This is a genomic window from Pseudomonas sp. AIG (assembly GCF_977020205.1).
The window spans coordinates 1-57,671 of sequence record NZ_CDROCK010000034.1; the positions used below are offsets into that span (position 1 = coordinate 1).

The 57,671-nt window shown below is 60.1% G+C and carries 46 protein-coding genes (1 of these 46 running past the window's edge); 13 read left to right on the forward strand and 33 right to left on the reverse strand.

Translation table 11 applies throughout. The annotated features are described in order from the left end of the window. On the reverse strand, positions 1-1,138 hold a 1,138-nt coding region (locus ACWR1S_RS19155), incomplete at its 3' end, for an Hsp70 family protein (protein WP_454564592.1). 291 nt (positions 1,139-1,429) lie between these two features. Here ACWR1S_RS19155 and ACWR1S_RS19160 point away from each other — a divergent pair. From ACWR1S_RS19160 to ACWR1S_RS19170, 3 genes are all read left to right on the forward strand, one after another. Further along, entirely contained in the window at positions 1,430-2,380 is a 951-nt protein-coding gene (locus tag ACWR1S_RS19160; protein ID WP_095126127.1) for a DnaJ C-terminal domain-containing protein, read from the forward strand. Between the two features lie 23 nt (positions 2,381-2,403). Further along, a complete protein-coding gene (locus tag ACWR1S_RS19165) occupies positions 2,404-2,709 on the forward strand; it encodes a chaperone modulator CbpM (RefSeq protein ID WP_016984795.1) in 306 nt (101 codons plus the stop codon). Positions 2,710-2,914: 205 nt separating this feature from the next. Then, positions 2,915-4,321, forward strand: coding sequence for a hypothetical protein (locus ACWR1S_RS19170; protein WP_454564593.1), 1,407 nt, complete (start codon positions 2,915-2,917; stop codon positions 4,319-4,321). A gap of 60 nt (positions 4,322-4,381) precedes the next feature. On the opposite strand, the gene ureC is transcribed toward ACWR1S_RS19170, so the two are convergent. The 11 genes from ureC to urtA form a co-directional block, all read right to left on the reverse strand. Further along, entirely contained in the window at positions 4,382-6,082 is a 1,701-nt protein-coding gene (gene ureC, locus ACWR1S_RS19175) for an urease subunit alpha (RefSeq protein WP_454564594.1), read from the reverse strand. Positions 6,083-6,284: 202 nt separating this feature from the next. Further along, entirely contained in the window at positions 6,285-6,590 is a 306-nt protein-coding gene (locus tag ACWR1S_RS19180) for an urease subunit beta (protein ID WP_016984791.1), read from the reverse strand. Next, complete coding sequence (locus ACWR1S_RS19185) at positions 6,590-7,123, reverse strand: GNAT family N-acetyltransferase (RefSeq protein ID WP_077570724.1); 534 nt, start codon at positions 7,121-7,123, stop codon at positions 6,590-6,592. The genes ACWR1S_RS19180 and ACWR1S_RS19185 overlap by 1 nt, the downstream gene beginning before the upstream one ends. Positions 7,124-7,128: 5 nt before the next feature. Further along, positions 7,129-7,662 carry an N-acetyltransferase family protein gene (locus tag ACWR1S_RS19190; RefSeq protein ID WP_454564595.1) on the reverse strand — a complete coding sequence of 178 codons (534 nt, stop codon included), beginning with the start codon at positions 7,660-7,662 and terminating at the stop codon, positions 7,129-7,131. Between the two features lie 9 nt (positions 7,663-7,671). After that, positions 7,672-7,974 (reverse strand): urease subunit gamma, encoded by a 303-nt coding sequence (ureA, locus tag ACWR1S_RS19195; RefSeq protein ID WP_007915951.1) that lies wholly within the window; start codon positions 7,972-7,974, stop codon positions 7,672-7,674. A 224-nt stretch (positions 7,975-8,198) separates the two neighbouring features. Next, entirely contained in the window at positions 8,199-9,038 is an 840-nt protein-coding gene (locus tag ACWR1S_RS19200) for an urease accessory protein UreD (RefSeq protein ID WP_454564596.1), read from the reverse strand. Positions 9,039-9,081: 43 nt separating this feature from the next. Next, positions 9,082-9,780, reverse strand: coding sequence for an urea ABC transporter ATP-binding subunit UrtE (gene urtE / locus ACWR1S_RS19205; protein WP_454564597.1), 699 nt, complete (start codon positions 9,778-9,780; stop codon positions 9,082-9,084). A gap of 57 nt (positions 9,781-9,837) precedes the next feature. Further along, a complete protein-coding gene (gene urtD / locus ACWR1S_RS19210) occupies positions 9,838-10,707 on the reverse strand; it encodes an urea ABC transporter ATP-binding protein UrtD (protein ID WP_108224426.1) in 870 nt (289 codons plus the stop codon). Beyond that, positions 10,704-11,783 (reverse strand): urea ABC transporter permease subunit UrtC, encoded by a 1,080-nt coding sequence (gene urtC, locus ACWR1S_RS19215; protein WP_454564598.1) that lies wholly within the window; start codon positions 11,781-11,783, stop codon positions 10,704-10,706. The genes urtD and urtC overlap by 4 nt, the downstream gene beginning before the upstream one ends. Then, positions 11,783-13,285 carry an urea ABC transporter permease subunit UrtB gene (urtB, locus tag ACWR1S_RS19220; protein ID WP_454564599.1) on the reverse strand — a complete coding sequence of 501 codons (1,503 nt, stop codon included), beginning with the start codon at positions 13,283-13,285 and terminating at the stop codon, positions 11,783-11,785. Before urtB ends, urtC begins: the two co-directional genes overlap by 1 nt. 143 nt (positions 13,286-13,428) lie before the next feature. Continuing rightward, positions 13,429-14,694: an urea ABC transporter substrate-binding protein gene (urtA, locus tag ACWR1S_RS19225; RefSeq protein ID WP_007914554.1), complete on the reverse strand. Its 1,266-nt coding sequence runs from the start codon at positions 14,692-14,694 to the stop codon at positions 13,429-13,431. 310 nt (positions 14,695-15,004) lie between these two features. Between urtA and ACWR1S_RS19230 the strand changes: the two genes are divergently transcribed. Next, positions 15,005-19,816 (forward strand): DUF4329 domain-containing protein, encoded by a 4,812-nt coding sequence (locus tag ACWR1S_RS19230; protein WP_454564600.1) that lies wholly within the window; start codon positions 15,005-15,007, stop codon positions 19,814-19,816. 68 nt (positions 19,817-19,884) lie between these two features. Here the strand turns inward: ACWR1S_RS19230 and ACWR1S_RS19235 are convergent, their stop codons facing one another. The 9 genes from ACWR1S_RS19235 to cbiE all read right to left on the reverse strand — a co-directional run bounded on the left by ACWR1S_RS19235 (position 19,885) and on the right by cbiE (position 28,689). Next, complete coding sequence (locus tag ACWR1S_RS19235) at positions 19,885-21,258, reverse strand: PepSY-associated TM helix domain-containing protein (protein ID WP_454564601.1); 1,374 nt, start codon at positions 21,256-21,258, stop codon at positions 19,885-19,887. A gap of 165 nt (positions 21,259-21,423) precedes the next feature. Further along, positions 21,424-23,544, reverse strand: a complete 2,121-nt coding sequence (locus tag ACWR1S_RS19240; RefSeq protein ID WP_454564602.1) for a TonB-dependent copper receptor — start codon at positions 23,542-23,544, stop codon at positions 21,424-21,426. A gap of 84 nt (positions 23,545-23,628) precedes the next feature. Beyond that, positions 23,629-24,075 (reverse strand): DUF2946 domain-containing protein, encoded by a 447-nt coding sequence (locus ACWR1S_RS19245; protein ID WP_454564603.1) that lies wholly within the window; start codon positions 24,073-24,075, stop codon positions 23,629-23,631. Positions 24,076-24,096: 21 nt separating this feature from the next. After that, on the reverse strand, positions 24,097-24,576 hold the full coding sequence (locus ACWR1S_RS19250; RefSeq protein WP_454564604.1) for a copper chaperone PCu(A)C: 480 nt from the start codon (positions 24,574-24,576) through the stop codon (positions 24,097-24,099). Positions 24,577-24,624: 48 nt separating this feature from the next. After that, positions 24,625-25,023 (reverse strand): DUF2946 domain-containing protein, encoded by a 399-nt coding sequence (locus ACWR1S_RS19255; protein WP_454564605.1) that lies wholly within the window; start codon positions 25,021-25,023, stop codon positions 24,625-24,627. A 47-nt stretch (positions 25,024-25,070) separates the two neighbouring features. Then, positions 25,071-25,382 (reverse strand): hypothetical protein, encoded by a 312-nt coding sequence (locus ACWR1S_RS19260; RefSeq protein ID WP_454564606.1) that lies wholly within the window; start codon positions 25,380-25,382, stop codon positions 25,071-25,073. A 280-nt stretch (positions 25,383-25,662) separates the two neighbouring features. Then, positions 25,663-26,391, reverse strand: coding sequence for a cobalt-precorrin-6A reductase (locus ACWR1S_RS19265; RefSeq protein WP_454564607.1), 729 nt, complete (start codon positions 26,389-26,391; stop codon positions 25,663-25,665). Continuing rightward, a complete protein-coding gene (locus ACWR1S_RS19270) occupies positions 26,388-27,485 on the reverse strand; it encodes a cobalt-precorrin-5B (C(1))-methyltransferase (protein WP_454564608.1) in 1,098 nt (365 codons plus the stop codon). The genes ACWR1S_RS19265 and ACWR1S_RS19270 overlap by 4 nt, the downstream gene beginning before the upstream one ends. After that, positions 27,478-28,689, reverse strand: coding sequence for a precorrin-6y C5,15-methyltransferase (decarboxylating) subunit CbiE (gene cbiE / locus ACWR1S_RS19275; RefSeq protein WP_454564609.1), 1,212 nt, complete (start codon positions 28,687-28,689; stop codon positions 27,478-27,480). Before cbiE ends, ACWR1S_RS19270 begins: the two co-directional genes overlap by 8 nt. A gap of 132 nt (positions 28,690-28,821) precedes the next feature. On the opposite strand from cbiE, the gene cobG reads away from it, so the two are divergent. The 8 genes from cobG (at position 28,822) to ACWR1S_RS19315 (ending at position 43,382) form a co-directional block, all read left to right on the forward strand. Then, on the forward strand, positions 28,822-30,120 hold the full coding sequence (gene cobG / locus ACWR1S_RS19280; RefSeq protein ID WP_454564610.1) for a precorrin-3B synthase: 1,299 nt from the start codon (positions 28,822-28,824) through the stop codon (positions 30,118-30,120). Beyond that, positions 30,113-30,739: a precorrin-8X methylmutase gene (locus ACWR1S_RS19285; RefSeq protein WP_454564611.1), complete on the forward strand. Its 627-nt coding sequence runs from the start codon at positions 30,113-30,115 to the stop codon at positions 30,737-30,739. Before cobG ends, ACWR1S_RS19285 begins: the two co-directional genes overlap by 8 nt. Further along, positions 30,736-31,470 carry a precorrin-2 C(20)-methyltransferase gene (locus ACWR1S_RS19290; RefSeq protein ID WP_370872600.1) on the forward strand — a complete coding sequence of 245 codons (735 nt, stop codon included), beginning with the start codon at positions 30,736-30,738 and terminating at the stop codon, positions 31,468-31,470. Before ACWR1S_RS19285 ends, ACWR1S_RS19290 begins: the two co-directional genes overlap by 4 nt. Then, positions 31,470-33,170 carry a precorrin-3B C(17)-methyltransferase gene (gene cobJ / locus ACWR1S_RS19295; RefSeq protein WP_454564612.1) on the forward strand — a complete coding sequence of 567 codons (1,701 nt, stop codon included), beginning with the start codon at positions 31,470-31,472 and terminating at the stop codon, positions 33,168-33,170. Before ACWR1S_RS19290 ends, cobJ begins: the two co-directional genes overlap by 1 nt. A gap of 589 nt (positions 33,171-33,759) precedes the next feature. Further along, complete coding sequence (locus ACWR1S_RS19300) at positions 33,760-40,623, forward strand: TcdA/TcdB pore-forming domain-containing protein (protein WP_454564613.1); 6,864 nt, start codon at positions 33,760-33,762, stop codon at positions 40,621-40,623. Between the two features lie 310 nt (positions 40,624-40,933). Then, a complete protein-coding gene (locus tag ACWR1S_RS19305; protein WP_454564614.1) occupies positions 40,934-41,716 on the forward strand; it encodes a hypothetical protein in 783 nt (260 codons plus the stop codon). 113 nt (positions 41,717-41,829) lie between these two features. Next, positions 41,830-42,648, forward strand: coding sequence for a hypothetical protein (locus tag ACWR1S_RS19310; protein WP_454564615.1), 819 nt, complete (start codon positions 41,830-41,832; stop codon positions 42,646-42,648). 50 nt (positions 42,649-42,698) lie between these two features. After that, a complete protein-coding gene (locus ACWR1S_RS19315) occupies positions 42,699-43,382 on the forward strand; it encodes a hypothetical protein (RefSeq protein ID WP_454564616.1) in 684 nt (227 codons plus the stop codon). A gap of 89 nt (positions 43,383-43,471) precedes the next feature. On the opposite strand, the gene ACWR1S_RS19320 is transcribed toward ACWR1S_RS19315, so the two are convergent. The 8 genes from ACWR1S_RS19320 to prmA all read right to left on the reverse strand — a co-directional run bounded on the left by ACWR1S_RS19320 (position 43,472) and on the right by prmA (position 53,845). After that, positions 43,472-44,068 (reverse strand): MarC family protein, encoded by a 597-nt coding sequence (locus tag ACWR1S_RS19320; RefSeq protein ID WP_454564617.1) that lies wholly within the window; start codon positions 44,066-44,068, stop codon positions 43,472-43,474. 64 nt (positions 44,069-44,132) lie between these two features. Next, positions 44,133-46,910 carry a response regulator gene (locus ACWR1S_RS19325; protein ID WP_454564618.1) on the reverse strand — a complete coding sequence of 926 codons (2,778 nt, stop codon included), beginning with the start codon at positions 46,908-46,910 and terminating at the stop codon, positions 44,133-44,135. A 99-nt stretch (positions 46,911-47,009) separates the two neighbouring features. Beyond that, positions 47,010-48,305 (reverse strand): phosphoribosylamine--glycine ligase, encoded by a 1,296-nt coding sequence (gene purD, locus ACWR1S_RS19330; protein WP_102899391.1) that lies wholly within the window; start codon positions 48,303-48,305, stop codon positions 47,010-47,012. Between the two features lie 149 nt (positions 48,306-48,454). Beyond that, positions 48,455-50,062, reverse strand: coding sequence for a bifunctional phosphoribosylaminoimidazolecarboxamide formyltransferase/IMP cyclohydrolase (gene purH / locus ACWR1S_RS19335; RefSeq protein WP_095047355.1), 1,608 nt, complete (start codon positions 50,060-50,062; stop codon positions 48,455-48,457). A gap of 83 nt (positions 50,063-50,145) precedes the next feature. Further along, on the reverse strand, positions 50,146-50,466 hold the full coding sequence (gene fis, locus ACWR1S_RS19340; RefSeq protein WP_003221275.1) for a DNA-binding transcriptional regulator Fis: 321 nt from the start codon (positions 50,464-50,466) through the stop codon (positions 50,146-50,148). Next, a complete protein-coding gene (gene dusB, locus ACWR1S_RS19345; protein ID WP_034151568.1) occupies positions 50,463-51,473 on the reverse strand; it encodes a tRNA dihydrouridine synthase DusB in 1,011 nt (336 codons plus the stop codon). The genes fis and dusB overlap by 4 nt, the downstream gene beginning before the upstream one ends. A gap of 185 nt (positions 51,474-51,658) precedes the next feature. Then, complete coding sequence (locus ACWR1S_RS19350; RefSeq protein ID WP_454564619.1) at positions 51,659-52,936, reverse strand: DUF3426 domain-containing protein; 1,278 nt, start codon at positions 52,934-52,936, stop codon at positions 51,659-51,661. Positions 52,937-52,966: 30 nt separating this feature from the next. Continuing rightward, entirely contained in the window at positions 52,967-53,845 is an 879-nt protein-coding gene (gene prmA, locus ACWR1S_RS19355; protein ID WP_150652410.1) for a 50S ribosomal protein L11 methyltransferase, read from the reverse strand. An 87-nt stretch (positions 53,846-53,932) separates the two neighbouring features. Between prmA and ACWR1S_RS19360 the strand changes: the two genes are divergently transcribed. Continuing rightward, positions 53,933-54,079, forward strand: coding sequence for a hypothetical protein (locus ACWR1S_RS19360; protein ID WP_454564620.1), 147 nt, complete (start codon positions 53,933-53,935; stop codon positions 54,077-54,079). Between the two features lie 3 nt (positions 54,080-54,082). On the opposite strand, the gene accC is transcribed toward ACWR1S_RS19360, so the two are convergent. The 4 genes from accC to ACWR1S_RS19380 all read right to left on the reverse strand — a co-directional run. After that, positions 54,083-55,441, reverse strand: a complete 1,359-nt coding sequence (gene accC, locus ACWR1S_RS19365; protein ID WP_077570780.1) for an acetyl-CoA carboxylase biotin carboxylase subunit — start codon at positions 55,439-55,441, stop codon at positions 54,083-54,085. 17 nt (positions 55,442-55,458) lie between these two features. Then, positions 55,459-55,917 (reverse strand): acetyl-CoA carboxylase biotin carboxyl carrier protein, encoded by a 459-nt coding sequence (gene accB / locus ACWR1S_RS19370; protein ID WP_064117265.1) that lies wholly within the window; start codon positions 55,915-55,917, stop codon positions 55,459-55,461. A 48-nt stretch (positions 55,918-55,965) separates the two neighbouring features. Then, positions 55,966-56,418 carry a type II 3-dehydroquinate dehydratase gene (aroQ, locus tag ACWR1S_RS19375; protein WP_007914604.1) on the reverse strand — a complete coding sequence of 151 codons (453 nt, stop codon included), beginning with the start codon at positions 56,416-56,418 and terminating at the stop codon, positions 55,966-55,968. A 241-nt stretch (positions 56,419-56,659) separates the two neighbouring features. Beyond that, positions 56,660-57,671, reverse strand: the 3' portion of a protein-coding gene (locus ACWR1S_RS19380; RefSeq protein WP_454564621.1) for a methyl-accepting chemotaxis protein. The gene runs 935 nt beyond the window's last position; 1,012 of the gene's 1,947 nt are visible here — the last part of the coding sequence; the start codon falls outside the window, past its right edge; its stop codon occupies positions 56,660-56,662.

Below are 57,671 nucleotides of genomic sequence, written 5' to 3' on the forward strand. Positions count from 1 at the left end.
ACCCACCGGTGAAGAACACCGTGTCAACCTGATCCACCGCCACACCGGCATCGTTCAGCAGTTGGGTAACACTGCCGCGTACCCGCTCCAGCAACGCATCAATCGCCGATTCAAACAGCGCACGGGTAAGTTCCACGCTCAGCCCGGCCTCGATCCGGTCCAGTGGCACATGGCGGCTGTCGGTGTGGGTCAGCTGGATCTTGGTTTCTTCGACTTCCATCGCCAGCCAGTGCCCGGCGCGCTGTTCGATCAACTTGAACAGGCGATCGATGCCACCGGTGTCTTCGATGTCGTAGCGCATGCTGCCCAGCGCCAGGCTGGATTTCTGCGAGTACACCGAGTTGATGGTGTGCCAGGTCGCCAGGTTCATGTGGTGGCTGGTCGGCATGTAGGCGCCGCTTTTCATGCGGCTGCCATAGCCGAACAGCGGCATCAGGCCTTGCAGGCTCAATTGTTTGTCGAAGTCGGTCCCGCCGATGTGCACGCCGCCGGTGGCGAGGATGTCATCGTGACGGTTGTCGAAGCCGCGGCGCTCAGGCGACAGGCGCACCAGCGAGAAGTCGGAGGTACCACCGCCGATGTCGACGATCAGTACCAGCTCTTCTTTCTCGATGGTCGACTCGTAGTCGAAGGCCGCCGCAATCGGTTCGTACTGAAAGGAGACTTCCTTGAAACCGATCTTCTTGGCTACGTCGACCAGGGTGTCTTCGGCTTCCTGGTCAGCCAGCGGATCGTCATCGACGAAGAACACCGGACGGCCGAGCACAACTTGCTCGAATTCCCGACCGGCGGCGGTTTCCGCACGGCTCTTCAATTGGCCGATAAACAGGCCGAGCAAGTCCTTGAACGGCATCGCCGTACCGAGCACGCTGGTGTCGTGCTTGATCAGCTTGGAACCGAGCAGGCTTTTCAGCGAGCGCATCAGCCGGCCTTCGTAGCCTTCCAGGTACTCGTGCAGCGCCAGACGACCGTACACCGGGCGGCGCTCCTCGATGTTGAAGAAGACCACCGACGGCAGGGTGATCTTGTCGTCTTCCAGCGCGATCATCGTTTCCATGCCGGGGCGCAGCCAGCCGACGGTGGAGTTGGACGTGCCGAAGTCGATGCCGCAGGCACGGGCTGGAGAGGCGTCTTTCATGTCTTTCGGTTCCGGTCAAAAAAACGGCCGCGCAGTGTATGTCAGTGCGCGCCAGATTCGAAGGCCGGTCATCTGCTATTTCGCGACTAAACTGCTTGAAACTCGCAGCTTTGCCCCAAACTTGCTGGCATGGGCCGGCAGAACCACCGGCGGTCGCAAGAACCGCCGTCCACTGCCGATAAACTTCTGCTGCGCCACCCGGTCACAACCTTGAGATCGGTCAACCCGGCACGCGCGAATCGGCGCATGCTGGCATCGGCGCGAAATCGATAACGGATGGTGATTCCTTCAATGGACTTCAAAGACTATTACAAGATACTCGGCGTGGAGCCGACAGCAGACGACAAGGCAATCAAGGCTGCCTATCGCAAGCTGGCGCGCAAATACCACCCCGATGTCAGCAAGGAAAAGGACGCCGAGGCCAAGTTCAAAGACGCCTCGGAAGCCTATGAAGCGCTGAAGAGCGCCGACAAACGCGCCGAATACGACGAGCTGCGCCGCTATGGCCAGCACGGTCAGCCGTTCCAGGGGCCACCGGGCTGGCAGAGCCGTGGCGGTTTTGGCGGCGGCGGTGGCGACACCGGCGACTTCTCGGACTTCTTCAGTTCGATCTTCGGCAATCGCGGCCCCGGTTTCGGTGGCGGCGAGGGTCGGCAACAACGCAGTGCCGGGCGCCGAGGGCAAGACGTGGAAATGGAACTGCCGATCTTCCTCGAGGAGACGCTGTCGAACGAGTCGAAGAAAGTCACCTTCCAGGTGCCGCAATACAACGCCAATGGCCAGCACGTCAGCAACACCAGCAAAAGCCTGAACGTGAAGATCCCGGCGGGCGTGACCGACGGCGAGCGCATCCGCCTCAAAGGCCAGGGCGCACCTGGCGTCGGTGGCGGGGCCAATGGCGATCTGTACCTGACCATTCGTTTTGCGCCGCACCCGAAATTCGATGTCGAAGGCGAAAACCTGATCATCACTTTGCCGCTGGCGCCGTGGGAACTGGCGTTGGGTGCCGAGGTGGCGGTACCGACCTTGACCGGCAAGATCAACTTGAAGGTGCCGGCCGGCAGCCAGAACGGTCAGCGCATGCGCGCCAAAGGTCATGGCTTGAAAAACAAGGCCGGCGAGCGCGGTTATCTGTTTGTGCAACTTAAAGCGGTGATGCCGAAAGCGGCCGACGACGAGGTCAAGGCGCTGTGGCAGGAACTGGCAAAGAAAGCCGCCTTCAATCCGCGAGAGAACTTCTAAATTCGACGACGGAGTAGCCCATCATGAGCAGCCCCCTGATCGTTCAACTGGACCTGGCAGAATTCTGTGAGGCGGCCGATTTGTCGGACGTCTACGTGATCGAAATCGTCGAGCACGGCATCCTCGAACCTCAGGGCGCGCAGCCCCGGGAATGGCGTTTCACCGATTACGAATTGGCTTTGGCCAAACGGGCGGCGAAGTTGCGCCGTGATCTGGAGCTGGAGTGGGAAGGGGTTGCGCTGGCGCTCGATCTGCTGGAGGAGGTGCGTGAGTTGCGTGCCGAGAACCGCATGTTGCGCCAGAGGTTGGGGCGGTTGGTGGTCGAGTAGTTTTCCGCCGGTTTTGCCTGGCCGGATCGACCTTGCTCATGAAGCGAAGCCGCTTGCGCAAGGTTAATGTTTTTGCAGGTGTTTCCCCGGTTTTAACCGGCGAATCTCTCTGATAGTTTCGAGCAAGGATCGGCAATGGACGCCGGTCACCGCAGCGCCAGCCATGCCGGCGGGCGCAGCGTAACGCTCACAAGGAAACGTAAAAATGCCAGTCAAACCCAAACCGCCAACGCCGGCAACGGGCCGCGTCGATGTGCCCGCGAGCCCGCGTAAATCCGCTGATGCGGATTCTTCAGGAACCGGGACAGCGCATCTCGCCCCAGACCCCTTTCTGCGCAAAACGCCCGGTCCTACGCCTGAAACGGCGGGTGGCGCGCCTGAGTCTTCGGTGGCTGCGGCAACGTCGAGAGTGCATGTGCATGAGTCGACGTCCGTTTCCACCGGTGCCAGTACTACCGATGCCCCAGGGCTGCAGCAATACCTGATCCCCGCGTCGAGCGCGTTACCCGCCGCCGATGCCGAGGGCTTTCGCACTTTCAAGGGCAGGCAATACGCCGATATTCAGGATGGCGGCACGGTATTGCTTGCCGTCGATGCGCAAACCGGTCTGCACAGGGCCCGTCTGGCGAGCGAACTGCAACCGTCAGGGCCGGCGCTTGCATTTGATCCTGCGAGCAATCACTGGTTTCCATTGCAGGACTTCTCCGCTTCCACGCCGCAGGCTGTCATGCCGCGCAAGAGCCGTCGTTCTCCGCGCAGAAGTGACGATGAGTTCGAGTTGGCGCTGGAGGAGTTGCCGCGCAATGACGACGGTGCGTCGGAGCAGTTTTATCTGGCCTCCGAGTCCATGCCGATCAAGCCTTACACGGCGCAAGAGCTGAATCTGATGCGCAGTGAAACGCGCTATTCGTTTCTCGGTAATCAGCTGGGCACTTACAACCGCGCCAACAACGGCAAATACCCGCTCCGGGACACCGCCGGCCGGCCGATCCGCATTCGCAAGCTGGAGACCAAAGTGCGTCTTGCAGACGGCGAGTTGTATACCTCTGAACAGATCAAGCCCTACATCAAGTTCGAAGGCCATGAAGATGTCGCGATGCTTTATGAGCAGAAACTGCAATGGCGATTGTTCACCGCGGCCGATGTAAAAGTCCCCGGTGAAAAAGCGTTGATCGGACAGTCCATGGTGGTAGCCAACAGGCGTATCGCCAAGGGCGAGGCGGTTGGGGTCTACGGCGGGGTCATTACCCCGGCACGGTTCGTAGGGCCCCATGAACAAACATTCAGCATGCTGGCGGGGGTGCGTCTGCAATATGGTCCGGGGCAAATGCTGCCCGACCCGTTGGCCATACTGGGCGACAACATCATTTCCAGGATCAACTCCAACTTTGAGTATGACGCGACGGGCAAGCCCGTTCGCCAGGCACCGGATGGCTATAACGTTGTAACGGTGCCCTTCGACATCGAGGCGCAACAGTGGGTCGGCAAGCAATTGGTGACCAAGGACTTCATCCTCAACGTCGTGTTCGCTTCGCAAGACATCCCGGCAGGCACTGAGCTGCGCCTGGATTACAACTACAACGAGCAACAGATGTCGTGGGCATTTCCCTGATTGATCAGGCATCGCCTCTGAATACGGATTTCAACGTCCGTATTCAGGCGGCAACGCTTGTCAGAACAGGAAATAGCGCTGCGCCATCGGCAGTGTTTCCGCCGGTTCACACCACAGCAACACACCATCCGCCTTGACCTGATAGGTTTGCGGATCGACATCGATGTCCGGCAAGTAATCGTTGTGGATCAGATCGGTTTTCTGCACGTCACGGCAGCCTTTGACCACGCCGATTTTCTTCTTCAACCCCAATGCCTCAGGCAGCCCGGCTTCCTGCGCCGCCTGACTGATAAAGGTCAGGCTGGTGGCATGCAGGGAGCCACCGTAGCTGGCGAACATCGGGCGGTAATGCACCGGTTGCGGGGTCGGGATCGAGGCGTTGGCGTCGCCCATCAGGCTCGCGGCAATCGCACCGCCCTTGAGGATCAGCGTCGGTTTCACGCCAAAAAATGCCGGGCGCCAGAGCACCAGATCGGCCCACTTGCCGACTTCGATCGAGCCGACTTCATGGCTGATGCCATGGGTGATCGCCGGGTTGATCGTGTACTTGGCGATGTAGCGTTTGGCGCGGAAGTTGTCATTGCCTGCGCCATCCTGCGGCAGCGGGCCGCGCTGCTTTTTCATCTTGTCGGCGGTCTGCCAGGTGCGCGTGATGACTTCGCCGACACGGCCCATGGCCTGGCTGTCGGAGCTGATCATCGAGAACGCGCCGAGGTCATGAAGGATGTCTTCGGCGGCAATCGTTTCGCGGCGGATGCGGCTTTCGGCGAAGGCGACGTCTTCGGCAATGCTCGGGTCGAGGTGGTGGCAGACCATCAGCATGTCGAGGTGTTCGTCGATGGTGTTGCGGGTGAACGGCCGGGTCGGGTTGGTCGAACTCGGCAGCACGTTAGGGAAGCCGCAAGCCTTGATGATGTCCGGTGCGTGACCGCCACCGGCACCTTCGGTGTGATAGGTGTGAATGGTGCGGCCTTTGAATGCGCCGAGGGTGGTTTCGACGAAACCGGACTCGTTGAGGGTGTCGGTGTGGATCGCCACCTGCACATCGAACTGATCGGCGACGCTCAGGCAGTTATCGATGCTTGCTGGCGTGGTGCCCCAGTCTTCGTGCAGCTTGAGGCCGATGGCGCCGGCCTTGACCTGCTCGATCAGCGGCTCCGGCAGGCTGGCGTTGCCCTTGCCCGTGAGGCCGATGTTCATCGGGAACGCATCGGCGGCCTGAAGCATGCGTGCCAAGTGCCAAGGTCCGGAGGTGCAGGTGGTGGCGTTGGTGCCGGTGGCGGGGCCGGTGCCGCCGCCGATCATGGTGGTGACGCCGCTCATCAGCGCTTCTTCGATCTGCTGCGGGCAGATGAAGTGAATGTGCGTGTCGATGCCGCCGGCGGTTAGGATCATGCCTTCGCCGGCGATCACTTCGGTGCCGGCGCCGATGGCGATGGTCACGTTGGGTTGCACGTCCGGATTACCGGCCTTGCCGATCGCGGCGATGCGCCCGTCCTTGAGGCCGACGTCGGCTTTGACGATGCCCCAGTGGTCGATGATCAGCGCGTTGGTGATCAGCGTGTCGACCACTTCGGCGGCCAATAGCTGGCTCTGGCCCTGGCCGTCGCGGATGACTTTGCCGCCACCGAATTTCACTTCTTCGCCGTAGGTGGTGAAGTCTTGTTCGACTTCGATCCACAGCTCGGTGTCGGCCAGGCGCACCTTGTCGCCGACGGTGGGGCCGAACATGTCGGCGTAGGCTTGTCTGGAGATTTTCATGCGGCGTCCTTCAGGAAAATAGTGGTGAGCCATCGACCCTCACCCTAGCCCTCTCCCAGAGGGAGAGGGGACTGTACGCGGTGGGCCGGCTATCGGTGATCGGCGCCGCAGAGGGGACTGGTCGCGGTGGGGCGGTTATCGGTGATCGGCTCCCTCTCCCTTGGGAGAGGGCTGGGGTGAGGGGCAGCGGTGCACGCAGATGTCAGAGGTCACCCATGATCCGTCCGGCAAACCCGAACACCCGCCGATGCCCGGCGTAATCGACCAGCTCGACTTCGCGGCTCTGCCCCGGCTCAAAGCGCACCGCGGTGCCGGCCGGAATATTCAGGCGCATGCCACGGCTGGCCGCGCGATCAAACGTCAGCGCGTCGTTGGTTTCAAAAAAGTGATAGTGCGAACCGACCTGAATCGGCCGGTCGCCGCTGTTGGCAACTTTCAGGCTGACAGTGCGGCGGCCGACGTTGAGTTCGATGTCGCCGGGCTGGATCTGGTACTCGCCAGGAATCATCACTGGGCTCCTTGCAGAATCTTGTAATAGAGGGCGGTCGGCCGATAGGTGCCGGTCGGGTCGCAGGCATAATCAGGAATCTGGCCCGCGCGGGTGTAACCCAGCGCCTTGTAGAAATCTTCGGCGGGCGAGCCAGCCTCGGTGTCGAGGTAAAGCATGCCGCGCTTGTGTTTGGGCGCTTCGAGTTCCAGCGCGCTCATCAATTGCTGACCGAGACCGCGACGCCGTGCGTGTTCGCGCACCAGCAGTTTCTGCACCTCGGCGCGGTTGAGGCCGTTGGCCTTCTGGCACAGGCCCAACTGCACACTGGCCAGCACCTGCTCGTCCTTGACCACCACCCAGAGCAGCACGCTGCCCTTGTTGACGTTGTCCTGCACCTCATCGAAATACGTGCGCGCCTGAGCCGCATCGAGGTCGGCCATGAAGCCAACACTGGCGCCGTAACCCACGGCATCCAGCAACAGATCGATCAAACCCTGACGGTAATGCGCAAAACTTTCAGCATTGACGCGGCGCAGCTGGGCGGCGTTCATCGGTGTCACTCCTTGTTGGCGTCAGGCGGCTCCGCGCCAGGGTTGAGGGTCAGTTGCATAAACGTCAGGTCGAGCCAGCGACCGAACTTGGTACCGACTTGCGGCATCTGCCCGGTGATGCTGAAACCGGCGCGCTCGTGCAGGCGGATCGAGGCGGCGTTACCGCTTTCAATGGCGGCGACCATCACGTGTTTGCCGCAGGTTTTTGCCCGCTCGATCAATGCCGTCATCAGTTGCGGGCCGAGGCCGTTGCCGCGTTGGTCGCTGCGTACATAAACCGAGTGCTCGACGGTGTGGCGAAACCCGTCGAACGGCCGCCAGTCACCGAATGAAGCGTAGCCGAGCACGCTGTTGTCGCCGTCGACGATTACCAGAATCGGATACGCCTGGGCCTGGCGTGCGCTGAACCAGGCCTGACGGTTGCCGAGGTCGACGGCTTGTTCATTCCAGATCGCCGTGGTGTTGAGCACGGCGTCGTTGTAGATGTCGCGGATCGCCGGCAGATCGGCGTGGACGGCATCGCGAATGGAGTAGGTCATGGCGCGGCCTCAGACGATCGGTTGGTGGACGGTGACCAGTTTGGTGCCGTCGGGGAACGTCGCTTCGACTTGAATTTCCGGGATCATTTCCGGGATGCCTTCCATCACTTGCTCACGGCTGAGCAGGGTGGTGCCGAAGTGCATCAGCTCGGCCACGGTCTGGCCGTCACGCGCGCCCTCGAGCAGGGCGGCGGAGATGTAGGCCATGGCTTCCGGGTAGTTGAGCTTCACGCCGCGCGCCAAACGCCGCTCGGCGACGAGGCCGGCGGTGAAGATCAGCAGCTTGTCTTTTTCGCGTGGGGTCAGGTCCATTGTGGGGTTCCATCAGGGCAGTTTTGTGAGGTTCTTGCGGGCGCGGGGTGCCAGTTGGAGCAACCCCTCACCCTAGCCCTCTCCCGAGGGAGAGGGGACTGAACTCGGTTGTTTTCAATGGCCGGTTCAGTCAGCAGTATTCGTTCAGGCAGTTAAATTCATTTCAAGCGACTCGGTCAGGCTCCCTCTCCCTCCGGGAGAGGGCGGGGGGTGAGGGCCGCTTTTCAGGTGTTCCATATTCTCGGTGACACCGCCTCGCGATCCAGAAGCACCGGCCGCAGCAAACGCCATAAATCGATGAGCCAGGCGCGGGCAAGCAATGCTTCACTGGCCAGACAACGGGCCACCAACAACCCCGGCAACTGGGTCAGATCCCCGCGAACGTGGTGATCCAGCGAGCGACAACGCTCCAGGAACTCGGCATCAATCTCACCGGTCACCAACAACGTCGCAAACACCGGATTGCCATCCAGCCCGATCGGCGAATCAAGCAAACCGTCGCCACCGACAATGCGCTGGCGCTCATGCCAGAGCAATCGACCGTCGCGGCGAATATCCAGGTGCGCCTGAAAATGCCCGCGATCAAAACGCTCGCCACTGGCCGGACGACCCAGCGCCACCACATCCCAGTAGAGCAGCCGCGCATCACCCTCAAGATCAATCGAAGTTGTCAGCTCAGCCTGGGCCGCGCTATAGACGATGGTCTCCTGCGGCAGCCATTCCAGCGTCGCCCCGGCCGCTACTTTCAAATCGAGCTTCTGATAAGCCGGCCCACCGGCGCGATACCACTTGGCCGCGCCGGGGCTGGTGATCTGCGCCCAGGCGTCGTGCTCGACGCGGGCGCTGATGTCCAGTCGATCACCGCCGGCAATCCCGCCCGGCGGATGGACGATGATGTGCTGGCAGACCTCGGGGCCTTCGGCGTACAGATGCTTTTGCACGCGCAGCGGGCCGAGGTGCCGGCGCATGACCGGGCGTGTGCAATCGCCGAAACGCGCGTAGGCGAGTTCCAGCTCGGCGTGCCAGCTCGGGGTAAACAGGGCAGGTGCAACGGTCGAATTCATGGTGTGTAATTATCGTTAGGAAGCTACAGATTAGTTCGTTGTACTAGATCGTTACCAGCCCGCGTACACCCTCGGCCTCCATATTTTCACCGCGCCCCTGCTGGACGATCTCGCCCCGGGACATCACCAGGTATTGATCGGCCAGCTCCGCGGCGAAATCGTAGAACTGCTCGACCAGCAGAATCGCCATGTCACCGCGCGCCGCAAGTTGCTTGATCACCGCGCCGATTTCCTTGATCACCGAGGGTTGAATGCCTTCGGTGGGCTCATCGAGGATCAATAAACGTGGGCGACTGGCCAAGGCGCGGCCAATCGCAAGCTGTTGCTGCTGACCGCCGGAGAGGTCACCGCCGCGACGCTGCTTCATTTGTAGCAGCACCGGGAACAATTCGTAGATGAAATCTGGCACTTCTTTGGCTTCACTGCCGGGAAAGCGTGACAACCCCATCAACAGATTCTCTTCCACGGTCAGGCGCCCGAAGATTTCCCGGCCTTGTGGCACGTAGGCGATGCCAGCGTGAACGCGCTGGTGCGGCTTGAACGTGGTGATCGGTTTGCCCTCCCAATTCACCGCGCCTTCTTTGGCCGGCAGCAGGCCCATCAGGCATTTGAGCAGGGTGGTTTTGCCGACGCCGTTACGGCCGAGCAGGCAGGTGACTTCGCCGACTTTCACGTCGAACGAGAGACCGCGCAGGATGTGGCTACCGCCGTAGTACTGGTGCAGCTTGTCGACTTGCAGCATTTCCAAATTCTCCCCCGGTGATCGTTCCCACGCAGAGCGTGGGAACGATCTAGGTCTTCAGCGGCCGAGGTAGACCTCGATCACGCGCTCGTTTTCCTGCACTTGCTCAAGCGAGCCTTCCGCCAACACGCTGCCCTGGTGCAACACAGTGACGTGGTCGGCAATCGAGCCAACAAAGCCCATGTCATGCTCCACCACCATCAGCGAATGCTTGCCCGCCAGGCTCTTGAACAACTCAGCGGTGAACTCGGTTTCCGCATCGGTCATCCCCGCCACCGGTTCATCGAGCAGCAGCAGTTGCGGGTCCTGCATCAGCAACATGCCGATCTCGAGAAACTGCTTCTGCCCATGAGAGAGCAACCCGGCCGGGCGATTGACCGAGGTGGTCAAACGAATCGTCTCCAGCACTTCGCTGATCCGGTCTTTCTGTTCGCCACTCAAGCGCGCACGCAAACTGGCCCACACCGACTTGTCGGTCTTCTGTGCCAATTCAAGGTTTTCAAACACGCTCAAAGCCTCGAACACCGTAGGCTTCTGAAACTTGCGACCGATGCCGGCCTGGGCGATTTGCACTTCGCTCATCTGCGTCAGGTCGAGGGTTTCACCAAACCATGCCTTGCCGTGACTCGGCCGGGTCTTGCCGGTGATCACGTCCATCAGCGTGGTTTTGCCCGCGCCGTTGGGGCCGATGATGCAGCGCAATTCACCCACGCCGATGTACAGGTTGAGATTGTTCAGCGCACGAAAGCCGTCGAAGCTGACGCTGATGTCTTCCAGGGTGAGGATGGTGCCGTGACGCGTATCGAGGCCCGGGCCGACGCTTTGCCCGAGACCGATCGAGTCGCGGCTGGTGCCGGCGTCCTTGTTCGGTTCGACGGGAAAAAAGGCCGGCTCCAACATGAATTCCGCGCTCGCCGTGACTCTCATTGTTCACCTCGTTTCTTCAGCAGACCGATCACGCCTTTGGGCAGGTACAGCGTCACGACGATGAACAGTGCGCCGAGAAAGAACAGCCAATACTCGGGGAAGGCCACGGTGAACCAGCTCTTCATGCCGTTGACCACACCGGCACCGAGCAACGGCCCGATCAAGGTGCCGCGACCGCCGAGGGCTACCCACACGGCCGCTTCAATCGAGTTGGTCGGCGACATTTCGCTCGGGTTGATGATCCCGACTTGCGGCACGTACAACGCGCCGGCCAGCCCACACAACACCGCACTCAAGACCCACACGAACAGCTTGAAACCGCGCGGGTCGTAGCCGCAGAACATCAAACGGTTTTCCGCGTCGCGCAACGCGGTCAGCACGCGACCGAATTTGCTTTGCGCCAGGCGCCAGCCGATGAACAGACTCGCCACCAGCAGCAACACCGTCGCCAGAAACAACACCGCGCGCGTCCCCGGCTCAGTGATGCCGAAGCCGAGAATCGTGCGGAAATTGGTGAAGCCGTTGTTGCCGCCGAACCCGGTCTCGTTGCGGAAAAACAGGAGCATGCCGGCGAAGGTCAGGGCCTGGGTCATGATCGAGAAATACACGCCCTTGATCCGTGAACGGAAGGCGAAGAAACCGAACACCAGCGCCAGCAAACCCGGCGCCAACACCACCAGACACATCGCCCAGACGAAGCTGCTGGTGCCAGTCCAATACCACGGCAATTCGCTCCACGACAGGAAGGTCATGAACGCCGGCAAGCCATCGCCAGCCGCCTGACGCATCAGGTACATGCCCATCGCATAACCGCCGAGGGCGAAGAACAGACCGTGGCCCAGCGACAGCAGACCGGCGTAACCCCAGACCAGATCCAGCGCTAACGCGACGATGGCGTAGCAGAGGATTTTGCCGACCAGCGTCAGCGTGTAGGCCGAGACCGACAGAGCATTTTCCGCCGGCAACAATGACAGCAGCGGCAGGGCGATCAGCAGGGCAAGAACCACCGCGCCGACCGCGAGGGTGACTTTTGGGCCGGCCTTTTGTGTGGCCGTGACTAACAGAGGCTGGTTCATCAGTCGATCACCCGTCCTTTCAGTGCGAAGAGGCCTTGCGGACGTTTCTGGATAAACAGAATGATCAGCGCGAGGATCAGGATCTTGCCGAGCACCGCACCGATCTGCGGTTCGAGAATCTTGTTGGCGATACCGAGGCCGAAGGCCGCCAGCACGCTACCGGCCAACTGGCCGACGCCGCCGAGCACCACCACCAGGAACGAGTCGATGATGTAGCTCTGGCCGAGGTCTGGGCCGACGTTGCCGATCTGGCTCAGCGCCACGCCGCCGAGGCCGGCGATGCCCGAACCGAGGCCGAAGGCGAGCATGTCGACGCGCCCGGTGGGCACGCCGCAGCAGGCGGCCATATTGCGGTTTTGGGTGACGGCGCGGACGTTGAGGCCGAGGCGGGTTTTGTTCAGCAGCAGCCAGGTCAGCACGACGACGAACAGTGCGAAGGCGATGATGACGATGCGGTTGTATGGCAGCACCAGATTCGGCAGCACTTGAATGCCGCCGGACAGCCACGCCGGGTTGGCCACTTCAACGTTCTGCGCGCCGAACAACAGGCGCACCAGTTGAATCAACATCAGGCTGATGCCCCACGTGGCAAGTAGGGTTTCCAGCGGTCGGCCGTAGAGATGGCGAATCACCGTGCGCTCCAAAGCCATGCCGATTGCCGCCGTGACGAAGAACGCCACCGGCAGCGCAATCAAGGGGTAGAACTCGATCGCTTGCGGTGCATAACGCTGGAACATCAGCTGCACCACGTAGGTCGAGTAGGCGCCGAGCATCAGCATTTCGCCGTGGGCCATGTTGATCACCCCGAGCAGGCCGAAGGTGATCGCCAGACCGAGTGCCGCCAACAGCAGAATCGAACCGAGCGACATGCCGCTGAACGCTTGGCCGAGCACTTCGCCGATCAGCAGTTTGCGTTTGACCTGAGCGAGGCTGGTTTCGGCGGCGGTGCGCACGTTGGTGTCGGCTTCGACGCCGGGTTCGAGCAAACCTTCGAGACGGGTACGCGCCAGGGGATCGCCGGTTTCGCCGAGCAACCTCACGGCCGCGAGACGCACGGCCGGGTCAGTATCGACCAACTGCAGATTGGCCAGGGCCAGGCTCAGGGCGGCGTGGACGCTTTCATCTTTTTCGCCAGCGAATTGCTGGTCGAGGAATTTCAGCTGCGCGGGTTTCGCGCTTTTCTGCAATTGCTGCGCGGCACTCAGACGGATTTTGGCGTCGGCGGCGAGCAATTGGTGGCTGGCCATGGCAGTGTCGATCAGACCCCGCAGGCGGTTATTCAGGCGCAGGGTTTTGGGTTGGCCGTCGATGGTCAGCTCGCCTTGTTGCAGGGCGTTGATCAATTCGATACGCGCCGGATCGGGCTGCGCGGCCCAGGTTCCCAGCAGTTTGGCTTGTTGCACGGGATTGGCCGCGACGAAGTCTTCGGCCTCGCCAGCGTGGGCCAGCATTGGCAGCAATAGTGCGATGGCTAGAAGCAAGCGGTAGAGGGCAGTGCGCATATGCGTGGCCTTGCGTAGTGATCGTTCCCACGCTCCGCGTGGGAATGCAGCCCGGGACGCTCTGCGTCCCTAAAGCGGACGCAGAGCGTCCGTTAAGGCATTCCCACGCAGAGCGTGGGAACGATCAGGTTGAGCGGGATGACTCAGTTGCTCTTCACCGCATAATCCGGCTTCTTGTCGTTGCCCTGAATGAACGGGCTCCACGGTTGCGCGCGGATCGGCCCTTCGGTCTGCCACACGACGTTGAACTGACCATCGGCCTGTATCTCGCCGATCATCACCGGTTTGTGCAGGTGGTGATTGGTCTTGTCCATGGTCAGCGTGTAACCCGACGGCGCGGCAAACGTCTGCCCGGCCAGCGCTTCACGCACCTTGTCGACGTCAGTGGATTTGGCTTTCTCGACCGCCTGCGCCCACATGTGGATGCCAACATAAGTGGCTTCCATCGGGTCGTTGGTCACGGCTTTGTCGGCGCCCGGCAGGTTGTGTTTCTTCGCGTAGGCTTTCCAGTCCGCGACGAATTTCTTGTTCTGCGGGTTCTCTACCGACTCGAAGTAGTTCCACGCCGCGAGGTTGCCCACCAGCGGTTTGGTGTCGATGCCGCGCAGTTCTTCTTCGCCGACCGAGAACGCCACAACCGGTACGTCGGTGGCTTTCAGGCCCTGGTTGGCCAGCTCTTTATAGAACGGCACGTTGGAGTCGCCGTTGACCGTCGAGATGACAGCAGTCTTGCCGCCGGCCGAGAATTTTTTGATGTTGGCGACGATGGTTTGATAGTCGCTGTGACCGAACGGTGTGTAGACCTCTTCGATGTCCTTGTCGGCCACACCTTTGGAATGCAGGAACGAACGCAGAATCTTGTTGGTGGTGCGCGGGTAGACGTAGTCGGTGCCGAGCAGGAAGTAGCGCTTGGCGCTGCCGCCTTCTTCGCTCATCAGGTATTCAACCGCCGGGATCGCTTGCTGGTTCGGCGCAGCGCCGGTGTAAAACACGTTCGGCGACATCTCTTCGCCTTCGTACTGCACCGGGTAGAACAGCAGGCCGTTAAGCTCTTCGAACACCGGCAACACCGATTTACGCGACACCGAAGTCCAGCAGCCGAACACCACGGCAACCTTGTCCTGAGTCAGCAACTGCCGGCCTTTTTCGGCAAACAGCGGCCAGTTCGACGCCGGGTCAACCACCACCGGCTCAAGCATCTTGCCGTTGACGCCGCCCTTGGCGTTGATCTCGTCGATGGTCATCAGCGCCATGTCTTTGAGCGATGTTTCGGAGATCGCCATGGTGCCGGACAACGAATGCAGAATCCCGACCTTGATGGTCTCGGCGGCCTGGACAGTCCAGGTCATGCCCATCGCGGCAATGGATGCCGTGAGTGTGAAAGCCTTGATCAAACTGCGACGCTTCATTGTGCGATCTCCATGAACATTCAATTTTTCTGGTTGGCAGATGCGGACGACTGAAGGTGTGTTTTGCAAGGGCTGTGCCCGGTCGGGATCGGGCAGGAAAATGTCGTTTCAGAGCGGTTGCGTAACAGGGGGAGCGCACCAGGAATGGACAGGTTGCGGGTGTTGGTGCGCAGAGGTGCGCCAGTTTGGGGCGCGGCGTGTGCTGGCAGATGCGGACACATAAACGATAAACATGTACCACGGCTCGCCAGGCCGGCAGGAACAGACTCATTCGATCGTTATCCCGATTCTATTTCGCAGGATGCTTATCATGAGTGACGTTTCAGGCCGGACCGACCGCGCCGCCAAACCTTCCCGCAAACTCGGGCTGCCGCCCCTGAGTCCGGCGTTTCTGACTGAGGAGGATGCTGCCTATTGGGTCCATACCCGTATTCCCCAGAACACGGACAGGGAATATGGCAGCGTGGTCCTGCTTCGCCCGGATGGGCGATTCGTCGCCACCTCACCCGTCCCGGGAGAAGTCACACGCTTCGATTTCGGTAGCATCATCGAAGTCGATGCCGCAGGCCGCTACGTGCACCCTCGTGGCTATAGATGCGTGGCGAACCTGCATTGCCATGCGCCTCTGTACGAGGAAGTTCGCAAAGCCAACCCACGTCAGGACGAAAGGCTGATCAGGCTTTTCATCAATTTTTTCTCCGATCTGGATTTCGTCGCGGATGTGGCTGCGAAGGACTTTTTTCGCAGTGCGTATCTGTCCGGACCCGATGGAACCTTGCTCAAATATTCGCCGAGTGGCTCGAAAGAGGAGTTCAGCTACTACCTATGGCGCAAGGCTGGCTCGCCGACCGGTAATCCGGTGGGCACCTATGACGTGATGAGCATCATCAACAAGGTCGCGTCCGTGGGTGAGCTGAAAGTCATAGTTTCGCACGAAGACTGGGGGCATTCCGTTGGCCAAGTGCCGCCGGACTGGAAAGCAGGCCAGCCATTTTCCAAAGGCAGGCTTACCGAGTTACCGCTGATGACTCGCGTCTGTGTCAATGCCGAACGCGCCGTTATTGCCGCGCTAAAGTCCCGGGGCGCACAAACTTCAGGGTTGCTTCTGAAGAAAATCGCCAGCGAAGAGTATGTCGCGACCCATGCACGCCCGGCGGGACTGGCGTCATGGGATCCAGTGAAGATCTTTCCGGCGGGTGATGACGGGCAATTACAGTTGCCTGAAGGCTACGGGCTGGAAGGTTTTTACTACGCTTCCCGTCCTGACCCTTCGCGGCTCACTCCTGCTCAGCCGTGGCTCTGCGAGAATTTCTTCACGCCACAGGAAATCGCTCTGGCCATTTCGTGTCACAAGAGGAGCCAGAGATTGGCTGTGGCCGGTCGGCCTTTGTCGCTGTACATGCAGGCCAACGATGCTTCCATGTTGAAGTACAGCTTCAGCGGCAGCGAGATAGAAACGGCACTGAGCGTCGAGCATTCCGACGGGTCAATCACCGACGCCGGGGTGCAGTCCAGGCTGATGACTGGAGCATTATGGCCACGGGAATTTGTCTCGATGTTGATATTGGCTGGCCGGCTTGAAGTTGTACGAGGCAGCGCGTTGTGGGCGCGTTTGGGGGTGATGGACCTGGAGTGGGTACCCTTCGCGAACTTCCCTTGGCCGCCATTGAGTCAGGCGTTTTTATCCGCCGATGACGCTGTCCGGTATGCCCACGAACAAGTCGGCATTCGACGTGACCGACAGTATGTGGGCTATGTATTTCAGCGCAGCGACAAACGCTTTGAGGTGACCGAGCCGCTGGAAGGGGGCATCGATGTGCTTGACCAGGGGCAGCTTTATCCTCGAGATAATCGAGGGCGTCCGGTTTTTCCCGACAACCATGTGTTGCACGCCCGTTATGTCTCCCATGTAGCGCTCTCGCAGCTGGAACCGGTCAATATCGAATTCCGGCAGTGGACGTTCTACGAGGCGTTGCTCAGCCTGCAGATGTTGAGTGTCGAGGAGGTCCGGCAGGTATTGCTTGATGAAACTGTTCTGTATTGCTCTGCAGCCATGGACAGTCTGGTCAGATTCGCACCTTACGCCACCCTGGCTTCGAAGGATCTGGCGCGACGCCTGGGGACACGCTTGCATCCCGGTCCCTTGGCTCTGGACCTGGACAACGGCAGCAAACGACCGCAGGACTTCATCAGGGAGCAGGCCGCCGCCGGCTGGCTGTTCAACCTGACGGACAACGAGTTGTGGGGCCATCGCGGCCAAATACTGCCGGGCTGGAGCATGCCAGAATCCGCCGGGTCAAGATCCACAGAACCGACATCGCCCATACCGACACTGCCTACGCCGTCCCTGCCCCAGCCGTCACTGCCACCGTATCCTTCCTCGTCTTCGCCTCGGTCGTCTTCTCCCTGGCCATTGCCATGGAAGCGGCCTGAGTTCGTCATGTACGGTCCAGTCTGTGCTTCGGCGGACCAAGCGGCGCAGTATCTGTTTGCTGGCGACAGGCGTTTGCATGATGAGAACCGTGCCTGGTTCGGATTCATCCTCAAGCACGAGGGCCGGGAGGAATACATCGGTACTGAGCTGTTTCCTGTCAGTGGTCAGGACAGCAATCTGTTTCGACTGGAGGCCGTGTTCGCCCCTCGACGGTCAGCGCCCTGGTATCAGTACCCGGAAGGCTTCGACATGTATGGGAGCTTTTATCTACATCAGCGAGTAAAGGCACCGTCGAGCAGCCCTGAGCACTGGCTGGCGCAGTACTTTGTCTCGCCGGATAGTCTGACCACAGCGATGTACTACGGTCGCCGGCGGCCTGTAATGGATTCAGGGCCTGCCGCGTTTTATCTTGCCACTCGGGACGGTGCTCTGCTGACGTATGCAAGGAATAAGGCAAGCAAGTTGTTCCATGACGACACCTCTCAGACAACACTTGACTCGATCAAGCGAGGCCTCGCGTCCGGCGAGTGGCTGTCGACGGATTTCGTCCATGCGGTCGCCGAAAGCGGTGAACTCTCGGTGGTACGAACAAGCGCGTGCTGGGATCGTTCAGGAAGGGTAAGGCCAACGTGGCAGCCCTACGCGAATCTGCAGCGGCGCTGGCTCGGCCCGGCTTTTCAAAGTGCTGACGATGCTGCGGCGTTTGCCAAATCGAGCTTGCCCCGGGGTACGGACAAACCTTATGGCGGCGTCATTCTGAAACGGCCCGACGGCTTGTATTTGGCCTCTGCGCCCCTCGAGGTGTCGCGGGAGGATTTCGACATCACCGAGATTTTTCCGGATGAAAGCGAGGACGCGGGCATATTTCCTGCTGGCTGCAGGATCACGGCGCGTTATCGATCCAGAGTCGCAAGGGAGCTGTCGGTCATTTTTTCTCGTGTCGAGAAGCAGATCTATCTGAACATGCTGTCGGTCGATACCGTGTACTCCGCCTTCACGCGGCTGCCAAGAATGGCGTGGGATGAGTACCTGTTCGGCCCCGACGGTTCGTTGATCCGCTATCAACCGGGAATATGGGATCGCCTGCGCGCAGACCTGGTCGCCGTTCTGACGGATTACAAAACGGTCCCTGCCAACCTGAATGGCGACGCGATAAAACAGCGCATACGTAGCGCGAACCTGAAACCGAGTGAATGGGTCGATGCCTTGGCAAAGGCAGGCTATTTGCAGGTTGTCATCGGCAGTGAAGTCTGGGGTTTGCCCCGTCAGGTGAGTCGCTGGGTTCCTTTCTCTGCAGATCTGCAGCCCGTAATGGATTACACCAGAGCCGCGAGCGCTGCGCTTTGCAGTCCGGTATTCATTCAGGCAGATGCGGTTGCCCGGTATGTTCATGAAGTCTCGGTGAGCAGGGACACTCAGACTTTCGGATTCATACTGCGCTCTCGGGATGGCTTGTTCCTCGCCAGCCTGCCCGTTGAAGTGCAACGCTCTGAATTGGCTGTGGATCGAGTATTCGAACAGGCACGCCTGCTTTCAGGGTTTGTACAGGATTCGATTTATCTGCGCGCAGCGCTGCCTCCGTTGGGCGCACGGCCCGATGATTTGCGAAATGTCTTTGTTAACCCCAACGATGTTCAGCAAGCCTGTCGACGCTCCAGTACGCCGCAGGGGTACAAACCGATCTACATCTCCTGTGCCGATGACGCGTTGCTGAAACTGCAATTGCATGCGTTTGAACCCGGCGTGTTCTACGACGCTTACGGGCAGGTTGAGTTGCGCCCCAATGCGTTTGTATCGCGCGAGCAAGCAGCGATTGATGAACGTGACATTGCCAGGGGCAGATTCAGATTTACAGACTACGTGCACCGGATGGCCAAGGCCGGCCGGCTCGACGTTATTGAAACCAGTGATTACTGGTCGCGGCATGGTCAAGTGGATGAGCGCTGGCAGCCGCGTATGGCCGATGCTTCGAACGAGCAACAATGGCGAGATAACCCGGTACCGGCGCTGGGGCCGGTTTTTCATCACCCCGACGATGCCGCCCGCTATGCGCAACAACGCACGGACGATACGGCTCACACCGAAACCGGTTACGAAGGCGCGATTCTGGCGCGGTCGACGAGCAGTCGATTTGCCCCGCTCGAGCCAATAGCCTGGTCCGCCTATGCAGAGGACCCTGTCCTGCAGATATTCCGCTCGTCCAGGGATCCGACGATCAGCTGGCGAAATCCGGCGGCACGTTATCCCCGTGGCTACACACTCGTGGCCAGCCACCAGTTCCATCTGTCGGGCAATACCACGCTCGCACCGGACACGGATGATGTCAGAGCAAATTTCGCTTCGCCTGCGCGAGTGCATGCGCACACACATGAACTCAAGGCCCAGGGTTTCGACATTCAGGATTATTACTACTCAACGCCGAACCATGTGTTGATCAAGTACACACCCGTTTACTCGCAGGCCGAGAGGGATTTGCTGCTGACCCGACCTGTTGCTTTCGAAGCCGGGCGTTGGGTCAGCCGGCTAAGTCCGGGCGAGTTTGTTTCACAACTCATGGAGCTGGGTGAATTCAGGGTGCTGCTCGCAGGGCATTACTGGCGTCAGACCGGACGAATGGGCTCCGGCTGGAGAGAGCGTCGCCAGCAGCCTGTAACTGAGGGTGGTGCGCGAGTCAGAGACGAGTTGTAACGCTCGATCCAGCGGCTACATGGCCGGGAGTGTGCCGCCGTCGGCGGCCACTCCACATTGAGTCTGATTTACGTCGAGGCAGATTCAGCTTGCCGATCAAACCGCGATAACAGCAATCGATCCAGCAACCAGACGACCACCAGCGAAGCCCCCACCAACGGGAACACCACTGCCAGGGCCAGCATGATCACCACGCCGGTTTTCCATTTCGGCAGGTCATGGCGCAGCGGTGGTACGCCGAATTTGCCCTGTGGCCGACGCTTCCACCAGATCACCACGCCGCTGACGGCGCTGAGCAGAATCATCAGACAGATCAGCAGCACGACGATCTGGTTGAAGGTGCCGAACATCTTGCCTTCGTGGAGCATTACGCCGATCTCGGTGGCGCGGGCAACGGTGCCGTATTGTTCGAAACGCACATCGGCGAGGACGTTGCCGGTGTACTGATCGACATGCAGGGTGGCATCGTTACGCGGGTCATCGGCGAACACGGCGATGGTGAACACACCGGTAGCGGTGGTCGGCAGGGTGATGCTGTAACCCGGTTCGACCTTGCGCTGGGTGGCAATGTTCTGCACGTCTTGCAGGCGGATGGTGGGTGCCGCCGGGCCGGCATTGGCGGCACCGTGAGCCATGTGTTCGGCGTGGTCGCCGGACATTGGCATCGGCGTGTTTTCCATCGCCCATGGCACGGTCTGGCGCGTGGCGGTGTTCAGGCTGCGCGCCTCGACGTCGGAGGTTGGCACGTTGTCCCACATTGCCGCCGGAAACACGTTCCACACTTGCGCGTACTGCTTGCCCCAGAAACCGGTCCAAGTCATGCCGCTGAGCAGCATCACCAGCAACAGGGTCGCGCCCCAGAATCCGGTGACGGCGTGAAGATCACGCCACAACACGCGACCGCGACTGTTCAGCCGTGGCCACAGAATCCCCGCTGCCTGACCGCGCGGCCACCACAGGAACAGGCCGGACACCACCAGCACCACGCCCCAACCGGCAGCCATTTCGATGAGGCGGTCACCGACGGTGCCGATCATCAATTCGCCATGGATGGCGCGGGCGATGGCTTGCAGGTTCTGTTTGGCATCCTGCTCACCGAGGATGTCGCCGTGGTACGGATCGACAAATACGTTGAGCTCGTGGCCGGCGTTCTTCACCACAAACTGTGCGCTGCGTTCAGCATTCACCGGTGGCAGATACTGGGTGACCTGGCCCTGTGGATAAGCGCTTTTCACCCGTTGCAGCAGGTCATCGGCCGGGACCGTGTGATGCCCGGCAGGGACGTTGAGCAGGCTGCTGTACATCAGCGAATCGAGCTGCGGTTTGAACAGATAAATGATGCCGGTCAGGGCCAGCATCACCATGAAAGGGGCGACGAAGAGACCGGCGTAAAAATGCCAACGCCAGGCCAGGTTGTAGAAATTCGGTTTGGGCTGTTTCATCACGTGTGCTCCGCTGGGCTTGGATCTTCTAGTTGTTCTGCAACCCTGTGGGAGCGAGCCTGCTCGCGAAGGGGACGGCACATCCAACGTTGATGTCGTCTGGCACGACGCCTTCGCGAGCAGGTCGAATCGTCGCACCGTCGCTCCCACATGGGTGGGTGGGTGTTAGAAACTCATGTCGACCTTGGTCCAGAGCGTGCGCCCCGGTTCATTGATCGCTTGCGGGTCATTGGCCGGGTAGCCGAATCCGGCGTTGCCCGCCAGGTTCAGGTGTTCGGCGTAAGCCTTGCCGAACAGGTTGTCGACGCCGCTGCTGACCTTCCAGTTCTTGTTGATCCGATAGGCACCGTTTAGTGAGAACACGCCGAAGCCTGAACTCTTGTCGTAATCCTTGCCGACCACGTTGCCCTTGTTCTGGTCGATACGGTTCTGCGCGGCAACCACCCTCCACAGTGCGCCGGCGCTCCAGTTGTCTTCGGAATAGGTCAGACCGAAGCGTGCATCCAGCGGCGGCATCTGCGGCAGAGCCTTGCCGTCACTGCTGTTCTTGCCCCAGGCGTAGGCCAGGGTCGCATCGGCTTTCCAGTGGTCGGTGAGTTTGTACGCGGCACCGAGTTCACCACCCATGATTCGCGCGTCAATGTTCTCGGCGCGCGAGGTGCTCATGCCCATCATTCCCGGGGTGTAGTCGAAGAGGATGTAGTCGCGCACCACTCCGATATAGCCCGAGGCCCAGGCTTCGAGGTCGGCGCTCTTGTAGTTCACGCCGAAGTCCAGCTGGGTGGTCTTTTCCGGTTTGATCGAATCGAACGCGTTGACCGAACCGGCCGGGCCGGACTTGGGCGAAAACAGCTCCCAGTAATCCGGGAAGCGTTGCGCGTGGCCGAGGCCTGCATAAAGCGTGGTCGGGCTGTCGGCAAGGTCATGCTCGTAACGGATGAAGCCGCTAGGCAGGGTGTCGGCGCGGGTATCGTCGGCGGTCGGATTGGGGCGGCTCATCATTCCCGAACCGGTGGTCTGCCGATAATCCTTGGCCGAGGCGCGGTCGACGCGGGCGCCGCTGATCAGCCGATCACGGTCGGCGGCGTACCAGGTCATCTCGCTGAACACGCCGTAGTTGTGGAAATCGGCGTCCTTGCTGTACGGCTGGTCCTTGTAGGTGTCGATCCCCATGCCGCTGCGTTGGCGGTGCTCGTTGGTCTGCGCGTCGAGGCCGGTGATCAACTGAATATCAGCCCAGCGCCAGGTGGCCTTGATCCGCGCGCCGAGGGTGCGGCGGTCGACGTTGGACGCCATGGGCCCGGCCATCATCCCGGTGCCGGACGGCGTGCGCAGGGTGTAGTTGTCCATGACGTGGTCGGCGTAGTTGTAGTAGACCTGCGCTTCGAGTTTCTCCAGCACGTCAGTGATGTTGGATTTCTCGATACGCAGGCCGAGGCTTTCACGCAGGAACTGCGAGCCGTCCATGCCGCGCCCGGCATAGCGCGCTTCGCCATTACCCTTGCCGGCAGTGAGTTCAATCAAGGTGTCGGCATCCGGGGTCCAGCCGAGCGCGACGTCACCGTTCCACTTGTCGTAACGCGAGGCGACGATGTCGTTGTTGCCGTCGCGGTAATCGTCGGAATGCGCGGTGTTGCCGATTACTCGCACATAGCCCAACGGCCCGCCGGCAGCGGCATCGACGACCTTGTCGAAGCGTCCGTGAGAGCCGGCCAGAATGCTCGCGTTCACGCGTGTGCCGAGTTCGCCGAAGCTCTCCGGTTCACGATCAAACAGCACCGTGCCGGCCGAGGCGCCAGGCCCCCAAAGCACGGTTTGCGGGCCTTTGATCACGGTGAGCTTGTCGTAGGTTTCCGGCGAAATGTACGAGGTCGGCGCGTCCATCCGGCCGGGGCAGGCGCCGAGCATCATGCTGCCGTTGGTGAGGATGTTCAGACGCGAACCGAACATGCCGCGCAGCACCGGATCACCATTGGTGCCGCCATTGCGTACCAGAGCGAAGCCGGGAATGGTCTTCAGATAGTCGCCGCCGTCACTGGCCGGCACCGGTTGGCGCGGATCTTTCGGATTGGTGACGATGGTCAGTGGTGAACTCGGGGCGATTGCGGTGATCACCGTCGGACTGAGTTCTTCCTGGTGACCGGCGTGGTCATCGGCCAGCACCAGCGGGGACAGCAATACGCCGCAAAGGACGGCGGTAGCGTGCCTGAAACGAATCCGCGACTCGTTCAAAGCGAAAGACACCGGGGTGGAACCCGAACGTGAAACAGCAGCAAACCTGGACATGACAATTTCCATCAAACATTCGTAAACGACACGGCCGGCAGCGTGAAGCTGTCTTCTCAACCGTGTGCAATCAAAGGTGCGTGTTTACGTTGCGACGGGCGGGGCGCGGCTGCGGGCGCCGGGGAAAAAGGTCTGCCGGGCGTGGCCCAGGCGTGGCGAGTCTGGGGTGAAGGTGTTCAGCGGCGGGATATTGAAAGCGACGAAATCGCCGCCACCGGTCAGTGCCGGGCAATTGAACAGCAGGCTGCAATAGCCGCACTTTTCCCAGAGCACGTGGTGCGAGGATTGCGGCGGGCAGTGTTCTGCCGTCGGTTGTGCATCATGGCCGCTGTGGTCCATGCCCGGCATGTCCATCGACATGTCCATGCTCATCGGCATGGACGTCGAGGCGTGCTGATCCATCGGCATCGACTGAGAAATCAGTGGGCCGATGAAGATCATCAACATGGCGAACAGGGCGATCCAGCTGCCGCGAGTCAGGTGTTGAGTCTGACGGCGTTGCAGTGGCGGCCTGGCGCTCAGCGGGCGCATGGGCGGAGTCTGCCGGAAGGCTTACTGAGCGTGCGCGTGGGCCTGCGTGGTTTCCGGCGGTTTCTTCTGCACCGAGACTTCGACGGTGACGTCACCGGCCTTCTCGAAATGCAGCGTCAGCGGGAAGCGCTTGCCGTCGCTGAGCAGGCTGCGATCGGTCGGGTTGAGCAGCATCACGTGATAGGCCATCGGCGCAAAGGTCACGTTGCCGCCGGCCGGAATGGCCACGCTCGGCACTTGCTGCATCTTCATCAGATCGCCCTGCATGACGTGCTCGTGCAGTTGCGCTTCGGGGGCGATGGGCGAGTCGACGCTGAGCAGGCGATCGTCCGTCTTGCCGGCGTTGTGAATGATGAAATAGGCGGCGACCGTCGGCGCATTCGGCGGCAACTCTTGCGACCACGGGTGGGCGATCTCAAGTTCGCCCGCCTTGTATTCGTGGGCATGGGCAAAGCACGTCGGCAACAGCAGCGCAGCGACGATGATGAGTTTGTTCAGCATGGCAGTTCTCCAGAACGATTTGAAACGCAGGTCAATTGCGCGAACAAATCAAACCAGAGGGGAAGCGCGGGGATTGAGACTCGGCCATTGCTGGCGCGGAGTCGGTGTTTGCAGCAAGGCGGGCGCCACGCTGCGATTACTTTCGTAGCGGGCGAAATACAGCTGCGGCGCATGCCCCGGCAGCGCCACCAATGGCGCCGAGCCTGAGCAGCACCAGCAATGCTGCATGTTCGAATGTGTATCGTTGGCCGGGGTTTTTTGATCGATGGGGCCGATGTTGATCGCTACCATCTTGGTCCCGCTGCCGGTGCAGAAACTGCTCCAGAGCAATTGCTCGGCCGGTGAATTGGCCGCCTGCGCCATCGCCCCGGTCATCGGCATGGCGAGCATGTTGAACAGCACTGCAAAGCAGGCGATCCAGGCAATTGCTAGCCGGTGTCGGTTCATGGGACAGATCCATTGGGTGGGCGATCAGGCGCGGCTATTTAGCCTGATCAGGGCCGATAAGTAAAAAAGCGTCGTGCGGTTTGGTGTCGCAGCGCTTCCTGCAAGAGCTTGAGAAGCCTGCGCCCCAGCTCGATTTCGCCGTTATAAATGAGTGTAGCGGCTTCGATTCGCATTGCCTGGGCGAAATTCGAGTCGCTTTCTATTCGTGCACGAATGGTCTGCTTGACGTCTCGAAGTGCTACTCGGTTGAGCTGCCCATCGCCCGAGTCTTCGATCTCACAACCCTTGATGTATTCGCTAAGATCGGCAGGCGTTTTGAGGTAATCCTTGACGTCGAAACGGGAGAATTTTTCTGACATTGGATATGTACGCCCTTGGAATCAAAGACGTTGAGCGTAGAGGTGGACGCTGGATGCCGATAGTCAGTGATTCGTTAAGTTGTTGTGGGCAGTGTCCGGCGCGTTTGTAGGATTCAGGTCAGATATCCGGCCGAGCCCGTGACATTGTGGGAGCGAGCCTGCTCGCTCCCACAGTGGTCGGTGGCGAACACGTAGTCTGTGTACGTCGCGAACCTTGTGGAAGCGGCGGTGCGACGATTCGACTTGCTCGCGAAGGCGTCCGTGAGAACTGCGCTTGTTTTTAGATAAGGTTAAGGGGCGCAAGGGCCATGAGGATTGCGTCGACCGAGGCAAACTCCCGATCAACCCCCGGCAACCCCGGTCGCTTCAACACAATCACCGGCACCCCACGCTCGCGCGCCACTTCCAGCTTCGGCTCGGTCGCGGTGCTGCCGCTGTTCTTGCTGATCAACACATCGATCTGCCGTCGCTCGAACAGCGCTCGCTCATCCTCCAGCAGAAACGGCCCGCGCGCGCCGATCACTTCGCAGCGTTCGTTGCCGGGGTAGACGTCGAGGGCGCGCAAGGTCCAGAACTGCTCCGCAGGGATTTCATCAAGGTGCTGCAGCGGTTCGCGGCCGAGGGTGAACAGCGGTCGGCGAAACGGCTTGAGGGCAGTGATCAACTCGGCCCAGTCGCTGACTTCGCGCCAGTCATCATCGGGCTGCGGCTGCCAGGCCGGACGGCGCAGGGCCCAGCAAGGGATGCCGGTCAGTTGTGCGGCGCTCGCAGCGTTCTGGCTGATCTGTGCGGCATAGGGATGCGTGGCGTCGAGCAGCAGGTCGATGCCTTCGTCGCGAATGAACTGCGCCAGACCTTCGGCGCCACCGTAGCCACCGACGCGCACCTGACAGGTCAGATCCGTCGGTACCCGGCCAACGCCCGCCAAGCTATAGATATGTTCCGGCCCGAGCGTCCGGGCAATCGCCAGCGCTTCCGTGACGCCGCCCAGCAGCAGAATCCGCTTCATGCAAAACCTCCGGCATGCCCGACAATGCCGCCCTGACGATCAATCGCAAACACCTCGACCTGCACCTGCGCCGGCACCACGCTGCGGGCGAAATTCAACGCATGTCGACAGACCTCATCGCCGAGCGCGATCCCCGCCGCACTGGCCATCGCCAACGCCTGCTGACTGGTATTGGCTTCACGAATGCCTAGCTGCAACGCCTCATCGGCGCCAATCGCGGCGGCCCACTCCGCCAGTTGCGGCAGGTCGATACTCGAATGCCGCGAATGCAGATCCATGTGCCCGGCCGCCAGTTTGCTGATCTTGCCGAAGCCGCCGCACAGGCTGAGTTTATCCACAGGCACTTTGCGCAGATGCTTGAGCACGGCGCCGACGAAGTCGCCCATTTCGATCAGGGCGATTTCCGGCAGATCGTAGACCCGGCGCATGGTGTCTTCGCTGGCATTGCCGGTGCAGGCAGCGATGTGCAGATAACCGTTGGTTTTCGCCACGTCGATGCCTTGATGGATCGAGGCAATGTAGGCTGCGCAGGAAAATGGCCGGACGATGCCGCTAGTACCGAGGATCGACAGCCCACCAAGAATGCCCAGTCGCGGATTCATGGTTTTCAACGCCAGCGCTTCGCCGCCCTCGACGTTGACGGTGACGTCGAAGCCGCCGCCGTAACCGGTCTCGGCGGCGAGCAGCGTCAGGTGGTCGCTGATCATTTTGCGTGGCACCGGGTTGATCGCCGGCTCGCCGACACCCAGCACCAGTCCCGGCCGAGTCACGGTGCCTACGCCGGCACCGGCATTGAAACGAATTCCCGGTTCGGCCATTAGCCGTACCCGCGAATAGAGCAGGGCGCCGTGGGTCACGTCGGGATCGTCGCCGGCATCCTTGATCGTTCCGGCCTCGGCGCCGTCATCGGTCAAACGACAGAACTCCAGACGCATCTGCACCTGTTTGCCTTTGGGCAACACGATCTGCACCGCATCCGCCGACAGCCCGCCGAGCAACAGACGCGCGGCGGCAAGGCTGGTGGCGGTGGCGCAACTGCCGGTGGTCAGGCCGCTGCGCAGGGGCGCGGGTTGTTCGGCGGTTTCGTCACGCATCGAGGGGTTTGACCAGATCGAGCAGGGTGATCGGCAACGCCTGACGCCAAGTGTCAAACTCGCCGAGCGGCTGCGCCTGGGCAACATGGATACGCGTCAGCTCGCCACCGTAACGTTCACGCCAGCTCATCAGGGTGACTTCGCTTTGCAGGGTCACCGCGTTGGCGACCAGACGGCCACCGGGTTTGAGTCGTTCCCAACAGGTTTCGAACACGCCCTCACGGGTCACGCCGCCGCCGATGAAAATCGCGTCCGGGCGCTCCAGCCCGGCCAGCGCCTGCGGGGCTTTGCCGCAAATCAGTTGCAGACCGGGCACACCCAGCGCATCGCGGTTGTACTCGATCAATTGCTGACGGCCGTTATCGGCTTCGATGGCCAAGGTGCGGCAGCTCGGGTGCGCGCGCATCCATTCGATGCCGATCGAGCCACTGCCGGCGCCGACATCCCAGAGCAGTTCGCCGGGTGTCGGGGCGAGGCGGGCGAGGGTGATGGCGCGCACATCGCGTTTGGTCAGTTGGCCGTCATGCCGGAAGGCCGAGTCGGGCAGCCCGGCCAGACGTGACAGGCGCGGGGCCTGTGTGTCGGCCAGGCATTCGATGGCGATGACATTGAGGTCGGCTATCGGCGCGTCGTCCCAAGCGTCGGCGCTGCTGTCGATGCGCCGCTCGGCGTCACCGCCCAGATGCTCCAGCACGCTCATGCGACTGCCACCGAAACCGCGCTCGCGCAGCAACGCCGCGACTGCCGCCGGACTCTGACCGTCGTTGCTCAGCAACAACAGCCGCACGCCACTGAACAACTGGGCATTGAGCGCCGCCAGCGGTCGGGCCACCAGCGACAGCGTCACCACCTCCTGCAACGGCCAGCCGAGACGCGCGGCGGCCAGCGAGCACGACGACGGTGCGGGCAAAATCAGCATCTCCTCGTTCGGCACCTGACGGGCGAGGCTGGCGCCGACGCCGTAAAACATCGGGTCACCACTGGCCAGCACGCAGACCGCTTCGCCGCGTTGCTCCAGCACCGGCGCGAGAGAAAACGGGCAGGGCCACAATTGCCGTTCACCGCGAATACACACCGGCAGCAAATCCAGTTGGCGCTGGCCGCCGATGATCCGCGAAGCGCCCAGCAGGGCCCGCCGGGCGTTTTTGCCCAGGCCCTTGAAGCCGTCTTCACCGATTCCCACTACCGTCAGCCAGGGTGACATCTATATTCCTCTAAACACGCCGTTCCGACGGGCAGTCTTTTCATGCCAGCGGACAAAGCAGGCATAATACCGCGCCTTCGCCCGCGAAGCGCTTTTCCCACGCAGCCGGTCAGCCCCTTGAACGAACGCCCGATGTCCACCGCTTTACGCCCCTCGGCCTGCCCGGGGTTGCTGCGTATCGTCCAGGCACTGGACGGCGGCATCTGCCGGATCAAGCTCAATGGCGGCTCGATCAGCGCCGATCAGGCTGACGCGGTGGCCGAGGCCGCCGAGCAGTTTGCTGGCGGGGCCATTGAGGCAACCAATCGGGCCAATCTGCAGATTCGCGGGATCGGCCCGCAGTCCGCTGCGCTGATTGACCGCTTGCTCGCCGCCGGTCTCGGCCCGCGCACGGCGGCCGGTGACGATGTGCGCAACCTGATGCTCAGCCCCGCTGCCGGCATCGATCGGCAGATGCACTTCGACACCCGGCCTCTCGCCGAACAGATCCTCGACACCTTGCAAAGCCATCCACGTTTCCACGAGTTGAGCGCCAAGTTCGCTGTGCAACTGGATGGCGGCGAAGCGCTGGCGATGCTTGAACACCCCCATGACCTGTGGTTGTCAGCATTCGAGCGTGACGGTGCCGTGTTGCTGGCGTTCGGTCTGGCCGGATGCCCGACGGATCGTGCGGTCGGCGCGGTGGCGCTGGAACACGGTCATGCGCTGGTGGTGGCGGTGCTGGAGTTGTTTCTTCAGTCGGCGCGGCCCGAGCAGACGCGCATGCGCCATTTGCTCGACGAGTTGCCTCTTTCGGCGTTTCTCGAGCAACTGCGCTCGCGTTTGCCGATCGAGGCGATCAGTCATTGGCAGCACGTGGCGGCTGCGGACGATCTGCACATCGGCGTTCATCCGCAAAATACACCGGACCGGGTGTACATCGGTGCGGTGCCGGCGCTGGGTCGTCTCGATCCGGCGATGCTGCGCGGGGCCGCGCAATTGGCCCGCCGATTCGGCAATGGCAGCCTGCGCTTCACACCCTGGCAAAGCCTGCTGCTGCCTGATGTGCAAACCAGCGATGCCGCTCAAGTGCTGGAAGGTCTTGAGCAACTGAACCTGCTGACCCGCGCTGCCGAACCCCTCTCACGCCTGATCGCCTGCACCGGCTCCAATGGTTGCGGCAAAGGCCTGGCCGACACCAAGCAGGACGCCCGCCATCTGGCGACCGTGCTGCCCTCTGCCCTCAACGTCCACCTCAGCGGCTGCTCGCGCTCCTGCGCCGCCGCCCACTGTGCCCCAGTGACGTTGCTGGCCGTCAGTGCCGGTCATTACGACCTCTATTTTCGCGATGCAACGCTGCCGGGTTTCGGCGCGCTGCACGCTCGCAACCTTACTATTGAAGCGGCCGCGACCCTGCTCGCCGTCCGCTCTCGGAGCCCCTTTGATGCTTGATTACATCCGCGACGGTCAGGAGATTTATCGCAACTCCTTCGCGATCATTCGCAGCGAGGCCAATCTGGCGCGCATCCCGGCCGATCTGGAAAAACTCGCGGTGCGGGTGATTCACGCCTGTGGCATGGTCGAGGCGATCGACGGTCTGCAGTTCTCCGCAGGTGCGGGCAAGGCTGGGCGCGATGCGCTGGCCGCCGGTGCGCCGATTCTGTGTGATGCGCGAATGGTCTCCGAAGGCGTGACCCGTGCGCGCCTGCCGGCCAATAACGAAGTGATTTGCACCTTGCGCGACGAGAGCGTGCCGGAACTGGCGCGCGAGTTGGGCAATACCCGCTCCGCCGCCGCACTGGAACTGTGGCGTCCACACCTGGAAGGCAGCGTGGTGGTGATCGGCAACGCGCCGACGGCCCTGTTCTACCTGCTGGAAATGCTCGACGCCGGCGCACCGAAACCGGCGCTGATCCTCGGCTTCCCGGTGGGTTTCGTCGGTGCTGCGGAATCGAAAGCCGCCCTGGCCGCTGACAGCCGTGGCGTGCCGTTCGTGATCATGCAAGGTCGCCTCGGTGGCAGCGCCATGGCCGCCGCCGCCGTTAACGCCCTCGCTACGGAGATCGAATGATGCAGGCCAAAGGACGTTTGATTGGCCTGGGCGTCGGCCCCGGTGATCCGGAACTGATTACCGTCAAGGCCCTGCGTTTGCTGCGTGAGTCGCCGGTGGTCGCGTACTTCGTTGCCAAGGGCAAAAAGGGCAATGCCTTTGGCATCATCGAGGCGCACCTGCAAGAAGCGCAGAACCTGCTGCCGCTGGTTTACCCGGTGACCACCGAAGCACTGCCGGCGCCGCTTTCCTATGAGCAAGTCATCAGCGACTTCTACGACGAAGCTGCCGAGACGGTCGCGGCACATCTGGATGCCGGTCGCGATGTCGCGGTGATCTGTGAAGGTGATCCGTTCTTCTATGGTTCCTACATGTATCTGCACGATCGCCTCGCCACTCGTTATGAAGCCCAAGTGGTGCCGGGCGTCTGCTCGATGCTCGGTGGCGCTTCGGTGCTGGGCGCGCCGTTGGTGTATCGCAATCAGAGTCTGTCGGTGCTTTCCGGCGTGTTGCCCCATGAAGAATTGAAACGCCGACTGGCCGATGCCGACGCGGCGGTGATCATGAAGCTGGGGCGCAACTTCCCGAAAGTGCGTCAGGTGCTGGAAGAACTCGGTCTGGCCGAACGCGCGCTGTATGTCGAGCGCGCAACCATGGCCAATCAGAAGATTGTGCCGATGGATCAGGTCGAGCCGATGTCCTCGCCGTACTTCTCGCTGATCATCGTGCCGGGCGAACGGTGGCAAGGCTGATGACTCAAACCACCCCCGCCATCGTCATTCTCGGTCAGGGCAGCCTGGCCACCGCGCGGCGCATTCAGCAGGTCTACCCGGCGGCGCAGATCCATGGCCTCGCCGGGCGCGTCGACGGCGCCGATTGCACCTATCAGGAATTCGGCGCGACCCTGCGCGCGTTGTATCAACAGGACACGCCGATCATTGCCCTGTGCGCGGCCGGCATCGTCATCCGCACGCTGGCGCCGCTGTTGCTGGAAAAGGGCGCCGAACCGGCAGTGCTCGCCGTGGCCGAAGACGGCAGCGCCGTGGTGCCGCTGTTGGGCGGCCTCGGCGGGGTGAATGTCATGGCGCGGGACATCGCTGCCGGGCTGCAAGTCGCCGCAGCGATCACCACCAGCGGCGAGTTGCGTTTTGGCACGTGCCTGCTCAATCCACCGAGGGGTTATGCGCTGGGCGATCTGGAACTGGGCAAGCGGTTTGTTTCCGATCTGTTGGCCGGGCACAGCGTGCGCATCGAAGGCGCGGCGCCGTGGCTGGATCAGGCGCAATTGCCGGAAGATCCGCAGGCACAGCGCTCGATTCATGTCGGCAGTGCCGCGCGTGAGGTGAGTGCAAGTGAGTTAATGATCTATCCACGCAGCGTGGCGGTGGCGGTGTGTGCCGAGACAGTGGACCTGGCGGATGCCGTTCGCAGCGCGTTGCAGCAGGCGCTAATCGCCGTGCAGTCGCTGGCCTGTCTGCTGGCCAGCGAGACGCAAATGGCTTCGCCGCTTTTGCGTGAAGCGGCGCTTGAGTTGGGTGTGCCGCTGCGCTTTGTCACGGCACAACGCGACCTCGAAACCCTGGCGCGTGTCGCAGTGCCTGCGGCGACTGTCGTGGCTGGCCACGGCATGGCAATCGCGGTCGCCGAGCAGCCTTTGGAGGTTTCCAGCATTGGCCGGCCACGCGGTCGTCTCGCCGTGATCGGCCTTGGCCCCGGCGCTGCCGAACTGATGGTGCCCGCGGTAAAAGCCGAATTGGGCCGCGCGACCGATGTGCTCGGTTACGAAACCTACGTACGCATGGCCGGGCCGTTTCGCGACGATCAAGTGCAGCACTGCACCGACAACCGCGAAGAGATGCAGCGCGCCCGTCACGCCTTCAGGCTGGCGGCCGAGGGGCGCTCGGTGATTGTCGTGTCCTCGGGCGATCCCGGAGTGTTCGCCATGGCGGCGGCGGTGCTCGAAGCGTTGCACGAGTCCACGGATCCGGCGTGGCACAGCGTTGATCTGGAAATCCTCCCGGGCGTTTCCGCTTCGCTGGCCACCGCCGCGCAGGCCGGAGCGCCGCTGGGCCATGACTTCTGCGTGATGTCGCTGTCGGACAACCTCAAGCCTTGGTCGATCATCGAAAAGCGTCTGGATCTGGCCGCTGAAGCGGATCTGGCGTTGGCGTTCTACAACCCGATCTCGCGTGCACGTCCGTGGCAACTGGGCCGGGCGCTGGAGATTGTCGCGCAGCATCGCACGCCGCAAACACCGGTGGTGTTGGGCCGCGACATCGGTCGTCCCGGCCAGACTCTACGCACCACGACACTGGGCGCGTTGACCCCGGAGCAAGTGGACATGCGCACCATGGTGCTGATTGGTTCGTCCACCACCTGCACATTTGCGCGTGCCAGCGGCGGTGATTGGGTTTACACGCCGCGCTGGTACGGTGAAAAGCCGCTTTCCTGAGTGCCGAGCCGAGGCAAGTTGTAAATAAGTTGCCTCGGCGAGATATCAAGTCGAACTTCATTATCGGACGATTAGGTTTAAAACAGGGTGGCGCATCCGTTGGGAGCGCCGCTTCGTTTGTTTATCGAACGACTCGTCATACGCCTGTTTATTACCGAATCATGCGCGGAATCAACTTGTCTGTTGTTTGATGTTTCCTGGGAAACTATTTGAATTTTGTGCTTTTTGAAGTTGTCCGGCGCGCAGACTAACTTCGTCGAGGATTCTCTCAACGAATAAAGGATGAAGTCTGATGGGTGTCATGGAGCAATATGTTGACGAGTTTAATTTTATTTCGGCCAATGAATACTCTGCGCTAAAGCGCGCATTCAAGGCGTTTTCCGCTTCTGCCGAATATGCAATGTTGACGGCGCTTTACGAGCAGGCCGGCCAAGCCGCGAGTCTTGCTGAAAAGCTGCAGGTTGTAACACTCTTTCTGGAAAATTTTGAACGTTTGGCAAAGCGCAACTCAGCGCCCGCGATAGCGTTAATCGATACCGTCGAAGAACAATTGCGCGATTACGCAGCCCGTTTGGCAGGCACTGTAAACATGCTCAGCGACGTGCCCAGTCCGATACCCAAAATCATGCATTTTGTCTGGGTGGGCGGCAGTGAGGTTGGCAATATCCAGCGCGATTACATGAATATCTGGCGTCAGGTGCTGGCTGCCGAGAATTACCAGTTCAATCTCTGGTACGACAGCGATGCGTTACTGGCTTTCGAAATGAATCGGGTCATATCCGACAGCGCCAGAGTTGCTGCGATGGAGTCTGGCGGGGATACCGTGACCAACCCCGGTGAACTTGCAAAGATGATCGAAGATCGTGCGCGTGTATTGAAGCGCGAGATGTTCGAGTACCTGCAACAACCGCAATGGCAAGGCAAAGCTGATCAGGCCCGGATCGACCTGATGGTGCGCGCCTACGGCAAGGACCGCACGACGCTGGAAGCCTTTCGTCATCGCTGCTTGCAAAGCCATCAGCAAATGGCCGGCAGCGACTTGCAGTTGCGTGATGTTCGGCGGGAGTTCGCCGGGCACTTTCTAGAGGATGTCTATCAACGCGAAGTATCAATGCGCGGTAACTTTGCGGCGGCAAGTGACGTTGTTCGCTTGCAGGCTGAATATGCCGAAGGCGGGCGTTACAGTGACATGGATTACTTGCCGCCGCTGGCTGACAGATTGGGCGGTGTCGACATCAGCGGGTTCAGTGACGAGCAACGGCTGGGGGTTTTGCAGCTTTTGCTCAATCATGATGAAACGTTGATGCCCGGTCGCGATCGCCTGCGCTACAGCGATCACACGGATGCATTGCCTGCCGAACATCGGGAGGCACTGCTGGTCTTTGCCCGCAGCAAGCCCGGCGTCGAGCCTATATTTGTCGCACCGCGTGAAGTCCACAGCCCGCAGCATGGTCTGCGTATGGGGGCGCAATTCAGCCGAGAGATGAACGCATATCTGCTGGCACAGCCGCAAAGCGAGATGACGCTCGCGGTCATGCAACTGATCCGGTTCAACTATGACTGCCTCCAGGCGGTTGAACAGTCGGCCATCGCTTCGTCGGTAGAGTGGTCACAGACTGAACGATTGCTCGATGTCATAGAAAACGTCATGAACGAGAAAATCGAGCAGGGGCAACTGACGCGCACGCAGCAGGATTTTCTGGGCAAGTTGAGCGAGGCCATTTTAAGTTACTACCGTGACGGCATTCGCGTCGGAGCGCGCGGCACCATTGCGCTTACCGGGCCCGGTGCGGCAGTTACCGGGTTGAAAAACTATGTCGAGACTCACCTTCTGCCGCACATCGAGATTACGGTTCAGGAGCGCTTGCGACTGGCCGAGGGTTACAACGTGCAGACCGAGGAGGAAGCGATCTCCGGTTGGACCGTCAATGACGACGCCGAGCAATGGCTGGCCAAAGAACAGGAAAAGTGGAAAACCGGCAAACTCAAATCACGCTACACCGGCCAACTGGCGGATCTGCTTCAGCCGCAGCAGACGCTGACGTTTAAACAAGGCTGGCCCGTAGTCGGCGGTAAAGCGGTATTGCTGACGTCGGTCCTGCAACAATTGATGGATGATCTGGGTGAACCCTTTGTGCGAGCCATGAGGGACAAACTCAGCGGTGATATTACCTTCACCAAGCCCTTTTCCATCGGCTTCGATAATCGTCAGTTGATCCTTGCGCAACCTTTGCGTGAACTGCCCATTTCCCATGGCGCCGAATCCTCAAGCAACCTCAACGAACTGTTCAGCCGCATTGCCCATGATTCCCTGCCGCTTGAGCAACTCAGCCCGTTAGTGCGCGTCATGCTGGGGGGGATTTTCGGGGCGACAAGTCTGGACGACGCGAGCTTTGCCAGCGTCTGGCAAACCGTGCGCGACCTCGCTGTCGACACTGACGGCGACGGTACTTTCGCTCGTTATGATGCGGTTGAAAAAGCCCTGCGTCAGCGGCAGTCGCCCGCCTTCGAGGCCGCGCTGGTGCGTGGACAGGTGCATGGCCTCCTGACGGCCCGCGCACTCAAGGTTCAGGCACTGTTTGAACCACTGACCTTGCGCCAATGGGGCGAACGTATCGGGCAGATCACGCGCACGGCGCAAGGTGAATACCGTTCGCGGATTCTTCAGCGCAGTGCGCAGGTGCGCGAGATGTTCTTCGAGTCCGGCGCGACCTCGGCCCGGCAACTGTCACAGGATTTGCTGATGCACACCGCCAGTGACCCTGGGCGTCGGTGTTATCCGCTGGCGTTGCTGATGGGCGCAGCGGTGGCTGCCGGCGAGTCGGCCGAGCGGACATTGGTGGGGCATGTCGCCACGGCCAACGTCAACCATCAGGAACCGAGTTCACAGGCTTTGCTCAGTGCGTTGAATGAACTGCGGGCCTTGCCCACCAGCGCTATTGGTGAGTCCCGCGGCTTGCAGAGTCTGGGCTCGGTCATTGCGACACTGGAGGCGAAAAGTGCGGCTGCCGTCCTGTTGCTCGACACCGGCGATCATGCCTTGCTGGTGGCCAAAGTGCAGACAGGAGGCCAATTCGTCTATCGATTCTACGACCCGAACTTTGCCATTTATGCGTTCGCCGAAGGCGCGCAGGTGAAACTTGGCATTGAGCGTTATCTGAGTGCAGGCGACAGTGCACTGGCCAGGCTCTACGGTGTGGGCGAGATGGCCGGGGCGCGATTCAACGTGATCGAGTTGAACACCCAGGCGATGGCGGCCCGCGAGCTATCGACGGGTTTGCGTCTGGACAGTTTTTTGCGCATTCCTTCGAGTGATTCACGCAGTGTCCCGATCTGGGCAAAACAGGCCGTGGCGCGCCAGCGTTCGCTCGGCGAAAACGCGCGAATGGGGGCCAGCCTGGCACAGGTGGATGCGCGCTATTGGGCGCAGGCGTTTGATCAGGCCACGGAGCAGTTACGCAGTGAACACTCGCTCGGGCGGGAATATTTGCCGTTGCTGGAAACGCTCAAACCGCAGGCGGACGGCGGCTTTTCGCTGACGTTGGTCGATGCACAGAATCGCCATCCAGCGCGCACCGTCAGCACAGCCGATCCGCGCTTCACTCAGCTCAAACAGCATCTGCAGCAGAGTGTGAAGGCAGGCAACCCCGGTGGTCCGGCGGAGGCGGATGGCGGCAGTCGCTTGAGTTTCGCCTTTGCGATCCAGACGCTGATCAGCGAAATGCGTCATCGCGAATACCAGGCCGGTGATCAGTTGCCAGCCTTGTCGATTGCGTTGCAGGTTCAGGTTTATGTCAGCTATGCGCAGTTGGGTTTTGGTGTACTCAGCGATACCGCGCAGATGATCAACCTGGTGCGGCAAGTGGTGGCCAGTGAGCAGGCGCTGCTCTTGCGCCAGTCGTCGTTGTCCGGCGGTGTGCTCGGTCGCGCGGCAACGGGCGTTGGTTTTGCGTTTTCGCTGGTCAACATCGGCTTCGACATTCACAACCTGTCACTGGCGCAAAATCACGAGCAGCGCTCGCGGTTCTCCACGTCTCTGGCGTTCAACGCAGTGGCGTTGGGACTGGATGTTGTGGCATTGGCGGCAGGCGGAACGGTAGGGGCAGCGGCGGCTTTTCTGTCTGTGCCGTTGCTCGGTATCGGCATCGGAGCCACGGCCATCGCCAGCAATCTTGGGCAGATTGCCGACAAGGCAACAGCGGTGGGCAATCATTTGCGTGCAATCCACAACGCCTATAAACCGGGCGCATTCACTGTCGAAGACGGGGTGTTGCAGTTCCCGCCGGAAGCCGTCATCACCCATCTGGATTTGCAGGACCGGCGGGTGCGCTTTGACAGTCAGCGCTTTTATCCGTGGGGCGGCGGCGCACTCGAGTTGCCGCAATACAACGATGATCCGCAGCAGATACACCGTTCCCTCAATATCCGGCACGCTTTCGGTCTCCCGGGGAGCACAGCGCTGAACGTCCAAGGGACTGCTGCACTGCATACCGTGGTGCTGCCCTGCACACCGCTCTGCTATTACGGCTACGAATATCAACTGGGAGGCGCGGGCTATGTATACGAGCCATTGCCGGGAGAGCGGGTTGAGCCTCGCAACGCCAGTGAAATGCCTGAGCCACACTGGTACTCCTATTTCAATCCGTTCACGGCACTGGGCGATACGCTGACGACCCATCTCGATAAGCGTATCCACACACGCTATCCACAATTGCGCAACAGTGCGGCGGACAAGCTGGAATACGATGAGCAGGGTAACCGGCGTTTTTATCTGCACAGCACACCCTCTTTCAAACACATCCTGTACAAACTGCATCCGGTCTACAAACCGACAACGATCAGCGTGGTGCTGGACGAGCGGGTACGCCAACTGGCGGTGCCGACCCTGCCGGTGGAGTGCCAGCAAAAGCTGTCCTACGAAATCAGCGCCCCGTCAGAACGCTGCCAGCTTCGTCTGACGCCGGGACTGAAAACCGTGAAATTCAATGGAGCGACCCAATGGCTGGTGCATGCCCCTTGGGCCAGCATCGAGCAGGTCTGCTTTGATGACGTACCCATGTTGGATGACGGCGCCCCGCAGACATACCTGGCGGGGCGTCAACTAACGGTCGACGGTATCGTGCTGTCGGCATTCGAGGGGCTGATCGAACTGGCCGGGGGAGAGTTGTTTCAACTGGACTGGCAGCGTCAGGCGCTGCGCCTGGTTTCCATCACTCTCGACGATGATAAAACCGTTGCGCGTGATGTCCTTGCCCATCTGCGCCAGCGAAACCATGAGGGGCGCCTGGGCATGGGTTACGTCACGCTTCACCGGTTCAGGGTGCCGTTCAATCCGGCCAGCCACGCTGTGCGCACAACGGCCTTTTACGACATTGCTCAAAAACGTTTGTTATTTGCGCGCGATCTGCCGCGCGAAGTCAACGACGGCCTGATGTTGGGCGCCGCCAACGCTGCTCATGCGTGGTTTTATCATCCCGACCATGCCACGGTCTGGCGGGTCGATGTGATCACCGGCCTGGTCGTCCATCGTTATCGGTTACTGAGTGTGGAACCCGGTACGAAAATCAGCGCTTTTGGGCAACTGGCGGACGGCACTCTGCGAGTTTCGCAGCAGTTGGTAGAACAAAAGTCCATGAATGTGCGCACGACGCTGGAGTTTCATCTGACCGACCGCGAAGTGACCCTGACGGACATCCACCTGTGGTCGCCCGGTCTGGAAAACTCTTTTCTCAAGCCCGAGGAGGGCTCGAGAATCGCGTTTTTCCGCCATCGTCAGAAACAGCGTCGTCCCTACACGGACGAGACACCCGGCATGGCTTCGCCGATCAGCACCTGGAACTACGCGCCATACATTCACGCCCGTGCCTGGTCCTTCGATCAACTGCTTGAGCGGGCATGGATTGCCGCGCATCACGACAGGTACTTCCGGGCTGGCGCCGACAGTGGCGCGGACAGGGTGTTACTGACGCCTCGATCCTCTGATCCCGCCGCTGCGCTGCTGTTTTACAGTCGGCAAAGTCAAATGCTCAGTCATGGCATCGAGCTGCGTGACAACGTGCTGTGGCACAAGGCGCTGGCCAAAGGTGTGATCGATGTAACGCGGATTGGCGAAAGCTTCCTGGCCACCCAAGACAATGGGCGACTGTTCGAAATCGACCTCGGCGCCAAGGACGACAACTGGCTGTCCGAGCTTGATAGACCTGTGCTGAAGTTTGTCGGCCTGGGCCAGCGTTGGCTGCAACAAAACCCCGATTGGCTGACGGCATTACCGGCGCTTGCCAAGGAATACAGCCGCGCCGCGTTTGCGATCATCGGCCTGCGTGCCCAAGTGGGTCAGACGTTTCTGCCGGTGTGGTGTATTGACGAAAAGCTTGTGCTGATGGACGCCATGGGCAACCGCGAGCTTGTGTTGCTGGGTCTGACCCCCGACCGGCAGGCCGTTTGGCTGTTTGATGTTTCTTCCGGACAGCTGTGGCGCCAGACGCTGGTCCCCCTCGAGCAGATGCGCACGGCGTTCGGCAACGGCAGCGTCTTACTGCATCGCCAAGCGTTGCCGCAGGCCGAGCGAGTCTGGGCGTCGTGGGCGTTTTGCGAAGTGCTGCCGCATGGCGACGGGCTGCTCGGGCGTACCCGCGAGGGTGTGACGCTGCAACTGCAGGATCAGCAACCGGCGCGAATTGTCAGCATGGAAAACCGCTGGTCATACGCCCCTGGTCAGACGCCTGCGCAATTGCAGGAGCGTTTAAAACAGCGGCTGGACGGGCAGGACCATGCCGCGTTTCTTCCCGTCGAAAATACCGGTAATCGTTACCAATACTACGTGCCGAAGCTTGATCGACTATTCGAGGTGTCTGCTCGGGACGATGGAAAATGGCCGACGTTCCTCGGTACGCGTGATGCGGCCAATCCGCTGCTGTTCGACCCGATTGACCCATTGATCTTCAGCGCCGGAACGGTCGATGGCGTCTGGTTGCCGGGTAGCTACGCCCACCGTGACGAGGAGGTCATGGTGCTGGAAGTGAGTGATGACCTCACCGAGGTGCAGCCATTGCTTCCTGACAATATCGAAAGGTTGATTCTGACCTTTGGTTCGCACACAGAGGGTTATCGGATATCGGCCGCAACCTGGCAGCGTCTGGATTGCATCGTTGTTGATGTACGGCGCCCTTCCGGGGACCAGGTGACGGAACCTGGCCTGTTGGTGCTGGATATGCCTGAGTGTGGGCATTGGCTGATGTCGCGGGTCGATGGCCACCTGGTACTTGCCGACCCGGACAATGGTCACAGTCTGATCGTTCGCGGGATTGAGGAGCAGGGTACATGCGAACTGGCTGTCAAAATCGCTGGCTGTGAGTGCGTGTTCGCATTCGAACAATGGTTGAAGGCCTTTGCGAGCGTGCAGGGCAATGACGCAATTGCCAGCCTGGCGGTGCTGGCTGATCATTTGCCCTGACCGGTGAATTCAACCGAAAAGCAAAACGCCTCTTTGGAGGCGTTTTTTTTTGCACTAAGAACGGGCTGTCGCCTATCGGATATTGTCTGGACGCCTCTCGCATGGACGATAGAAATCTGTATGTCTTCACAAGTCAATTTTGACGCTGCTGATGTAAGCAGGGCTTTTGATAATGTTTTGTTAAATATGTTGGTGTGTTTTTTCTGTGATTTCCAAGTTACGCTGTTTTATGGTGTTTGCTATCTGTCGATTTTACTTGGATTAAAGTAATGGCAGAACATTGAAATATCGCAATCAAAAAGGAATCAAGATGAGTGTAGACGTTAGTGTCATTCCACCGCTCGCTGAACGCTTGAGGTTTATTCGTGAAATTAAATTGCTCACGCCTGCGCCGAAAACCACGCGTCGCGTGTTTTCCGTTAAAAGTCACTTGGCGCTTGGGGGCGGTGGCAGTCAAAATGCAATATTGCTGGGTGATACGCTACTGAATTACATGGAGGGACTGAGCCGGGATGAGAAACGTGAAATAAGAAATAGTGTGAGGCTTGCTCAGATTCTGAGTAATAAGTACAAAGACGAAAAACTCGACCTTGCAGCGTGGCTGGATATATATGCCAAGGCCCTGAATTATATGGGTTGGTACTCGGATCGCAAGCCCGGCGAAAAAAAGTACGAGGATTTTTCCGGCGATATCTCCAGCAAGATGGTCGATGTTGTCAGGGCACTGGGCAACGAGCCGATGCTGGATAATACGCTGGCTGCCTTTGCCGCACTGAAAAACCATAAAGCGGGATTAGCCTCTTATGCGAAGGAAAGTCTCTGGGGGCAGTCGTTTCAAACAATGCCGTCCGGACGCGACGATAAAGGACGAATCACACTGGTCTTGAATCATTCGCGATTGAATGCCACGCGCCAAGTGGAGAATTTCCTTTTCTGTCACTGGCGCTCGGGTGAGGTTGTACTGCGTCATAACTATCTTAGCTTTTTTCTGGACAGAAACGCCTACGCACAAGTTCGTACCGAAGTAGAGGAGATTATTGAAGAAGATGACATGAGGGAAATCGACTTGCGGCTGGAATTGATTGGTGTGTGAAGTGTGGCACAAGTTTACTTGTTGTAATGTTCTTTCTGTTGAAGTGAATTTGGCGTTTGGTTAGTTTGTCGTTCAAGCCGCAACGGCTTTTGTATAAATATAGGGATATAGAAATGAATGATGTAATGGTTGTAAAGATGAATGAAGCGGAAAGTCTCGCGTTTATCGAAACCTGCTGTAAGGAAAGCATTGCTGTTCTGAATGGTTCACGTTCGATCATGCCTTTCGCTCGGGCATTCAAATTGGACCTGCCAGACAAGGATGCCCTGAGTAACGCGGTACTTAACTCGACGATGATCGCCTTTCCTGAAGGTATGAAGCGTCGCCATAAGACCATTATCAAGCGTACGTTTCTGTTTGCTGATTTGTCTGCGCAGATCAAGTACCCGAACAAAGCAGATGCAGCCAAGCGTCTGTCCTACATGCTCCAGGGTTTGAATGCCATGGGCTGGACACATTTCGGTAAGCCTGAGGTCTCTGAGGACACCGTCGCCAGTGGCGTGACCATGTCAAATCTGATTGTCGATATCGCCAAGGCTGCACTGGGTGCAGCGGGAGTTGGCACTATTGGCGAAGTGATGAAGCTGGGTGCAGACGCGGCCATCAAAGGCCTCGAAGGTAACGCGGAAGCTCTGAAGCTTTATGAGAAAAATGGCAAGAAGGCCGGTGGTTCGAACTTCGGCGTGATGAGCGCGGCCGAAAGCAAAGACGATGATATTTACCTTACCGTAGGTGCGATTAGCTACAGCATTAAATCCGGCAGCACCCATATTGCGTTCTTCGACAAAACCGCTTCTTCTTCCAGTGTGATCAAAGGGCATGGCGTATTTACCATGTACCCCGACGAAGACTTCACCGCGAAGAAAGAAGCGGCAGCCAATCGCTTCTACGAAGCGATCGACGCTGCTCTGGAAATGGAATACGGTTTCTGATTTTACAGGCCAGGCGCTTGGCGCCTGGCCTCTTCATGGATTGATAAAGTATGAAATATCATGGATATGCCAACGCCGGATGCCTGTTGGCATGCGCCACATCGCTACCTGATGAACATCTGAAAGATATTCTGTCCTCATCTGTTTACATGCAGTTGTCGTGCAATAACAAGTTTCCGTTTTTTGCAGACTACAAAGCCTGGAATGAACGCTACTCACAAGTTCAGCGTTTTTGCCTCTATAAACTATCGGGATGGCTCAGTTATGAGGGGTTTTCAACCTCGCTCGATAAATCCCTGACGCTAGCAGAGATGGTTTGTGCTGCATTGTCAGAAGCTTTATCGGCTGAGGAAAAGTGTCTGCTGGAACGGCTGATGCAGGATTTTTCGCAATTGGACGCCGACAGCAAAGCATCGATTTTATTCAGGCAGCGTGCAGTTGAATCGGTTTCGCCGGTCTTGGAAGGAGAAGGGATCGTCAATCGTGTCCGAGTCCAGGTCGGCGTCGTTGACGATAAATCCACGGTGAAATGCGTGATACTTAACATCGCAACGCGCCAACCTGTCGAACCCTGCTTTTTGCGGCAGGAATTCACATTGGGTGAGATGGTTGAAAGTATTCATGCAGCGTACTTTGTCGCGCAACTGGATGAGGACTATGCCGATTCCAAAAGAGCCATGGTGCTCAGAACGCTCGACGGAAGAGAGACCTTGGAAATCGAGCGGTTTGTCTAAACCGCTCGATTGAATATTGGTTATAAATGGTCAGCGGTATAGAAAACTTCCGGCTTTCACGTCTGGGGGTATCAAATACTTCGTGGCACTCAGGGCACCAGGTAACCCTTTATTCCAGTAAATATGATCTGCGCAGCCAGTGCGCAGACGAACAACCCCATCAATCTACTCACTATCTGCAAACCCTGATCCCCCAGAATCTGTTCAATCCGGTTTGACAGATAAAGCACGATTCCGACTGTGAAGCTGGCTAATACGATACTCATGATCGCAGTGAGTTTGTCGTCCCAATGCGGCTGGCTGACCCCCATCACCAACAAGGCACCGATGGTGCCCGGGCCGACAGTCAGCGGAATGGTCAGCGGCACAATGGTGACGTCCTGCTGCACATTGTCGGCCTGCACCGCCGGTTTGCCCTGCGCCATGCCCAGCGCCGAAATGAACAGCACGCTGCCGGCACCGATCCGGAACGCATCCACGGTAATGCCGAACACATCGAAAATCACCCGCCCGAACAGATACAGCAAGACGCTGGAGACCAGCGTCGCCACCGCGACTTTCCACGCCAAACGCCTTTGTTCCTTGCGCGAATAACCGCGGGTCAGGCTGATAAAGCAGGAGAGCACGAAGAACGGGCTGTAGAGCACCAGCATCTTCAGGTAAACGCTGAACAACACATGGAGCATGGTGCAAGCTCACTGGCGAGGGAAGTCGTGGGGGAGTCTATCAGGCGTTACGGGGTCTGTCGGCTCAGGAGGTTGGCGTCGTGGCCCGGTTCTGCTGATCTCGCTGAGCAACCCAATGCTCGATCAGCTCGCGCAATTGCGACAACTCCACTGGCTTGGACATGTGTCCATCCATCCCGGCCTGACGCGCGCGCTCTTTATGTTCGGCGAGAATATGCGCCGTCAACGCCACGATCGGTGTGCGAATGCGTTGGTTGCTGACTTCCCAGGCGCGCAGTTGCTGGGTCGCCGAGAAACCATCGAGGATCGGCATTTCGCAGTCCATCAACACCAGGTCGTAACGCTGGGCTTTCATCGCTTGCAGGGCTTCTTCGCCGTTGGCAGCGGTGTCCGGTTGCAGGTTGAGTTTGCCGAGCATGCCGCGAATCACTTTGGTCGAAATCGTGTTGTCTTCGGCAACGAGGATGCGGAAGTCGCTCGGCACTTTGGCAGCCGTGGCCGGGGTGACCACTTGCGGCTGGAACACTACTTGGCCTTTGTTGCGCTGGTTGAGTTCGTCGGCCAGGGTGGTCTTGAGGGTGTAGCCGGCCACCGGTTTGGCGAGGATGCGTTTGATCCCCGAGTTGCGCGCGATGATCTTGCTCGGCGCATTGCTGATGCCGGTGAGCATGATCAGCAGGATGTCGTGGTTCAGGCTTGGGTCTTCCTTGATCTTGGCCGCGAGCTGCATGCCGGTCATGCCCGGCATGTTCTGATCGAGCAGCACCACATCAAAGTAATCACGCAAGTGCGCCTTGGTTCGCAGCAGGGCTAAAGCTTCCTTGCCGGAAGGCACGGCGCTGACATTCAGCCCCCACGCACTGCATTGCTGAACCAGCACTTTGCGGCAGGTATCGTTGTCGTCGACCACCAGCACCCGTGCGCCTTGCAGCGGACTGTCGAGATCGGAGGTCGGGTGTTCGAGGCGATCGGGGTCCAGTGGCAGGGTCAGCCACAGCGTGCTGCCCTGACTGGCGCCGCTCTTGATGCCGAATTCGCCCTGCATCAAACGAATAAGTTGCCGCGCGATGACCAGCCCGAGATTGCCGCCCAAGCGATTCGCCGAGAGGAAGTGCTTGCTGTGCAGCTCGGCGTGCATCAGCGCGTCGCGTTCTTCCTGCTCCATTGGCGCGCCACTGTCCTGCACGGCAATGCGCAGGCGTGGTTTGCTGCTGCGTTCGTCGAGCGCGACGACGATCAGCACTTCGCCTTCATCGGTTTTCTTCAGGGCGTTTTCCAGCAGGCTCAGCAGCGTCTGGCGCAGGCGGGTCGGGTCGCCGCTGATCACTCGCGGCACTTGTGGCTGGATGAAGCTGATCAGTTCGACGTTCTGCTGTTCGGCCTTGGCGCGGTAGATGCTCAGGCAGTCATCGATCAAGGCATTGAGGTCGAACTGCACGTCGTCCAGTTCGATCTGCCCGGATTCGAGCTTGGAGATGTCGAGGATTTCGTTGATCAGCGTCAGCAGTTCGTTGCCGGCGCTATGAATGGTCTGTACGTAGTCGCGTTGCTTGACCGAAAGGGGCGTGCCCAGCAGCAGTTCGGTCATGCCCAGCACGCCGTTCATGGGGGTGCGGATTTCGTGGCTGATCTTGGCAAGGAATTCGGCTTTGGCATTGATCTCGGCATTGCTCGCGGCAAGGTCGCGGCTGACGCTGAAACGGCTTTCGGTGATGCTGCGCTGACGTTCACCCAGAGCGATGCTCATCAACAGACCACTGATGCAGATGAATGCCATCAGGGTCATGATCAGGCCTTGCGGTGACACCAGCGTCAGCCCCAGCAGCGCAGGCAAGATGATCAGCGAACCGATGTTGAACACCACCATCGCCGCGACGAACAAGCGCGCCGGACGGTAGCCCTTCTGCCAGTGATAGAACGCGACGAACAACATGCTCAGGCCGGCCAGCGCCACCAGTGCATAAGTGATGATGTTCAGCGGCAGGGTGTTGACGAACAGCAGCAACAGGCTGCAGGTCACGATAAACAGGATGTCGCCAATCAACAGCTTGTTCAGCGGGTGCGGGCCGAGCGGGGCGAAGAAGCGATAGGCGAACATCAACCCGGCCGGCGCCGTCAGCAGCAACGCCAGATAGGCGCCCGGCGTTTGCACCGCATGCCAGTTTGGCAGCCAGGGGCCGGCGAGGTTGAGCAGCAACAACAGACTCAGGCCCAACAGGCCTTCGCAGACCGCCAGCCACAAGCTGCTGCGCGAACGGGAATAGGCGTAGCGCACCAGATTGTGCAGCAGCAGCATGCCGAGGCAACCGAACAGCAAACCGAAGACCAGCGTCTGATTGTGGTTGGCCGCGCTCATCACCGCTGATTGCAGGGTGACGTGCGGACGCAACTGATGATCGGACACCAGGCGCAGATAGACGTCGAGGGACTTGTCACTTTGCGGCAACGCCAGCATGAAGTCGCTGCTCGGCAACGGCCGTTCAGCCTGGGGCTGATCGGTGCCGGTATTGCGTTGCTCGATCAGCTTGTCACCGTCGAGCACATAAAGACTGAGTTGTGACAGGTCAGGGGCGAAGATCCGTAGCACTTGTTCGTGCTTGCCCGGCGCCAACCTGAAACGCAGCCACAAGGCGCCATTGGGCTCGGACGCGGTGAGGCGGTCAAGGTCGATGGGGCTGAATTGATTGGTGTAGCGAGGGGAGCGGATGTCGCTCAGTTGCAGATTGCCCTGATCGTCGAGCAATACCGACCAGCCACTGCCTTGCGCGGCCTGGGCCGGGAGCATGCAGAGCAAGGTCAGCAACGTGACGGTGAAGCTTATGGCAATCCTGAGCCAGCGCACGGCGAAATCCCTTCGTAGGTTGATGCCAGAATATAACGATGCGCGGCGGCGGAACAGCCCGGCGAGGAACGGTATCCCTCGCCGGGCTTGAGGTACAGCTTATTCCTGGGTTTCGCCACGTTCACGGGCAATGGCGCGGTAGCCAATGTCCTTGCGGTAGAAGCAGCCTTCCCAGTCGATGGCGGCCGCCAGCTTGTAGGCTTGCTGCTGCGCTTCACCGACGCTGGCGCCCATTGCAGTGGCGCACAGTACGCGACCGCCGGCAGTGACGACGTTGCCGTCTTTCAGTGCAGTACCGGCGTGGAAGACTTTGCCTTCCAGGCTGGCGGCTGCATCCAGACCGTTGATCGTCGCGCCCTTGGCGTAGTCGCCCGGGTAGCCGCCAGCAGCCAGCACGATGCCGACGCTCGGGCGTGGATCCCACTGTGCTTCAACCTTGTCCAGTGCTTGCGCCAGAGCGGCTTCAACCAGCAGCACCAGGCTCGATTGCAGACGCAGCATCACCGGTTGGGTTTCCGGATCGCCGAAACGGCAGTTGAACTCGATAACCTTCGGGTTACCGGCCTTGTCGATCATCAGACCGGCGTAGAGGAAACCGGTGTAGACATTGCCTTCTTCAGCCATGCCACGCACGGTCGGCCAGATCACCAGATCCATCACGCGCTGGTGCACGTCGGCAGTGACCACCGGGGCAGGGGAGTAGGCACCCATGCCGCCGGTGTTCGGGCCGCTGTCGCCGTCGCCAACACGTTTGTGGTCCTGGCTGGTGGCCATCGGCAGCACGTTCTTGCCGTCGACCATGACGATGAACGAAGCTTCTTCGCCGTCGAGGAATTCTTCGATGACCACGCGCGAACCGGCGTCACCGAAAGCGTTGCCGGCGAGCATGTCGCGCACGGCGTCTTCGGCTTCAGCCAGGGTCATGGCGACGATCACACCTTTGCCGGCGGCGAGGCCGTCGGCCTTGATCACGATCGGTGCGCCTTTTTCACGCAGATAAGCCAGGGCTGGCTCGATCTCGGTGAAGTTCTGGTAGTCGGCGGTCGGGATCTTGTGGCGCGCGAGGAAATCCTTGGTGAAGGCTTTCGAACCTTCCAGCTGCGCGGCACCGGCAGTCGGACCGAAGCAATCCAGTCCACGGGAGCGGAACAGATCGACAACGCCAGCTACGAGCGGCACTTCCGGACCCACAATGGTCAGGGAAACGTTTTTCTCGGCAAAGTCGGCCAATTGCTCAAGGGCCAATACGTCGATGGCGACGTTCTCGCACTTGGCTTCAATGGCGGTGCCAGCGTTGCCCGGTGCGACGAACACCTTCTGCACGCGCGGATCCTGAGCCACTTTCCAGGCCAGGGCGTGTTCACGGCCACCGCTGCCAATGATCAAAACATTCATTTCAAAAACCTCGGATGACGCTAATTCTGTGGGGGCTGATCGTTCCCACGCTCTGCGTGGGAATGCCTCTACGGACGCTCTGCGTCCGAGGGACGCGGAGCGTCCCGGGCTGCGTGCCCACGCAGAGCGTGGGTACGATCAAGCAATAATCAGTGACGGAAGTGGCGCATGCCGGTGAACACCATGGCGATGCCGGCTTCATCAGCAGCGGCAATCACTTCAGCATCACGCATCGAGCCACCTGGCTGGATCACTGCAGTGATCCCAACCTTGGCCGCGTTGTCCAGGCCGTCGCGGAACGGGAAGAATGCGTCGGAGGCCATCACCGAACCGGCAACTTGCAGGCCAGCGTGCTCAGCCTTGATCGCGGCAATACGTGCCGAGTTTACGCGGCTCATCTGGCCAGCGCCGACACCGATGGTCTGACGGTTCTTGGCGTAGACGATGGCGTTGGACTTCACGTACTTGGCGACTTTCCAGGCGAAGATCAGGTCGTGGATTTCCTGTTCGGTCGGCGCGCGTTTGGTCACGACTTTCAGGTCATCGGCGCTGATCATGCCGATGTCGCGGCTCTGTACCAGCAGGCCGCCGTTGACGCGCTTGTAGTCCCAGGCAGCGGCGCGGTCAGCCGACCACTCGCCGCACGCCAGCAGGCGCACATTGGCTTTTGCCGCAACAATGGCGCGGGCTTCTGCGCTGACGCTTGGGGCGATGATCACTTCAACGAACTGACGCTCGACGATCGCTTTGGCGGTCTCGGCATCCAGTTCACGGTTGAAGGCGATGATGCCGCCGAACGCCGATTCAGTATCGGTGGCGTAAGCCAGTTCGTAAGCCTGACGGATGCCGCCTTCAGCGTCCGGGCTGACCGCCACGCCGCATGGGTTGGCGTGCTTGACGATCACGCAGGCTGGCTTGACGAAGCTCTTCACGCATTCCAGCGCGGCGTCGGTGTCGGCCACGTTGTTGTACGACAGCTCTTTGCCTTGCAGTTGGGTCGCGGTGGCGATGCCGACTTCAGCAGGTTTGGCTTCCACGTAGAACGCCGCGCTCTGGTGCGGGTTCTCGCCGTAGCGCATTTCCTGGGCCTTGATGAACTGGCTGTTGAAGGTGCGCGGGAATTCGCTGCGGCCTTCAGTGCTCAGGGTTTCAGCCGCCTGATTCACAGTGCCCATGTAGTTGGCGATCATGCCGTCGTAGGCAGCCGTGTGTTCGAACGCCTTGAGCATCAGGTCGAAACGCTGAGCGTAGGTCAGGCCGCCGGCCTTGAGGCCTTCGAGCACGCTGGCGTAATCGCTGGCATTCACCACGATCGCTACGTCTTTGTGGTTTTTCGCCGCCGAACGGACCATGGTCGGGCCGCCGATGTCGATGTTCTCGATCGCGGTCGGCAGGTCGCAGCCTGGCTTGTTGATCGTGGCTTCGAACGGGTAGAGGTTAACGGCAACCAGATCGATCGGCTTGATGCCGTGCTCGCTCATGATCGCGTCGTCGATACCGCGACGACCGAGGATGCCGCCGTGGATTTTCGGGTGCAGGGTTTTCACCCGACCGTCCATCATCTCGGCGAAACCGGTGTAATCCGCGACTTCCACTGCGGCAACACCGTTGTCGCGCAGCAGCTTGAACGTCCCGCCGGTGGAGAGGATCTCGACGCCCAGAGCTTCGAGCTCCTTGGCGAATTCGAGGATCCCGGTCTTGTCGGAAACGCTGATCAAGGCGCGGCGGATCGGCAGGCGGGTAGTCTGGTCGGTCATCTCAATTTCCATCAAAAGCAAAGGAAGTCAGCAAAAAAGGCGACCGTTTTTTACGCGGGCGCCTTTCTGGTTTGATTGAATGCTTACAGCAGATCGTACTGCTTGAGTTTCTTGCGCAGCGTGCCGCGGTTAAGTCCCAGCAGCTCACTGGCCTTGGTCTGGTTGCCCTTGACGTAGTTCATCACGCTTTCGAGCAGGGGCGCCTCGACTTCGGAGAGCACCAGGTTGTACACGTCCGTGACGGACGCGCCCTCAAGGTGGGCGAAATAATTGTGCAGCGCCTTCTCGACACTCCCGCGAAGGGTCTGACCTTCTTCGCTCGGGGTATTGAGGTGCTGTTTCAAATTCACGTTGTCGCTCACGGGTGCTGTTCCACTCACTAAAGTCTCGGTCATCATCGTCATGCGGCCACCCCTTCTTCGTCCCCTGTCAGGCTCTTGTAACGCTCGGCGAAGAACTCCCGAACGTTGGCGCATTGTGTTTCCGTACCATCCAAACGATTGAAGTGGGCGCGAAACTCCCTGGCGCCCGGCAAGGTTGCGAGATACCAGCCCACATGCTTGCGCGCAATGCGCACGCCCATCACATCCCCATAGAAAGCGTGAAGTGCGGCCAGATGCTCTAGCAGTATGTGTTCCACCTCGATCAGCTCCGGTGCCGGCAATTTCTCGCCGGTACGCAGGAAGTGTTCGATCTCGCGAAAAATCCATGGCCGCCCTTGGGCGGCGCGGCCTACCAACAGACCATCGGCCCCGGTTGCGTCAAGCACGTAACGGGCCTTTTCCGGCGAATCGATATCGCCATTGGCAAACACCGGGATCGACACCGCCTGCTTGATCGCGGCAATCGTGTCGTATTCGGCTTCACCGGTGTACAGATCGGCGCGAGTGCGGCCATGCACTGCCAGCGCGGTGATCCCGGCCTGCTCGGCGATCTTCGCCACGGTCAGGCCGTTCTTGTTGTCGCGATCCCAGCCCGTGCGGATCTTCAGGGTGACCGGCACATCTACCGCAGCCACAACGGCCTGCAGGATCTCGGTCACCAGTGCTTCATCTTTCAACAACGCGGAACCGGCGGCCTTGTTGCAGACCTTCTTTGCCGGGCAACCCATGTTGATATCAATAATCTGTGCGCCCAGTTCAACGTTGGCCCGGGCTGCATCCGCCAGCATCTGCGCATCGCCACCGGCAATCTGCACCGAGCGTGGCTCGGGATCGCCTTCGTGGATCATGCGCATGCGCGACTTGCGGGTGTTCCACAGGCTCATGTCACTGGTGACCATTTCCGAGACTACAAGCCCTGCGCCCAAACGCTTGCACAGCTGACGAAAGGGCTGATCGGTGACGCCCGCCATCGGGGCGAGAATCAAGCCGTTCTGCAATGTGTATGGGCCGATGCGTACCGCCGACATAGGACTTCCCTGAGGTGGGGCCGGATCATGAGAGTTCGAAAAAGGGTTGGCATGATACCCGCTCTCGATGACTGGATAAAGGCTGAATTGAACAAAATCTGAACAGTTATTCTGTTATCGCCAGCGGTTTGGTCGCAGTTGGCAAAGTCATAAAACTGTCGTCAATTCGAAAGCGACGCAGGGATTCACTCGGGCGAGTGAAAACTCAGGCTGTAATTCACCGCTTTCGGGCCTGGGTCGAGGATATCCAGCGCGATGTGGATCGGCGTCTGCGGCGGCATTTCCGCCAGACCTTCGAGGTCCCCTCTCAGGTATTCGCCGGGTTTGAAGCGACGACTGGCGATCAGGTGACCGTTGAGGTCGGCGAAGCGCAGCTCCAGTAATGGAAACGGCTGAGAGAACGTTGCGCGATTATAAATGATCGCGTCGACCACCAGCGCACCGTTGAACTCCGGATGGCTGCGCACCACCAGATTGCTGCTCTTGATTCGGGCGATATCGACTTTGGACGGCACCGTGCAGCCGATCTGCGGGCAGATTTGCTGGAACCATGGGCGGTATTGATCCTGTCGGGCCAGTTCATCGAAATGGTAAGCGATGTACTGGGCGGCCAGTCCGCCTGCTGCTAGCAACACCAATACCAGCCATAGCAAGCGCCGACCCCACGGCGAACGGCGTTTCTGCCAGTCCAGTTGCAGCGGGTCGTCGGTCAGGTCCTGCAGGACTTCAGCGCGTACGCCGGGTTCTGCGCGCTCGCGCTTTTTGCGCGGCGGTTCGATCGATGGCAAATCGTCGTCATCGCTTTCGTCGCTGGTCGACAAGCGTTCGCGGCGGGCATTCGGGTCGATAGGGTCGTGCAGGCGCAGATGCGGGATCGCCGGTTCGTCATCCAGGTCCACTGGTTCCAGCGACAGCGAGGGTTCGGTGCGCTCTGATTTGACCGGTTCGATGTCGGCGGTTTCAGCCTCGTCGTCCTCGGGCTCGGCCTTGTGTTCATCGGCGCGCTCGCTGAACAGGCTGTCGCGCCAGAGCGCTTCATCCGGTTCAGGGCTGTCGCGGCGTGCGCTCAGGGCATCTTCGCGTGGACGTCCGAACTCAGTGGTCGGCTGGATTTCCCGTTGTTCGAGGCGGGCGAGCTCTTCGTCCAGATCGAGACTGTCGAGATCCAGTTCCGAAGCGCTCCACTGCTTTTGGCTGATGGCGCGCGGCGCGGTCGGTTCGACGGTGGCCGGCTGCTCGACTACGGGCGGGGCCTCGATAATCGGCGGCGGTTCGACAATCGACGGCGCAACCGGCGTCACCGCGTCCTTGCCGGCGTGTTGTTCCAGCAGCTGTTTGGCCGCGTTGAACACTTGCAGGCAGGAGCCGCAGCGAACCACCCCGCGGGCCACGCTCAATTGAGCATGGCTGACACGGAAACTGGTTTGGCAATGCGGGCACTGGGTGACGAAACTGTCGGTCATGCGGCGATCCGGATTATGCAGGCGGTCATATTAACGCCGACGGCCGGTGATGCGCACCCAGCCATCGCGATTGGCAATCGGGTCGAGATCGAAGTCCTGAGCATAAGCGGCGGCGACTTCATCACCTTGCTCGGCAAGGATGCCCGACAGCGCCAGACGCCCACCGGATTTCACCAGGCCGGACAGTTGCGGTGCCAAGGAAACCAGTGGGCCAGCCAGAATGTTGGCGACCAGCACGTCAGCTTGAACCTGCGGCAGATCTTCCGGCAGGTACAGTGGGAACAGCTCTTCGGCAATATTGTTGCGCCCGGCGTTGTCGCGTGAGGCTTCCAACGCCTGCACGTCGATGTCGGTGCCGACCGCTTCCTTGGCGCCGAGCAGCAGGGCGGCAATCGCCAGAATCCCCGAGCCGCAGCCGAAGTCGAGCACGTTGCAGTCTTTCAAATCCTGGCCGTCGAGCCATTCCAGGCACAGTGCGGTGGTCGGGTGGGTGCCGGTGCCGAAGGCCAGACCCGGATCGAGCAGCAGATTGACGGCGTCAGGTTCCGGTGCAGCGTGCCAGCTCGGCACGATCCACAGGCGCTGGCCGAAACGCATCGGCTGGAAACCGTCCATCCAGCTGCGTTCCCAGTCCTGATCTTCGATGACTTCGCTGTGATGCTCAGGCAGCGGACTGCCGGTCAGCAGCTCCAGGTGGGCCAGAACCGGTGCCGGTTCGGTGCCGCCCTCGAACAGGGCCAGCAGGTGCGTGTGCGCCCACAGTGGGGTGGTGTTGAGTTCCGGTTCGAAGATCGGCTGATCTTCGGCGTCCATGAAAGTCACCGACACGGCGCCCACTTCAAGGAAAGCGTCTTCGTAGGTTTCGGCTTGTTCCGGGCTGATGGCGAGACGTACTTGCAGCCAAGGCATGGCGGGCACCTTTGAAAAATATTGATTGCAGCCTAGCGGCCGGCGAGAAGCGCGCAAGTTTACGCGAGCGCGCGGCAGAACACGAACATGGTTGAAGATCAAAAGATCGCAGCCTTCGGCAGCTCCTACAGGAGTTTGCATTCCAATGTAGGAGCTGCCGAAGGCTGCGATCTTTTGACTTTGCTGCAGAAACAACAAAGCCGCCCGAAGGCGGCTTTGTCTGGTGCGGGCTGAAGCTTAGTGCTTCTCGCCAGCCAGCTTGTGCTCGAGGTAGTGAATGTTCACACCGCCCTTGCAGAAGCCTTCGTCACGAACCAGATCACGGTGCAGCGGGATGTTGGTCTTGATCCCGTCCACCACGATTTCGTCCAGGGCATTGCGCATGCGCGCCATGGCTTCGTCGCGGGTGGCGCCGTAAGTGATCAGCTTGCCGATCAGCGAGTCGTAGTTCGGCGGAACCGCATAACCACTGTACAGGTGCGAATCGACGCGAACGCCGTTGCCGCCTGGCGCGTGGAAATGCTTGACCGTGCCCGGGCTCGGCATGAAGGTTTTCGGGTCTTCAGCATTGATCCGGCATTCCAGCGAGTGACCGCGGATTACCACGTCGTCCTGGGTGAACGACAGCTTGTTGCCAGCGGCGATGCTGAGCATCTCCTTGACGATGTCGATACCGGTGACCATTTCCGAAACCGGGTGCTCCACCTGAACACGGGTGTTCATTTCGATGAAGTAGAAACGACCGTTCTCGTACAGGAACTCGAAAGTGCCGGCGCCACGGTAACCGATGTCGATGCACGCCTTGACGCAGCGAGCGAGTACTTCCTCGCGCGCTTTCTCGTCGATGCCCGGTGCCGGCGCTTCTTCGAGAACTTTCTGGTGACGACGTTGCAGCGAGCAATCGCGGTCGCCCAGATGGATCGCGTGACCCTGGCCGTCGGACAGAACCTGGACTTCCACGTGACGTGGGTTGGTCAGGAATTTTTCCAGATACACCATCGGGTTGCCGAACGCCGCGCCTGCTTCGGTGCGGGTCAGTTTGGCGAAGGCGATCAGGTCTTCTTCCTTGTGCACAACACGCATGCCGCGACCACCACCGCCGCCAGCGGCTTTGATGATCACCGGGTAGCCGACTTCACGACCGATGCGCAGCGCCGTTTCTTCGTCTTCCGGCAACGGGCCGTCAGAACCAGGAACGGTGGGTACGCCCGCTTCGATCATCGCGTGCTTGGCCGAGACCTTGTCGCCCATCAGGCGAATGGTGTCGGCTTTCGGGCCGATGAAAGCGAAGCCGGAGTTCTCGACCTGCTCGGCAAAATCGGCGTTTTCCGCGAGGAAACCGTAGCCTGGGTGAATGGCGGTAGCGCCAGTCACTTCAGCGGCAGCGATGATGGCCGGGATGTGCAAGTAAGAGTGCGCGGCAGAAGCCGGGCCGATGCAGACGGATTCGTCTGCCAGACCCAGGTGCATCAGCTCTTTGTCGGCCTTGGAGTAAACGGCGACGGTCTTGATGCCCATCTCTTTGCAGGCACGCAGAATCCGCAGGGCGATCTCACCGCGGTTAGCGATCAGAACTTTTTCCAACTTCGCAGTCATCAAAGGCTCTCCGCAGTTCAAACGATGGTGAACAGCGGTTGGTCGTACTCAACCGGCTGGCCGTCTTCGACGAGGATGGACTCGATCACACCGCTGGTTTCAGCTTCGATGTGGTTCATCATCTTCATGGCTTCGACGATGCACAGAGTGTCGCCTTTCTTCACGGTCTGGCCGACTTCAACGAAGGACGGCGAGGTTGGCGAAGATTTACGGTAGAAGGTGCCGACCATCGGCGAACGGGCAACAGTGCCGTTCAGCGCTGGAGCAGCAGCGGCAACCGGAGCGGCAGCTACTGGAGCTGCTGCAACAGGTGCGGCAGCCGGCGCTTGCATCGGAGCCGGTGCGTAGTACTGCTGAGCCGGGGTCTTGCTGTGACGGCTGATGCGTACGGACTCTTCGCCTTCCTTGATCTCGAGCTCGTCGATGCCGGACTCTTCCAGCAATTCGATCAGTTTCTTAACTTTACGGATATCCATGAATCATCAACTCCCAAGGGTCGGTCAGGGGCGCTTAACGCTTGTCGTTCAAGTCGTTGCCTGTGTTTCAAGCTGTTCTAGTGCAGCCTCCAGGGCCAGTCGGTAACCGCTGGCGCCAAGGCCGCAGATCACTCCCACCGCTACGTCGGAGAAGTAAGAGTGATGGCGGAAAGGTTCGCGTTTGTGCACGTTGGACAAATGCACTTCGATGAATGGGATGCTCACTCCCAGCAACGCGTCACGTAATGCGACACTTGTGTGCGTAAAAGCTGCTGGATTGATCAGAATGAAATCGACGCCTTCGCCGCGTGCGGCGTGGATGCGGTCGATCAATTCGTACTCGGCATTGCTTTGCAGATACAGCAGATGATGGCCGGCTTCACGGGCGCGGCGCTCCAGATCCTGATTGATCTGCGCCAGGGTCGTTGAACCGTAAGTGCCGGGTTCGCGGGTGCCGAGCAGGTTCAGGTTGGGGCCGTGCAGCACCAGTAGGGTTGCCATCTGCGTAGTCCTTGTTATGAATGAGCAGTCGTCAGAACCCGGCGACTATGCCGCAAAGACTTTGTGACTGTCCAGTTCTATGCAATAGCCAGCACGATGGCCGATGTTTGCGCGAAATATGTGACCAAGTGATTTGATCCGGTCACTTGTGGTGTCTGGACTGACGCCTTCGCGAGCAGGTTCGCTCCCATAGGGGTATGCATTCCAATGTGGGAGCGAGCCTGCTCGCGAAGGCGGTCTATCAGACGCGAAATGCCTGAACAGCTGTATGCAATTGCCCGCCCAATACCAGCAAATTCTCACCCTGTTCGCGTCCGCGACCGATACGCACCAGGTTATCCCCACCCAACTGATGAATCCGCTCACTGTGATCGCGAATCTCACTGACTGCGCCGCTCTGTTGTGCTGTCACGTCGGCGATGCGGATCGCCGTGTCGGAAATGGTCTGGATCGCGCCGACGATTTTATCCAGCGCACCATCCGCCGCTTGCGCCTGATTGGCGGTGGCTTCGGCGTGTTCGACCTGCGCGCGCATGCCTTCGACCGATTGTCGGGCGGCGGTTTGCAGGCCAGCGATCAGCGTTTGAATTTCGGCTGTCGCGCCAGCGGTGCGTTGTGCCAGCGAGCGTACTTCTTCCGCTACCACGGCAAACCCGCGACCCATTTCCCCGGCACGCGCCGCTTCAATCGCCGCGTTCAGCGCCAGCAAATTAGTCTGGTCAGCAATCGAGCGAATCACCGTCAACACGCCGCCGATGGTCGCCGACTCTTCGGCCAGATGCTCGATCATCTGCGCGTTGCCCTGAACTTCACCGACCAACGCATGTAGGCCGGTCAGGCTTTGGCCAATGACCGTTTGCCCATGCTCGACCGCCAAGCCGGCGTGACGACTGGCGTCCGCGGCCTGCTGTGCATCACCGGCAACCTGCTGGATGGTCGCTTCGAGTTCGCCGAGGGAATCGCGGATCAGCGCGGTGTCGCCGGCCTGATGTTCGGCGCCGCTGTGCAAGTCGTTACTCAGTTCGGCAAGCGTACGGCTGCTACCTGCGACCTGTTCGGCATTGCCACGAATGGTGCCGACCAGGTCCACCAGATACGCACGCAAACGGTTTAACGAAGCTTCGATGTCGTGCAGTTCACGGTTGGTTTTGCCCAGTTGGATATCGCGGCTGAAATCGCCTTCGGCCCAGGTTGAAAGCGCTGGCGCCAGATTGGTCAGAGTGCGCGAGAGCCGGCGCTGCAAGGTATCGATC

Excerpts from the sequence above, each read along its gene's own strand:
- ACWR1S_RS19185 (WP_077570724.1), bottom strand. The coding sequence starts at position 7,123 with ATGAACGCCGCCCAGCTGCGCCGCGTCAATGCTGAAAGTTTTGCGCAT.
- cobG (WP_454564610.1), top strand. The coding sequence starts at position 28,822 with ATGTCCACCGCTTTACGCCCCTCGGCCTGCCCGGGGTTGCTGCGTATC.
- fis (WP_003221275.1), bottom strand. The coding sequence starts at position 50,466 with ATGACGATGATGACCGAGACTTTAGTGAGTGGAACAGCACCCGTGAGC.
- urtD (WP_108224426.1), bottom strand. The coding sequence starts at position 10,707 with ATGAGAGTCACGGCGAGCGCGGAATTCATGTTGGAGCCGGCCTTTTTT.
- ACWR1S_RS19245 (WP_454564603.1), bottom strand. The coding sequence starts at position 24,075 with ATGCGCCCGCTGAGCGCCAGGCCGCCACTGCAACGCCGTCAGACTCAA.
- ACWR1S_RS19300 (WP_454564613.1), top strand. The coding sequence starts at position 33,760 with ATGCTCAGCGACGTGCCCAGTCCGATACCCAAAATCATGCATTTTGTC.
- ACWR1S_RS19290 (WP_370872600.1), top strand. The coding sequence starts at position 30,736 with ATGATGCAGGCCAAAGGACGTTTGATTGGCCTGGGCGTCGGCCCCGGT.
- ACWR1S_RS19315 (WP_454564616.1), top strand. The coding sequence starts at position 42,699 with ATGAAATATCATGGATATGCCAACGCCGGATGCCTGTTGGCATGCGCC.
- ACWR1S_RS19320 (WP_454564617.1), bottom strand. The coding sequence starts at position 44,068 with ATGCTCCATGTGTTGTTCAGCGTTTACCTGAAGATGCTGGTGCTCTAC.
- cbiE (WP_454564609.1), bottom strand. The coding sequence starts at position 28,689 with ATGTCACCCTGGCTGACGGTAGTGGGAATCGGTGAAGACGGCTTCAAG.
- aroQ (WP_007914604.1), bottom strand. The coding sequence starts at position 56,418 with ATGGCAACCCTACTGGTGCTGCACGGCCCCAACCTGAACCTGCTCGGC.
- ACWR1S_RS19360 (WP_454564620.1), top strand. The coding sequence starts at position 53,933 with ATGGTTGAAGATCAAAAGATCGCAGCCTTCGGCAGCTCCTACAGGAGT.
- ACWR1S_RS19265 (WP_454564607.1), bottom strand. The coding sequence starts at position 26,391 with ATGAAGCGGATTCTGCTGCTGGGCGGCGTCACGGAAGCGCTGGCGATT.
- ureA (WP_007915951.1), bottom strand. The coding sequence starts at position 7,974 with ATGGACCTGACCCCACGCGAAAAAGACAAGCTGCTGATCTTCACCGCC.
- ACWR1S_RS19260 (WP_454564606.1), bottom strand. The coding sequence starts at position 25,382 with ATGTCAGAAAAATTCTCCCGTTTCGACGTCAAGGATTACCTCAAAACG.
- ACWR1S_RS19350 (WP_454564619.1), bottom strand. The coding sequence starts at position 52,936 with ATGACCGACAGTTTCGTCACCCAGTGCCCGCATTGCCAAACCAGTTTC.
- accB (WP_064117265.1), bottom strand. The coding sequence starts at position 55,917 with ATGGATATCCGTAAAGTTAAGAAACTGATCGAATTGCTGGAAGAGTCC.
- ACWR1S_RS19255 (WP_454564605.1), bottom strand. The coding sequence starts at position 25,023 with ATGAACCGACACCGGCTAGCAATTGCCTGGATCGCCTGCTTTGCAGTG.
- prmA (WP_150652410.1), bottom strand. The coding sequence starts at position 53,845 with ATGCCTTGGCTGCAAGTACGTCTCGCCATCAGCCCGGAACAAGCCGAA.
- ACWR1S_RS19310 (WP_454564615.1), top strand. The coding sequence starts at position 41,830 with ATGAATGATGTAATGGTTGTAAAGATGAATGAAGCGGAAAGTCTCGCG.
- ACWR1S_RS19270 (WP_454564608.1), bottom strand. The coding sequence starts at position 27,485 with ATGCGTGACGAAACCGCCGAACAACCCGCGCCCCTGCGCAGCGGCCTG.
- dusB (WP_034151568.1), bottom strand. The coding sequence starts at position 51,473 with ATGTCGGCGGTACGCATCGGCCCATACACATTGCAGAACGGCTTGATT.
- urtA (WP_007914554.1), bottom strand. The coding sequence starts at position 14,694 with ATGAAGCGTCGCAGTTTGATCAAGGCTTTCACACTCACGGCATCCATT.
- ACWR1S_RS19200 (WP_454564596.1), bottom strand. The coding sequence starts at position 9,038 with ATGAATTCGACCGTTGCACCTGCCCTGTTTACCCCGAGCTGGCACGCC.
- ACWR1S_RS19305 (WP_454564614.1), top strand. The coding sequence starts at position 40,934 with ATGAGTGTAGACGTTAGTGTCATTCCACCGCTCGCTGAACGCTTGAGG.
- purD (WP_102899391.1), bottom strand. The coding sequence starts at position 48,305 with ATGAATGTTTTGATCATTGGCAGCGGTGGCCGTGAACACGCCCTGGCC.
- ACWR1S_RS19170 (WP_454564593.1), top strand. The coding sequence starts at position 2,915 with ATGCCAGTCAAACCCAAACCGCCAACGCCGGCAACGGGCCGCGTCGAT.
- ACWR1S_RS19285 (WP_454564611.1), top strand. The coding sequence starts at position 30,113 with ATGCTTGATTACATCCGCGACGGTCAGGAGATTTATCGCAACTCCTTC.
- ACWR1S_RS19160 (WP_095126127.1), top strand. The coding sequence starts at position 1,430 with ATGGACTTCAAAGACTATTACAAGATACTCGGCGTGGAGCCGACAGCA.
- ureC (WP_454564594.1), bottom strand. The coding sequence starts at position 6,082 with ATGAAAATCTCCAGACAAGCCTACGCCGACATGTTCGGCCCCACCGTC.
- cobJ (WP_454564612.1), top strand. The coding sequence starts at position 31,470 with ATGACTCAAACCACCCCCGCCATCGTCATTCTCGGTCAGGGCAGCCTG.
- ACWR1S_RS19230 (WP_454564600.1), top strand. The coding sequence starts at position 15,005 with ATGAGTGACGTTTCAGGCCGGACCGACCGCGCCGCCAAACCTTCCCGC.
- ACWR1S_RS19235 (WP_454564601.1), bottom strand. The coding sequence starts at position 21,258 with ATGAAACAGCCCAAACCGAATTTCTACAACCTGGCCTGGCGTTGGCAT.
- ACWR1S_RS19240 (WP_454564602.1), bottom strand. The coding sequence starts at position 23,544 with ATGTCCAGGTTTGCTGCTGTTTCACGTTCGGGTTCCACCCCGGTGTCT.
- urtB (WP_454564599.1), bottom strand. The coding sequence starts at position 13,285 with ATGCGCACTGCCCTCTACCGCTTGCTTCTAGCCATCGCACTATTGCTG.
- urtE (WP_454564597.1), bottom strand. The coding sequence starts at position 9,780 with ATGCTGCAAGTCGACAAGCTGCACCAGTACTACGGCGGTAGCCACATC.
- ACWR1S_RS19180 (WP_016984791.1), bottom strand. The coding sequence starts at position 6,590 with ATGATTCCTGGCGAGTACCAGATCCAGCCCGGCGACATCGAACTCAAC.
- ACWR1S_RS19250 (WP_454564604.1), bottom strand. The coding sequence starts at position 24,576 with ATGCTGAACAAACTCATCATCGTCGCTGCGCTGCTGTTGCCGACGTGC.
- purH (WP_095047355.1), bottom strand. The coding sequence starts at position 50,062 with ATGACCGACCAGACTACCCGCCTGCCGATCCGCCGCGCCTTGATCAGC.
- accC (WP_077570780.1), bottom strand. The coding sequence starts at position 55,441 with ATGACTGCGAAGTTGGAAAAAGTTCTGATCGCTAACCGCGGTGAGATC.
- ACWR1S_RS19190 (WP_454564595.1), bottom strand. The coding sequence starts at position 7,662 with ATGACCTACTCCATTCGCGATGCCGTCCACGCCGATCTGCCGGCGATC.
- urtC (WP_454564598.1), bottom strand. The coding sequence starts at position 11,783 with ATGAACCAGCCTCTGTTAGTCACGGCCACACAAAAGGCCGGCCCAAAA.
- ACWR1S_RS19165 (WP_016984795.1), top strand. The coding sequence starts at position 2,404 with ATGAGCAGCCCCCTGATCGTTCAACTGGACCTGGCAGAATTCTGTGAG.